Source organism: Pedococcus sp. P2_D9, assembly GCF_056404275.1.
Window position 1 is genome coordinate 57,326 of the sequence record NZ_JBFUEI010000008.1, and the last position, 55,109, is coordinate 112,434.

Annotated in this window: 56 protein-coding genes and 1 riboswitch (2 of these 57 running past the window's edge); of the genes, 31 read left to right on the forward strand and 25 right to left on the reverse strand. The window is 70.8% G+C overall.

Features of this window, described 5'->3' with window-relative positions; translation table 11 throughout:
• From AC1DXJ_RS13515 to AC1DXJ_RS13525, 3 genes are all read right to left on the reverse strand, one after another.
• Positions 1-683, reverse strand: the beginning of a protein-coding gene (locus AC1DXJ_RS13515; RefSeq protein WP_477637201.1) for an AAA family ATPase. It extends 814 nt beyond the left edge of the window; only the first 683 of its 1,497 coding nucleotides appear in the window; the start codon lies at positions 681-683; the stop codon falls past the left edge of the window.
• Complete coding sequence (locus tag AC1DXJ_RS13520; protein WP_477637202.1) at positions 680-1,258, reverse strand: hypothetical protein; 579 nt, start codon at positions 1,256-1,258, stop codon at positions 680-682. The genes AC1DXJ_RS13515 and AC1DXJ_RS13520 overlap by 4 nt, the downstream gene beginning before the upstream one ends.
• Positions 1,259-1,362: 104 nt before the next feature.
• Positions 1,363-2,601 (reverse strand): toxic anion resistance protein, encoded by a 1,239-nt coding sequence (locus AC1DXJ_RS13525; protein WP_477637203.1) that lies wholly within the window; start codon positions 2,599-2,601, stop codon positions 1,363-1,365.
• Positions 2,602-2,903: 302 nt separating this feature from the next.
• Here AC1DXJ_RS13525 and AC1DXJ_RS13530 point away from each other — a divergent pair, with 302 nt between their 5' ends.
• The gene (locus AC1DXJ_RS13530) at positions 2,904-3,050 is read left to right on the forward strand and encodes a hypothetical protein (protein ID WP_477637204.1); all 147 of its coding nucleotides are present in this window, start codon (positions 2,904-2,906) and stop codon (positions 3,048-3,050) included.
• A gap of 1 nt (position 3,051) precedes the next feature.
• On the opposite strand, the gene AC1DXJ_RS13535 is transcribed toward AC1DXJ_RS13530, so the two are convergent.
• Positions 3,052-3,342, reverse strand: coding sequence for a hypothetical protein (locus AC1DXJ_RS13535; RefSeq protein ID WP_477637289.1), 291 nt, complete (start codon positions 3,340-3,342; stop codon positions 3,052-3,054).
• On the opposite strand from AC1DXJ_RS13535, the gene AC1DXJ_RS13540 reads away from it, so the two are divergent.
• From AC1DXJ_RS13540 to AC1DXJ_RS13550, 3 genes are all read left to right on the forward strand, one after another.
• The gene (locus AC1DXJ_RS13540; protein WP_477637285.1) at positions 3,251-3,958 is read left to right on the forward strand and encodes an SGNH/GDSL hydrolase family protein; all 708 of its coding nucleotides are present in this window, start codon (positions 3,251-3,253) and stop codon (positions 3,956-3,958) included. The two genes, AC1DXJ_RS13535 and AC1DXJ_RS13540, sit on opposite strands and share 92 nt — an antisense overlap.
• Before the next feature lie 108 nt (positions 3,959-4,066).
• Positions 4,067-4,354, forward strand: a complete 288-nt coding sequence (locus AC1DXJ_RS13545; protein WP_477615775.1) for a DUF1905 domain-containing protein — start codon at positions 4,067-4,069, stop codon at positions 4,352-4,354.
• Between the two features lie 196 nt (positions 4,355-4,550).
• A complete protein-coding gene (locus tag AC1DXJ_RS13550) occupies positions 4,551-5,843 on the forward strand; it encodes a D-alanyl-D-alanine carboxypeptidase/D-alanyl-D-alanine-endopeptidase (RefSeq protein WP_477637205.1) in 1,293 nt (430 codons plus the stop codon).
• Here AC1DXJ_RS13550 and AC1DXJ_RS13555 read toward each other — a convergent pair.
• Complete coding sequence (locus AC1DXJ_RS13555; protein ID WP_477637206.1) at positions 5,837-6,040, reverse strand: hypothetical protein; 204 nt, start codon at positions 6,038-6,040, stop codon at positions 5,837-5,839. The genes AC1DXJ_RS13550 and AC1DXJ_RS13555 overlap by 7 nt on opposite strands.
• Positions 6,041-6,116: 76 nt before the next feature.
• Here AC1DXJ_RS13555 and AC1DXJ_RS13560 point away from each other — a divergent pair, with 76 nt between their 5' ends.
• The 4 genes from AC1DXJ_RS13560 (at position 6,117) to AC1DXJ_RS13575 (ending at position 10,289) form a co-directional block, all read left to right on the forward strand.
• Positions 6,117-6,611 carry a MarR family winged helix-turn-helix transcriptional regulator gene (locus AC1DXJ_RS13560; protein ID WP_477637207.1) on the forward strand — a complete coding sequence of 165 codons (495 nt, stop codon included), beginning with the start codon at positions 6,117-6,119 and terminating at the stop codon, positions 6,609-6,611.
• Between the two features lie 46 nt (positions 6,612-6,657).
• The gene (locus AC1DXJ_RS13565) at positions 6,658-7,998 is read left to right on the forward strand and encodes an HNH endonuclease signature motif containing protein (protein ID WP_477637208.1); all 1,341 of its coding nucleotides are present in this window, start codon (positions 6,658-6,660) and stop codon (positions 7,996-7,998) included.
• 64 nt (positions 7,999-8,062) lie between these two features.
• Complete coding sequence (locus AC1DXJ_RS13570) at positions 8,063-9,742, forward strand: alpha-glucosidase (RefSeq protein ID WP_477637209.1); 1,680 nt, start codon at positions 8,063-8,065, stop codon at positions 9,740-9,742.
• An 85-nt stretch (positions 9,743-9,827) separates the two neighbouring features.
• Positions 9,828-10,289 carry a PLD nuclease N-terminal domain-containing protein gene (locus AC1DXJ_RS13575; RefSeq protein WP_477637210.1) on the forward strand — a complete coding sequence of 154 codons (462 nt, stop codon included), beginning with the start codon at positions 9,828-9,830 and terminating at the stop codon, positions 10,287-10,289.
• A gap of 2 nt (positions 10,290-10,291) precedes the next feature.
• On the opposite strand, the gene AC1DXJ_RS13580 is transcribed toward AC1DXJ_RS13575, so the two are convergent.
• Entirely contained in the window at positions 10,292-11,194 is a 903-nt protein-coding gene (locus AC1DXJ_RS13580; protein WP_477637211.1) for a DUF1028 domain-containing protein, read from the reverse strand.
• Positions 11,195-11,288: 94 nt separating this feature from the next.
• On the opposite strand from AC1DXJ_RS13580, the gene AC1DXJ_RS13585 reads away from it, so the two are divergent.
• Positions 11,289-12,401 (forward strand): calcium:cation antiporter, encoded by a 1,113-nt coding sequence (locus tag AC1DXJ_RS13585; RefSeq protein ID WP_477637212.1) that lies wholly within the window; start codon positions 11,289-11,291, stop codon positions 12,399-12,401.
• A 46-nt stretch (positions 12,402-12,447) separates the two neighbouring features.
• Complete coding sequence (locus tag AC1DXJ_RS13590) at positions 12,448-12,984, forward strand: O-acetyl-ADP-ribose deacetylase (RefSeq protein WP_477637213.1); 537 nt, start codon at positions 12,448-12,450, stop codon at positions 12,982-12,984.
• An 18-nt stretch (positions 12,985-13,002) separates the two neighbouring features.
• Here AC1DXJ_RS13590 and AC1DXJ_RS13595 read toward each other — a convergent pair whose 3' ends face one another.
• From AC1DXJ_RS13595 to AC1DXJ_RS13610, 4 genes are all read right to left on the reverse strand, one after another.
• Entirely contained in the window at positions 13,003-13,713 is a 711-nt protein-coding gene (locus tag AC1DXJ_RS13595; RefSeq protein WP_477637214.1) for a DsbA family oxidoreductase, read from the reverse strand.
• 223 nt (positions 13,714-13,936) lie between these two features.
• Positions 13,937-14,605 (reverse strand): C40 family peptidase, encoded by a 669-nt coding sequence (locus AC1DXJ_RS13600; RefSeq protein ID WP_477637215.1) that lies wholly within the window; start codon positions 14,603-14,605, stop codon positions 13,937-13,939.
• 62 nt (positions 14,606-14,667) lie between these two features.
• Positions 14,668-14,869, reverse strand: a riboswitch (cyclic di-AMP (ydaO/yuaA leader).
• 189 nt (positions 14,870-15,058) lie between these two features.
• On the reverse strand, positions 15,059-15,757 hold the full coding sequence (locus AC1DXJ_RS13605; RefSeq protein WP_477633479.1) for an iron-dependent transcriptional repressor DtxR: 699 nt from the start codon (positions 15,755-15,757) through the stop codon (positions 15,059-15,061).
• A gap of 26 nt (positions 15,758-15,783) precedes the next feature.
• On the reverse strand, positions 15,784-17,070 hold the full coding sequence (locus AC1DXJ_RS13610; RefSeq protein WP_477633478.1) for an MFS transporter: 1,287 nt from the start codon (positions 17,068-17,070) through the stop codon (positions 15,784-15,786).
• 79 nt (positions 17,071-17,149) lie between these two features.
• Between AC1DXJ_RS13610 and AC1DXJ_RS13615 the strand changes: the two genes are divergently transcribed.
• The 3 genes from AC1DXJ_RS13615 to AC1DXJ_RS13625 all read left to right on the forward strand — a co-directional run bounded on the left by AC1DXJ_RS13615 (position 17,150) and on the right by AC1DXJ_RS13625 (position 19,383).
• Positions 17,150-17,884 carry a hypothetical protein gene (locus tag AC1DXJ_RS13615; protein WP_477637216.1) on the forward strand — a complete coding sequence of 245 codons (735 nt, stop codon included), beginning with the start codon at positions 17,150-17,152 and terminating at the stop codon, positions 17,882-17,884.
• Entirely contained in the window at positions 17,881-18,621 is a 741-nt protein-coding gene (locus AC1DXJ_RS13620; RefSeq protein WP_477637217.1) for an SDR family NAD(P)-dependent oxidoreductase, read from the forward strand. Before AC1DXJ_RS13615 ends, AC1DXJ_RS13620 begins: the two co-directional genes overlap by 4 nt.
• Before the next feature lie 120 nt (positions 18,622-18,741).
• Positions 18,742-19,383 carry a malonic semialdehyde reductase gene (locus AC1DXJ_RS13625; protein WP_477637218.1) on the forward strand — a complete coding sequence of 214 codons (642 nt, stop codon included), beginning with the start codon at positions 18,742-18,744 and terminating at the stop codon, positions 19,381-19,383.
• A 316-nt stretch (positions 19,384-19,699) separates the two neighbouring features.
• On the opposite strand, the gene eda is transcribed toward AC1DXJ_RS13625, so the two are convergent.
• Both eda and edd read right to left on the reverse strand, forming a co-directional pair.
• Positions 19,700-20,422: a bifunctional 4-hydroxy-2-oxoglutarate aldolase/2-dehydro-3-deoxy-phosphogluconate aldolase gene (eda, locus tag AC1DXJ_RS13630; protein ID WP_477637219.1), complete on the reverse strand. Its 723-nt coding sequence runs from the start codon at positions 20,420-20,422 to the stop codon at positions 19,700-19,702.
• Complete coding sequence (edd, locus tag AC1DXJ_RS13635; protein WP_477633474.1) at positions 20,419-22,317, reverse strand: phosphogluconate dehydratase; 1,899 nt, start codon at positions 22,315-22,317, stop codon at positions 20,419-20,421. The genes eda and edd overlap by 4 nt, the downstream gene beginning before the upstream one ends.
• Positions 22,318-22,508: 191 nt before the next feature.
• Here edd and AC1DXJ_RS13640 point away from each other — a divergent pair, with 191 nt between their 5' ends.
• Positions 22,509-23,003, forward strand: coding sequence for a phosphate-starvation-inducible PsiE family protein (locus AC1DXJ_RS13640; protein ID WP_477615793.1), 495 nt, complete (start codon positions 22,509-22,511; stop codon positions 23,001-23,003).
• Between the two features lie 30 nt (positions 23,004-23,033).
• On the opposite strand, the gene pdxH is transcribed toward AC1DXJ_RS13640, so the two are convergent.
• Positions 23,034-23,711 (reverse strand): pyridoxamine 5'-phosphate oxidase, encoded by a 678-nt coding sequence (gene pdxH, locus AC1DXJ_RS13645; RefSeq protein ID WP_477637220.1) that lies wholly within the window; start codon positions 23,709-23,711, stop codon positions 23,034-23,036.
• A 93-nt stretch (positions 23,712-23,804) separates the two neighbouring features.
• Here pdxH and AC1DXJ_RS13650 point away from each other — a divergent pair, with 93 nt between their 5' ends.
• On the forward strand, positions 23,805-24,206 hold the full coding sequence (locus AC1DXJ_RS13650; protein WP_477637221.1) for a hypothetical protein: 402 nt from the start codon (positions 23,805-23,807) through the stop codon (positions 24,204-24,206).
• Complete coding sequence (locus tag AC1DXJ_RS13655) at positions 24,203-25,108, forward strand: oxygenase MpaB family protein (RefSeq protein WP_477637222.1); 906 nt, start codon at positions 24,203-24,205, stop codon at positions 25,106-25,108. Before AC1DXJ_RS13650 ends, AC1DXJ_RS13655 begins: the two co-directional genes overlap by 4 nt.
• A gap of 92 nt (positions 25,109-25,200) precedes the next feature.
• Here AC1DXJ_RS13655 and AC1DXJ_RS13660 read toward each other — a convergent pair whose 3' ends face one another.
• Positions 25,201-25,980, reverse strand: a complete 780-nt coding sequence (locus AC1DXJ_RS13660; RefSeq protein ID WP_477637223.1) for a hypothetical protein — start codon at positions 25,978-25,980, stop codon at positions 25,201-25,203.
• Positions 25,981-26,176: 196 nt separating this feature from the next.
• Between AC1DXJ_RS13660 and AC1DXJ_RS13665 the strand changes: the two genes are divergently transcribed.
• Positions 26,177-27,382 carry a sensor histidine kinase gene (locus AC1DXJ_RS13665; RefSeq protein ID WP_477637224.1) on the forward strand — a complete coding sequence of 402 codons (1,206 nt, stop codon included), beginning with the start codon at positions 26,177-26,179 and terminating at the stop codon, positions 27,380-27,382.
• 10 nt (positions 27,383-27,392) lie between these two features.
• The gene (locus AC1DXJ_RS13670; protein WP_477615799.1) at positions 27,393-28,058 is read left to right on the forward strand and encodes a response regulator; all 666 of its coding nucleotides are present in this window, start codon (positions 27,393-27,395) and stop codon (positions 28,056-28,058) included.
• Positions 28,059-28,205: 147 nt separating this feature from the next.
• On the opposite strand, the gene AC1DXJ_RS13675 is transcribed toward AC1DXJ_RS13670, so the two are convergent.
• Entirely contained in the window at positions 28,206-29,480 is a 1,275-nt protein-coding gene (locus AC1DXJ_RS13675; protein ID WP_477637225.1) for an MFS transporter, read from the reverse strand.
• A 60-nt stretch (positions 29,481-29,540) separates the two neighbouring features.
• Here AC1DXJ_RS13675 and AC1DXJ_RS13680 point away from each other — a divergent pair, with 60 nt between their 5' ends.
• Positions 29,541-30,422 (forward strand): NYN domain-containing protein, encoded by an 882-nt coding sequence (locus AC1DXJ_RS13680; protein WP_477637226.1) that lies wholly within the window; start codon positions 29,541-29,543, stop codon positions 30,420-30,422.
• A 42-nt stretch (positions 30,423-30,464) separates the two neighbouring features.
• Here AC1DXJ_RS13680 and AC1DXJ_RS13685 read toward each other — a convergent pair whose 3' ends face one another.
• Both AC1DXJ_RS13685 and AC1DXJ_RS13690 read right to left on the reverse strand, forming a co-directional pair.
• The gene (locus AC1DXJ_RS13685) at positions 30,465-31,385 is read right to left on the reverse strand and encodes an alpha/beta fold hydrolase (protein WP_477615802.1); all 921 of its coding nucleotides are present in this window, start codon (positions 31,383-31,385) and stop codon (positions 30,465-30,467) included.
• An 87-nt stretch (positions 31,386-31,472) separates the two neighbouring features.
• Positions 31,473-32,072 carry a pentapeptide repeat-containing protein gene (locus AC1DXJ_RS13690; protein ID WP_477637227.1) on the reverse strand — a complete coding sequence of 200 codons (600 nt, stop codon included), beginning with the start codon at positions 32,070-32,072 and terminating at the stop codon, positions 31,473-31,475.
• Positions 32,073-32,163: 91 nt separating this feature from the next.
• On the opposite strand from AC1DXJ_RS13690, the gene AC1DXJ_RS13695 reads away from it, so the two are divergent.
• The 3 genes from AC1DXJ_RS13695 (at position 32,164) to AC1DXJ_RS13705 (ending at position 35,959) form a co-directional block, all read left to right on the forward strand.
• The gene (locus tag AC1DXJ_RS13695) at positions 32,164-33,261 is read left to right on the forward strand and encodes a citrate synthase 2 (RefSeq protein ID WP_477637228.1); all 1,098 of its coding nucleotides are present in this window, start codon (positions 32,164-32,166) and stop codon (positions 33,259-33,261) included.
• 203 nt (positions 33,262-33,464) lie between these two features.
• A complete protein-coding gene (gene serC, locus AC1DXJ_RS13700; RefSeq protein WP_477637229.1) occupies positions 33,465-34,595 on the forward strand; it encodes a phosphoserine transaminase in 1,131 nt (376 codons plus the stop codon).
• A gap of 128 nt (positions 34,596-34,723) precedes the next feature.
• A complete protein-coding gene (locus AC1DXJ_RS13705; RefSeq protein ID WP_477637230.1) occupies positions 34,724-35,959 on the forward strand; it encodes a lytic transglycosylase domain-containing protein in 1,236 nt (411 codons plus the stop codon).
• Positions 35,960-36,379: 420 nt separating this feature from the next.
• Here the strand turns inward: AC1DXJ_RS13705 and AC1DXJ_RS13710 are convergent, their stop codons facing one another.
• The 3 genes from AC1DXJ_RS13710 to AC1DXJ_RS13720 all read right to left on the reverse strand — a co-directional run bounded on the left by AC1DXJ_RS13710 (position 36,380) and on the right by AC1DXJ_RS13720 (position 39,811).
• Positions 36,380-37,678, reverse strand: coding sequence for an MFS transporter (locus tag AC1DXJ_RS13710; protein WP_477637231.1), 1,299 nt, complete (start codon positions 37,676-37,678; stop codon positions 36,380-36,382).
• On the reverse strand, positions 37,675-38,142 hold the full coding sequence (locus AC1DXJ_RS13715) for a MarR family winged helix-turn-helix transcriptional regulator (protein ID WP_477615808.1): 468 nt from the start codon (positions 38,140-38,142) through the stop codon (positions 37,675-37,677). Before AC1DXJ_RS13715 ends, AC1DXJ_RS13710 begins: the two co-directional genes overlap by 4 nt.
• Positions 38,143-38,293: 151 nt before the next feature.
• Positions 38,294-39,811: an NCS2 family permease gene (locus tag AC1DXJ_RS13720; RefSeq protein WP_477624319.1), complete on the reverse strand. Its 1,518-nt coding sequence runs from the start codon at positions 39,809-39,811 to the stop codon at positions 38,294-38,296.
• 55 nt (positions 39,812-39,866) lie between these two features.
• Here AC1DXJ_RS13720 and AC1DXJ_RS13725 point away from each other — a divergent pair, with 55 nt between their 5' ends.
• Entirely contained in the window at positions 39,867-40,118 is a 252-nt protein-coding gene (locus tag AC1DXJ_RS13725; protein ID WP_477615810.1) for a DUF2530 domain-containing protein, read from the forward strand.
• Between the two features lie 16 nt (positions 40,119-40,134).
• Here the strand turns inward: AC1DXJ_RS13725 and AC1DXJ_RS13730 are convergent, their stop codons facing one another.
• Positions 40,135-40,875 carry a DUF3027 domain-containing protein gene (locus tag AC1DXJ_RS13730; protein WP_477615811.1) on the reverse strand — a complete coding sequence of 247 codons (741 nt, stop codon included), beginning with the start codon at positions 40,873-40,875 and terminating at the stop codon, positions 40,135-40,137.
• On the reverse strand, positions 40,875-41,270 hold the full coding sequence (locus AC1DXJ_RS13735) for a cold-shock protein (protein WP_477615812.1): 396 nt from the start codon (positions 41,268-41,270) through the stop codon (positions 40,875-40,877). The genes AC1DXJ_RS13730 and AC1DXJ_RS13735 overlap by 1 nt, the downstream gene beginning before the upstream one ends.
• A 196-nt stretch (positions 41,271-41,466) precedes the next feature.
• Here AC1DXJ_RS13735 and AC1DXJ_RS13740 point away from each other — a divergent pair, with 196 nt between their 5' ends.
• Complete coding sequence (locus AC1DXJ_RS13740) at positions 41,467-42,819, forward strand: MFS transporter (protein WP_477637232.1); 1,353 nt, start codon at positions 41,467-41,469, stop codon at positions 42,817-42,819.
• On the opposite strand, the gene AC1DXJ_RS13745 is transcribed toward AC1DXJ_RS13740, so the two are convergent.
• Together AC1DXJ_RS13745 and AC1DXJ_RS13750 are read right to left on the reverse strand one after the other, a co-directional pair.
• Positions 42,812-43,738: an aldose 1-epimerase family protein gene (locus AC1DXJ_RS13745; RefSeq protein WP_477637233.1), complete on the reverse strand. Its 927-nt coding sequence runs from the start codon at positions 43,736-43,738 to the stop codon at positions 42,812-42,814. The two genes, AC1DXJ_RS13740 and AC1DXJ_RS13745, sit on opposite strands and share 8 nt — an antisense overlap.
• A gap of 56 nt (positions 43,739-43,794) precedes the next feature.
• Positions 43,795-44,631: a hypothetical protein gene (locus AC1DXJ_RS13750; RefSeq protein WP_477633461.1), complete on the reverse strand. Its 837-nt coding sequence runs from the start codon at positions 44,629-44,631 to the stop codon at positions 43,795-43,797.
• 103 nt (positions 44,632-44,734) lie between these two features.
• Between AC1DXJ_RS13750 and AC1DXJ_RS13755 the strand changes: the two genes are divergently transcribed.
• Complete coding sequence (locus tag AC1DXJ_RS13755; protein ID WP_477637234.1) at positions 44,735-47,002, forward strand: helicase-associated domain-containing protein; 2,268 nt, start codon at positions 44,735-44,737, stop codon at positions 47,000-47,002.
• A 13-nt stretch (positions 47,003-47,015) separates the two neighbouring features.
• Here AC1DXJ_RS13755 and AC1DXJ_RS13760 read toward each other — a convergent pair whose 3' ends face one another.
• Complete coding sequence (locus AC1DXJ_RS13760; protein ID WP_477637286.1) at positions 47,016-47,948, reverse strand: hydroxymethylglutaryl-CoA lyase; 933 nt, start codon at positions 47,946-47,948, stop codon at positions 47,016-47,018.
• 100 nt (positions 47,949-48,048) lie between these two features.
• Between AC1DXJ_RS13760 and AC1DXJ_RS13765 the strand changes: the two genes are divergently transcribed.
• The 6 genes from AC1DXJ_RS13765 to AC1DXJ_RS13790 all read left to right on the forward strand — a co-directional run.
• Positions 48,049-48,873, forward strand: a complete 825-nt coding sequence (locus tag AC1DXJ_RS13765) for a hypothetical protein (protein WP_477637235.1) — start codon at positions 48,049-48,051, stop codon at positions 48,871-48,873.
• A gap of 3 nt (positions 48,874-48,876) precedes the next feature.
• Positions 48,877-50,523 (forward strand): DNA repair helicase XPB, encoded by a 1,647-nt coding sequence (locus AC1DXJ_RS13770; RefSeq protein ID WP_477615818.1) that lies wholly within the window; start codon positions 48,877-48,879, stop codon positions 50,521-50,523.
• Between the two features lie 386 nt (positions 50,524-50,909).
• Entirely contained in the window at positions 50,910-51,617 is a 708-nt protein-coding gene (locus AC1DXJ_RS13775; RefSeq protein WP_477615819.1) for a response regulator transcription factor, read from the forward strand.
• Positions 51,618-53,153 (forward strand): sensor histidine kinase, encoded by a 1,536-nt coding sequence (locus AC1DXJ_RS13780; protein WP_477637236.1) that lies wholly within the window; start codon positions 51,618-51,620, stop codon positions 53,151-53,153.
• Between the two features lie 53 nt (positions 53,154-53,206).
• Entirely contained in the window at positions 53,207-54,757 is a 1,551-nt protein-coding gene (locus tag AC1DXJ_RS13785; RefSeq protein ID WP_477637237.1) for a S1C family serine protease, read from the forward strand.
• A gap of 48 nt (positions 54,758-54,805) precedes the next feature.
• A protein-coding gene (locus AC1DXJ_RS13790; RefSeq protein ID WP_477637238.1) for a HelD family protein crosses the window boundary here: on the forward strand, positions 54,806-55,109 show its beginning. Its footprint extends 1,721 nt past the window's final position; 304 of the gene's 2,025 nt are visible here — the first part of the coding sequence; it begins with the start codon at positions 54,806-54,808; its stop codon lies off the right edge, out of view.

A 55,109-nucleotide genomic window follows, 5' to 3' on the forward strand; every position in this document is an offset into this window, starting at 1 on the left:
ATGCGCAGCACGGCCACCTGACGGTGGACCTCGCGCTTGACCCGCTTCAGGCCGACCAGCGCGTCGAGCTCTGCCAGCAGCTCGTCGAGGCTCCGGGCCGGCGCGGGGGTGGCCTGCGTGTTGGGCACGGCCGGGGCTCCCACGGGCGCGGTCTGGGCGGGCGTGGCAGGCGCCGCGGGTGGGGCAAACGACTGCGGTTCCGTATGCCGCGTCGCCGTCGCCTCCGAGGGCGTCGCGACTGTCGTCGGGGCGTAGGTCGCGCCGCCGGGCGGCGCGGTCGTGGGGGCGCCACCGGGCACCGCCGAGAGCTGGGCGGCGGCCGCGACGGAGGCGTTGCCGATGACGCGCATCGTCGGCTCGCCGAGCTGGCACGCCGCGGAGGCCACCTCGGCGAGGGCCTCGGCGTAGGCCCGGGCTGACGAAGACCCTTGCGCGACAAGGGTGCTCAGCGACGCCGTCGGCGACTCGCGCCAGCGACGGCCCCGGCTCGCCGCGTCGAAGAAGTCCTGCGTGGTGGCCTGGCCGAGGGCCCGCGCCCAGTCCGAGGCCGCACCCGGAGCCGACTCGGCCACCGCCGCCGCGAGGCTGAGCGCCTCGGACCGCGCGGAGTCCGGGTCCAACCCCGCGCTCGAGGCCAGCGCGGCCGCGACGTCGACGGCCTCGACCAGGCTGGCTGCGCTCATGAGGCATCCCGTCCGGCGGGCGGCTGGAGGCGTTCGAAGCTGCCGGTGTCCTCGTCCGGCGGCTTCGCAGCGGGGAGGTCTGGCCGGTCCACCATGACCGGCGCCGCGGGCGTGGCCGGCATGGCGGGCAGGGGGGTGGCGTCCACGTTGAGGGACCCACCCGACGAGGCGGTCCCGAACTTCTCCGCGAGGAACCGCCCGTGGGCCACGAGCGCGGCGGCGTCGTCGCGGCATACCGCGTCGTAGACCTTGTCCATCGTCGAGGCGAGCAGGTCGAGCTGGTCGATGAGCACCATGAGCGAGGACTTGCCGCGGTCGACGGGACGGCTGTCGGCGAACTGCCGCGGGAGGCGCAGGTAGCCACCGACCGCCTCGGGGAGGTAGTCGGTCGCAGTGGCCATCACGGAGTACGCCTGAGGACTCCCCGCGCCGAGGCTGGACAGCCGCGGAATGGTGTCACGCACGACCCGGTCGACCCGTCTGACCCGTGAGGCGACCGGCGCGGGAACGGCGCCGCCCGCCACCATCGCCTCGACGCGGTCGAGGGCGCCAAAGAGGTCGTCGCTGGTAGGCACCGCGGGTACGCGGAAGCCCACTTCGCCGACCGGCTGTTGCGGCCGGCGCAGGAGGCGATCCCAGAACCCACCCGACATGTGCTCACTATCCCCCACGCCACCCCTCAGCGTCCGGCAGCCACCGAATTGCCCAGGTCCAGCGATCCGTGAGCCACCTGTTGGTCCTGGCGTTCGACCCGGTCGAGGTAGGACCGCGACTTGCCGACCTCGGTCTCGAGCGTGCCGATGGTCGCGGCCATCGTGTCCAGGGCCTGCACCTTGAAGCTGTCGATGGCGTCCATGGTGGCGTAGATGTTCTGGAACGCCGCCTGGAGCTGGGGCAGTCCGATGGTGGCGGAGGCGGCCTGCTCCTGGATGCGCACGGAGTTGTCGCGCAGCATCTCGCTGGTGCGCTCGATCATGCCGGACGTCGTGGTGTTGAGGGCCGAGATCTGTTCGAGGACGAGCTTCTGGTTGCTGAGGGCCTGGGCCACGATGACGGCGGTCCGCAGCGCAGAGACGGTGGTCGTCGAGGCCCGGTCGACCCCTTTGATCAGCTCGACGTTGTTCTTGATGACGACGTCGATGGCCAGGAAGTTCTGGATCGAGACGGCCAGCTGGGTGAGCAGGTCCTGGTGCTTCTGGCGGACATAGAAGAGGACGTCCTCGCGCAGGGCGGTGGCCTTGTCGGGGTCGGTCGCCTCGAGGTCGGCGATGCGGGCGGCGAGGTGTGCGTCGAGCCGTTCTGCGACGTAGACGTACTGGTTGAGCCTTGCCATGGAGTCCCACAGCAGCTGCTTCTCGAGGTTGAGGGCGGCGTTGTCCTTGCCCAGCTCGTCCTGGCCGTCGCGCAGGGCGTGGAGGATGCCGTCGAGGTGGCTCTGCGCCGACTGGTACTTGCGGAAGTAGTCCGCGACCTTGTCGCCGAAGGGGACCATGCCCAAGAGCTTGCGGGCACCGGTCGCCTCCTTGGGGTCGAGGTCCTCGATCGTCCGGCGCAGCTCGAGCAGCGTCGCGCCGACCGTGGAGCCCTCCGCGAGCGCGCCCTCCTGGAGCGCCTTCACCGGGGCCTTGAGGAGGCGGTTCGAGGTCTCGGCGGCCTGGCGGATGTCGCCGTCGCCCATCGTGCGCACGTCCGCCGACTTGGCCGCGAACCCGGGCGACCTGGGAGCCTCGGACAGCAGCGCCTCGAGGTAGGCGTCGACCTTGGCGTCGAGGGCGGGCAGGGCTGCGGCGTCGATGGCCGGGGCCATCCTGGGGGCGGCCGTGGCCTGGACCGGCGCCGGCGCCGTGGGCGCGGTCAACGTCAGGGTGGCTGCCTGCGTGGCCGGGGGCTGGAGCGGTCCTGGCTGTGTGTCGGTCATGACGGTTCGTCTCCTCCGCAGTGCCGATGGGCCCGGCTCGCTGTCCTTGTTGACGAACGGCCAATGTACGCGGTTCCCAGGCCGCTGTTCGGGGATTACGCCGACCCATCCGTAAGGGCTGGGCGGGCACCACGCGCCCATGCTCTGTGGTGCTCATGGCTCCATGGTGCTCATGGGAATCCGCGACGTCTGTGCCGGACGTGACACAACGTCGCTGCCTTGCCGCGTAGGCTTCTCCCCCCAACGCCCAGGGAGCTGCCCGCACCGTGACAAGGAGCCTTCACAGGAGAACACTCGTGGGGGTGAAGCTCGCGAAGGTGATCTGCAAGCTGACCAGACATCAGTGGGTGGGGAAGCACCGCAAGGAAGGTGAACACTTCCTGCAGTGCGAGCGCTGCGGTGCCATCCGCGACTCCGAGTCGCACATGTATGGCGGGTTCGGGGGCTAGCTCACATGGCTCGAGCGTGGCGCATCGCGGCGGGGACCATCGCGCTGCTCGCCACAGTGGTGGCCTGCGCGGGCGATGCGACGACGCCATCAACCGGCACCTCATCCACCAGCCAGTCACCCCGTTCACCCGCGCCTCCTGCCACTGCCATGGGACGCCCCGACCACCCCATTGGAGTGATGGCGATCGGGCACTCCTGGATGACCGGCTTCCAGTCGGACCCGGCGAGTCCCGGCACGGACACTGCTGCCAACTCCTGGGCCACGGGGTCCAACCCCGCCGTGCGCAGCATCTATCAGCGCCTGCTCGAAGCCAGACCTGAGACAACCGGCAACGTGGTCAACTCAGCCCGAGATGCGGCTACGTCGGAGAGGCTCGTCGAGCAGGCGACTGCAGGCCTCTCGCGGCTCCCCTATCCGGCGCTGGTGATCGTGCAGATCGTGGGTAACGACCTGCGCTGCGACGGAACTGATCCAGAGCACTACGCCGAATTTCGCGCGTCCGTGCGGCGGGCCGTACAGACGATCGTCAAGGCATCGCCCCAGACCAGCGTGCTGCTGATCGGCGACCCCGGCAGGCCAGCCGGCTACGCGGCAGCCATCATGGCCCTGCCAAGCACCCCCTCGGCCTTCATCGACACGAGGCCTTGCTATCTCTTCTCGGCAAACCGCACCGTCAACCAGGCAGAGGTCGCGCGCGTGACTGGCCTGCTCGCGGCATACGAGGCACAGCTGGCTCGTGCATGCGAGGGCATCAGCCAGTGCCACACCGACGGCGGGGCGGCGGCGCGGATGGCAATGCATCTCGAGGACTACGGTGAGGACCACCGTCATCCGTCGATCGCAGGCCACGCGAACATCGCGGCGGCCGAGTGGCCGGTGGTCGTCTCGGTCCTACGCCTGGGATAGTCCAGCCGAGGGGACTGTCGCTGTCGGCCCTGGCCCCCGATCGTTCACCCGACGCGCGTCGGCGGCGAGGCGAGCACTCGCCGATCCGGCGCTCCTATCCTGTGCGGGATGGAGATGGAGTTCAGCGGTGAGATCTGGTTCTGGAAGGGGCCGTCGCCGTTCCACTTCGTCACCGTGCCCGAGGACTTCTGCGATGCCCTCGATGCGACGGCCGGGCTGGTGAGCTACGGCTGGGGGATGATCCCGGTCCAGGTCCGGATCGGCGAGACCAACTGGAAGACCTCTCTCTGGCCGAAGGACGGCCGCTACATCGTGCCGCTGAAGGACGCCGTGCGTCGGGCCGAGGGACTCGAGCTCGGCACGACCACGACGGTCCGGCTCTTCGTCGACGCCTGACGGGCGTGGGGGCCGCGGCCACGGCCGGGCCACACGGCATACGGGCACCTCCAACTCGGGTGAACGGGCAGAAACGCTGTGAATATCGGTCCAAAGTCCCCACTGGGCCGCGGGCGGGCGTACCTTCGCCCCATCCCCCGCAGTCACACCTGCCCCAACCGTCCCCACGGGGCAGCACTTTCACCTGAGGACCGGCATGACTTCACGCCCCCGCTCCGTGACCTTCCGTCGACTCACGATCGCCGCGCTGGCCGGCGCCCTCGGTGTCGCGCCCGTCCTGGCGACCACGGGCAGCGCGAACGCCGCCGTGGCGTCTGCCACGACCACGACCTACGTCAACACCGCGGCCGACACCCGGATCGCGACGAAGCTGCAGGGTCGGGTCACGACGACACGCTTCGGCACGTCGTTCACCGGGGCAGTCATCGACGCCGCGAGCGGCAAGGTCGTGTGGAGCAAGAACGGCAGCGCCGGCTACATGCCCGCCTCGACCGCCAAGTGGGTGACGGCCACCAACGCCCTCCGGGTCTTCGGCGCGTCCGCCCGGTTCACGACGAAGGTCAGGCGCGGCCCGCAGGCAGACCAGGTCATCCTCGTCGGCTCCGGCGACCCCTCCTTCTCATCGGCCCAGCTCACCGCCCTCGCCAAGACCACGGCTGCCGCCATGAAGGCGCGTGGCCAGCTCCGCGTCCGCCTGTATGCCGACGACACCCTCTTCGCCCCGCCCACCTTGGCGACGGGGTGGCGCTCGACGTACATCCCCGCCGACACCACGTGGCTGCGGGCCCTGGTGGTCGACGGGCGACAGGTCTCCGACACCAGCATCGACGCGGCCACCCTGTTCGCGGGCAAGCTCAAGACCTACGGCCTCACCGTGACCCGGATCGGGCGGGGCACGGCGAGCTCGACCAGCCCGGTGCTCGCCACCTCGGCGGGGCAGACCGTCAGCCAGATCGTGTCGCGGATGATGCTCGAGTCCGACAACGAGCACGCCGAGGCGCTGCACCGCCTGGTCGGCATCAAGCTGGGCTACGGCAAGACCTGGACCGCAGCGAGGTCCGCGCAGACCGCGCGGCTGCGCAGCGAGGGCCTGTCCGCCAACGTCCTGTATGACGGGTCCGGGCTCTCGCGCAGCGACCGCCTCACCGGACTGCAGCTCGCACGGCTCGTGACCAACGTCTTCGAACCCGCCAACGCGACCCCGTTCGCCCTCCTGCGCAGCAACGCCGGCCTGCCGATCTCGGGCCAGACGGGCACCCTGCGGGCGTCCTACAGCCGGTTCACCGCGTCGACCTCGAAGTGCGCCGTCGGCAAGGTCCACGCCAAGACCGGCACCCTGACCGACGCGGTAGCGCTGAGTGGCTGGACGCTCGGCACGGACGGTCGGGTCAAGGCCTTTGCGTTCGTCATCAACGGAAAGCCCACGTCGATGACCGCGATGCGCCAGAACATCGACATGCTCGCGGCAACCGTCACCGGTTGCTACTGACCGAGCCGGCTGGACTCTCGCTGCCCGCGGGCCCGGCGGGCCGCGGCGACCTTGGCAGCGCGCTGGCGCTCGAGCCGGCGGTGCGGGTCCTCCACCTCGCCGAGCTGTGCCGGCCCGTACAAGTGCATGCCGATCACCTTGACGCGGTAGGCGATCCGATAGGCCATCGACAGTCCCTCGCGGTCAGCCTTGCTCATTGCTTACTCCACAGTTCTTTAGTGTCCTAACTATCTGTGCACTAACGATAGCGCCCTGTCCCCTAGACTCGAAATCGTGACCACCAGAGCCACCCCCGCGCCCACGACGCCGGTCGACCTGCTGAAGCTCGACCGGCAGGTCTGCTTCGCCCTGGCCGTCGCGTCGCGCAACGTGATCGCGCTCTATCGGCCACTACTCGAGCCGATGGGCCTGACCCACCCTCAGTACCTCGTCATGCTGGCCCTCTGGGAGGACTCACCACTGCGGGTCGGCGACCTCGCCCAGCGACTCAGTCTGGAGCCGGCGACGCTCTCCCCCCTGCTCAAGCGCCTCGAAGCCAGCGGCATGGTCAGCCGTGACCGCGACCCCCTCGACGACCGCGCCCTGGCGGTCTCCCTCACCAGGAAGGGCGCGGCCGCCCGCAAGCGTGCCGAGCGCATCCCACCCGCGATCATCGACCGCCTCGGGATGAGCATCAGCGAGCTCGAAGCCATGCGCGACAGCCTCACCCACCTGATCGCCGCTGCCGCGGAGCCGCCCCGGGGCGCTCAGCAACACTCAGGTTCCTAGCCATACCCTGGTTGACATTCGAACAGGTGTTCGAATAGAGTCAGGTATGGCCATCGCCCCACTCCAACCGTCGCCGCCTTTGTCGGTGGCCGATGGAGTGCGTCAGCTCCACTCGGTGCTGGACCGGTGCGATGGTGTCGAAGAGCTTTCGGGGCAAGAGGCGTCGACCCTGATCGACGACCTCGAGCGGGCGGTGACCCGCCTCCAGGCCATGAAGCTGTCACTGGTGGCGGTCGTCGACAAATCCGACGTGGCCGGGGACGCGGGGATGACGGGCACGGCTGCCTGGCTGGCAGCGCGTTCTCGACGCGACGGGGCGGCAGCAGCCAAGGACGTGCGGCTGGCGACCGCCCTCGACGAGGGGCTGCCCGCGACCAAGGCGGCACTGAGCGAGGGTCAGTTGTCGACCGAGCACGCCCATGTCATTGCGCGCGCGACGGAGCAGCTGCCAGCTGGCCTCGACGAGACGGAGCGAGTCGCGATCGAGCAGTCGCTCGTCGCGGTGGCCAAGCGAGTCGACCCGGTTGCGTTGCGCAAGAAGGCGCGGCGGGCCCTCGAGGCCGCCAAAAGGAACCAGGCCGAGGTCGACGCCCACGAGGATTCGATCCTTCGCTCCGAGGAGGAGCGCGCCCTCGAGGCGACCAGGCTGACGATGCACGACAACCACGACGGCACCATGACGGGGCACTTCACCGTGCCCACCCTGGCCGGCCAGATCCTGAAGAAGGTCGTCCAGCAGCTCGCCTCGCCCCGCCGGTTCGCCCAGCGCGCGGCGCGGGACGCGAAGGCCCAGGCCCTCGAGGCCGGCGCTGACCTGACCGCGGCCGAGACCGCCGCGGCGACGTGGGACGCGTTTCGGGCCGAGGAGCTGGGCTGGTCGCAGAAGTACGGGCGGGCGTTCGTCGAGCTGCTGGAGCACCTGCCCACCGACCACCTGTCGGGCAAGGTCAACGCGACGATCCTGGTCACGCTGGACCACGACAAGCTCAAGGCCTCGGTCGGGGCGGCTCACCTCGACACCGGCCACGACGTCTCCGCCTCCGAGGCCCGCAGACTGGCCTGCGGCGCGGGGATCGTGCCAGCGGTCCTCGGCGGGGAGTCCCAACTCCTCGATCTCGGCCGGTCGCAACGATTCTTCACCGAGGCGCAACGGGTCGCGCTCGCCCTGACCTACGACACCTGCGCCGCGGACGACTGCGATCGGCCCTACGCCTGGACCGAGCATCATCACGAGGATCCGTGGGCGACCGGCGGACGGACGGACCTCGACCTGGCCGTCCCTCTCTGCGGCTACCACCACAAGCGGATCCACGACCGCGGCTACCACCACCGCGTCCTGCGCGAGGGCACCGGTCGCAAACGAGTCACCTTCGTGAAGCGGACATGAGCCTGGGCGCGTCCGGATCGGTGCTGCGCTTGCCGAGGGGGGTGCGGGTCGAAAGACTCACGCCATGACCGATGACCAGTGGTTCCGCGAAGCCGTCGTCTACCAGATCTATCCCCGCAGCTTCCAGGACTCCAACGGTGACGGCATCGGTGACGTCCCGGGCATCATCAACCGACTCGACTACCTCGAGCAGCTCGGTGTCGACGTCGTGTGGCTGTCCCCGATCTACACGAGCCCCCAGGACGACAACGGCTACGACATCGCCGACTACCAGGACATCGACCCGACGTTCGGCACCCTCGCCGACGTGGACTCGCTGATCGAGCAGGCGCACGCCCGCGGCATCCGGATCGTCATGGACCTCGTCGTGAACCACACGTCCGACGAGCACCCGTGGTTCGTGGAATCCCGTTCCAGCAAGGAGAACCCGAAGCGCGACTGGTACTGGTGGCGCACGGGCGATGGCGAAGCGCCGAACAACTGGGAGTCGTTCTTCAGCGGACCCGCCTGGGAGCTGGACGAGGCGACCGGCGAGTACTACCTGCACCTGTTCAGCCGCAAGCAGCCCGACCTCAACTGGGAGAACCCGGAGGTGCGCGAAGCGGTCTACACGATGATGCGCTGGTGGCTCGATCGCGGGATCGACGGGTTCCGCATGGATGTCATCAACATGATCTCGAAGGTGACGTCGTTGCCCGATGGGGAGCCGCTGCCCGGCTACCCCGAGCTCGGCGACGGCACACCGCACTTCCTCAACGGACCCCGGATCCACGAGTTCCTCCAGGAGATGCACAAGTCCGTCTTCGAGGGCCGGGCGGAGAAGCTGCTCACCGTCGGCGAGATGCCCGGGGTCACGGTCGAGGACGCGATCCTCTACACCGACCCCTCGCGTCACGAGGTGGACATGGTGTTCCAGTTCGAGCACGTGGGACTCGACATCGGGGCGCACAAGTGGGATCGCAGCCGGGTCGACCTGCGTGACCTCAAGACCTCCCTCGGTCGCTGGCAGGAGGGCCTCGCGGACGTCGGCTGGAACTCGCTCTACTGGAACAACCACGACCAGCCTCGGGCGGTGTCACGGTTCGGCTCCGACGCTCCAGAACACCGAGTCGCCTCGGCCAAGCTCCTCGGGACTGTGCTGCACCTGCACCGAGGCACGCCCTACGTCTACCAGGGCGAAGAGCTCGGCATGACCAACGTGCCATTCGCGACGGCCGACGACTTCCTCGACATCGAGTCGGTCAACTACTTCCGGTTGGCGTCCGGCGCTGGGGGTGACGTCGAGGAGATCCTCGTCAACCTGCGGCTCGGGAGCCGCGACAATGCCCGCTCCCCCATGCAGTGGGACGACAGCACCAACGCCGGCTTCACGACCGGAAAGCCTTGGGCCGCAACGAATCCCAACTACACGGAGATCAACGCGGCCGTCGCGGTGGCCGATGAGGGTTCGGTGTTCCACCACTACCGACGCCTCATCGAGCTGCGCCACACCGAGCCGGCCATCGCCCACGGCGACTTCACGATGATCGCGCCGGACCACAAGGCCCTCTACGCCTTCACCCGCTCCCACGCGGGCACCGACCTGCTGGTCCTCGCCAACTTCTCCGGGGACGACCTCGACCTCGGCGCGGTCACCGACCTCGACCGATGGTCCGGCGCGGCCCTGCTGCTCGGCAACCTGGGTGACCCCGCGTCGCCCACAGCTCCCCTCCGCCCCTGGGAAGCCCGCCTGCTCAAGCGCTGACGTCGGGCGGGTCCAGGCGGGTCCAGGCCGGAGATTCTGAGTAATCAGCCCATCCGGACTGCTTCGTTGTGCCACGCTTCTTGGCGTGATTCGAGCAGAACTTGGATTGGGGATCCTCGGGACGGCGCTGTGGATCTATTGCCTCTTCGACGTGATCATGACCGATGAGTCGCGGATCCGGAACCTGCCGAAGGTGACCTGGATCTTCATCGTGCTGGTGACGTCGGTGGTCGGCGCCGTGGCCTGGCTCGTGGCCGGACGACCGCAGGGACCGGCGCGGAGCTTGCCCTACAAGGGCAACACCGGCGCGGCGTACCCGGAGTACGAGCGACCGGGCCCGTTCGTCGCGACCAACCCGGATGACGACGCTGCGTTCCTGCGGCAGGTGCGGGAACGCGCCGAGGCGCAGCTAAAGGAAGCCAAGCGCCAACGGATGGAGCGCGAGCGGCTCGAGGCGGAGGAGCGCGAACGTCGCCGGCGGCAGGCCAATGGCGGCGGCACCGGGACCGCCGAACCCGACCAGGTGGACCCGGCCCAGCCAGAGTAGGACTAGCTAACTGTGGATCCGGTGGCGTCGCGCAGGGCGGCCAGCACCTTGGAGTCGATCCCGTCGGGGCTGAGCCGCATCTCGTAGTTGGCTTCGCCGGCCCAGGCGGCCAGAGCCTGCGTCACCTCGCCGTGGTGGCCGAGCAGCGCCAGCCTTCGGCCCACCTCGTCAGCCACCGTGCTGACCTCACCCGAGCCGGAGCCGTCGGACCCGCCGGACTCGTCGGACCCGCCGGACTCGTCGGACTCGTCGGGCCAGGGCAGCACGAGCTCGGGGCCACCGAAGACGAGGTCGTTCAGTCGCAACAGCCGGGCCAGCTCCTGTGGAGCCTCCGGGTGGTCATCGACCCGGATGTCGGCGAGGACCCCGCAGTGGTCGTACCCCGCGCCCGGCAGCACGGCATACAGGGCAGCGCCCTGGCGACCCCGTGAGTCGCCGCCCGCGGCGTCGCCGGCCAACAGCGCTTCGACGAGGCGGTCGGTGAGGGAGGCGCCGGCGGATCCGAGCCACGCGGCCTCCATTGCCGCCACCACGTCGGGACCGGTGAGGATGTTGCCCTGGATGGCATAGCCGCCGCTGCTCTCGCGACCACTGACGCCGCCCGCCCAGTTCATGCACGAGTCACCCGTCCACGTCGCCTGCGTGTCGACACCCACGACCCCGAGCTGGCGGTGGGCGCGGTCGGCATCGGAGGAGGTGCACGCAACGACGGCCTCGTCGGCGGACGCCCCACCGGCGAGCGCGTCCAACGCCACGGCCCGGTAACCCACCCTGGCCATCGCCTGCGTCGCCACCGCTCCGACGCCCAGGCGGGCCTGCGGGACGACTGCCCCGACGAAGGGGAACTTGCTCGCGACGGCCACGCCGAAGCCCTCACCCACCTGGCCGACGATCGAGAAGGTCATGGGTCGACCGTAGCGACTGCGACTCGGCGATCGGGAGTCGGCGATGGGGAGCCGGCGATTGGGAGTCGGCGCCGCTCACCTGTGAGAATGGGGCATGGCCGCGACAACGACCAGGACCGAATCACTGAGCAGCTTTCTGACCTGGACCACCCTCGCGCCGCTGACAGCCATCCTCGCCCTCGTGCTCACGTGGGGCCGACACCTCGGCACCCTGCCCGTCCTGGTCGTCGCAGTGGCCCTCGCTGCCGCCGTCCTGGCAGCGATTCACCACGCAGAGGTCGTCGCCCACCGCGTCGGCGAACCGTTCGGATCGCTCGTCCTGGCCGTGGCCGTCACAATCATCGAGGTGGCGCTGATCGTCACGCTGATGATCAGTGGCGGCAAGGACACCGAGTCGCTGGCCCGCGACACCGTCTTCGCCGCGGTCATGATCACGTGCAACGGCATCGTCGGGCTGTCGCTGTTCCTCGGTGCGGTGAAGTACCGGCTCATCTCGTTCAACGCCGAGGGCACCGGGGCCGCCCTGGCCACCTTGACCACGCTGGCCGTCATGACGATGGTGGTGCCGACGTTCACGACGAGCGCGCCCGGTCCGGAGTTCTCCAGCTCTCAGCTCGCCTTCGCTGCGGTGATCTCGCTCGCGCTCTACGGGATGTTCGTGTCGACGCAAACGAGACGGCACCGCGACTTCTTCCTGCCGGTGGCCCACGACGGCAAGCCGCTCGAGGACGAGCACGCCGACCCGCCCAGCGACCGCGAGACCCTGCAGAGTCTCGGGCTGCTGCTCGTGTCGCTGGTCGCGGTCGTCGGCCTGGCCAAGGTGGAGTCCCCGGCCATCGAGTCGGCCGTGGCGGCGGCAGGCTTCCCGCAGTCGTTCGTCGGCGTCGTCATCGCACTGCTGGTGCTGCTGCCCGAAACCCTCGCAGCCGCCCGCGCCGCCCGCGGCAACCGCATCCAGACCAGCCTCAACCTCGCGCTCGGATCGGCCATGGCCAGCATCGGGCTGACCATCCCGGCCATCGCGATCGCCTCGATCTGGCTCGACGGTCCGCTCGTCCTGGGCCTCGGCCCGACCCAGATGGTGCTGCTGGCCCTGACCGTGGTCGTGAGTGTGCTCACCGTGGTGCCCGGTCGCGCGACGCGGCTGCAAGGTGGGGTCCACCTCGTGCTGCTCGCCGCGTTCGTCTTCCTCGCGGTCAACCCCTAGGCGCACCCTGCCGTCAGGCTGGTGGCCCGCGGCATACCGTGGGTGGGTGGTCACCATCGAAGCCGTCCTGGGCGACATCACGACCGAGCGGGTCGACGCCATCGTCAACGCCGCGAACTCGATGCTGCTCGGCGGGGGTGGGGTAGACGGCGCGATCCACGCGGCGGCGGGGCCACGACTGCTCGAAGCATGTCGGCGGGTGCGCAACACCACCCACCGGGGCGGGCTCGACGTGGGGGACGCCGTGGCGACGACCGCGGGCGACCTGCCCGCCCGATGGGTGATCCACACGGTCGGCCCGAACCGGCATCGCGGGCAGACCGACCCGGCGCTGCTGGCGTCCTGCTTCAGCCGCAGCCTCGAGGTCGCCCGTGAGGTGGGTGCCCGCAGCATCGCGTTCCCGGCGGTCAGCGCAGGTGTCTACGGCTGGGACCCGATGGAGGTGGCGCGGATCGCGGTCGACGTCGTGCGCGCTGAGCTGACCGCTGGCGAGGGGATCGATGCGGACGGGATCGAGCTCGTGCGGTTCGTGCTGTTCAGTCGACCGACGCTCGCCGCCTTCGAGGCAGCCCTCGCCGACTGAGCGGGACCGCCCGCCTCGTCAGGCCCCGGCGCTCATCGCCTCGTGGTCGCCGTTGAGAGCGGCTTCGATCAGCTGGCCGATGACTTCGGGCGAGTGGGCGCCGGAGAGGGCCACCCGCCGGTTGGCCATGAAGAACGGCACCCCGGAGACACCGATGTCGGTGGCAGCCTCCTCGTCGGCGCGCACGTGGTCGGCGAATAGGTCACTTGCCAGCACCGCCGACACCCGACGCCCGTCGAGCCCCGCCTCGGCGCCGAGGCGCTGCAGGGTCTCGATGTCGTCGATCTGCTTGCCCTCGGTGAAGTGGGCGCTGTAGAAGCGTTCGAGCACCGCAGCCTGCAGCGCCGGGCCACCCTGGGCCAGGCCGAGCGCTATCAGGCGGTGCGCGTCGAACGAGTTCGCTCGCAGCTGCTTGTCGACGACGATCTCCACCCCGTCGGGACGCCCCATCACGGCAGGTCGCTCGGCGATCTCACGAGCCCCTGCCAGGTCGGTGCCGTAGCGCTTCGCCAACCACTCGAGCACCGTCTCCCCCTCGCCGTGCGTGACGTGGTGGTCGAGCTCGAAGGCGTGGTAGGTCACGGTGACCTCGGCCGGGTGCGCACTCTCGGCGATCGCCATCTCCAGCCGTCGCTTGCCGATGTAGCACCACGGGCAGACCACGTCCGCCCAGACATCGATCTCCACGGCGTGGGGGTGGAGGGCGTTGGTGGGGTGTGCGTCGTTCATCCGTCCATCCTCACACGACCGCGCAACCCGAGGGATGCCGCACGGACGGCCCCGTGCGGAGTGGCCCCGCGGCATACCTCGAACTGGGCGGGGACTGGGCGGGACTGGGTTGGACGGGTGGCGACTGGTGGGGACCAGGTGGGGACGGAACGCCGCGGGCCCCCACCCGCCGAAGCGGGAGGGGGCCTGCGGACCGTGGCTTGGCGCTGTGGCCAACCTCAGGTCAGGGGCGACCGTAGGTGACGTTCGAGGACCAGATGGAACGCAGCGCGACGGCCTGGCCGCTGCGCGGGGAGTCCCACATCTTGCCGTTCCCGGCGTAGATGCCCACGTGGTAGGCGGGGCTGCCGAAGAACACGAGGTCACCCGGCTGCGGGTTCGAGACGCGGGTGGTGGCTGCGCGCTGGGCGTCGGCGGTGCGCGGCAGGCTGATGCCGACCTTGCCGAAGACGTACTGCGTGAAGCCGGAGCAGTCGAAGCCGGTCGACGGGCTGGTGCCGCCGTAGGAGTACATCAGGCCTTCGTACTGGGCCGCGATGCCGAGCACGCCACCGGCAGCCGGCTTCAGGCTGGTGAAGTCCTTGCGGGCCGTCGAGCGGCTCGCGGTGCGGTCGCTCGTGCGGGCCGCCGCGACAGGCACGACGACGGGCTTGGGCTTGGCGGTCGCCTTGAAGCCGATGACACCGAAGGTGTTGGTCGCCGTCGGGGYTGCGGTCTCGGGCGCCTGCACCGCGACGGGCGCGGTGACAGTGGCGCTCTTGGCCACCGAGGACGGGCTGGCCGAGGCGGCAGAGGCGGGAAGGGCGAACGAGGCGACGAGACCACCGGAAGCGGCGATGACCGCAGAGGTCTTGACTGCGGGCTGCGCGGCGCTGGCCACGATGTCCGACAACTCGGAAACGGGATTGAAGCGACCCGGCGCGCGGTGGCGGCCAGAACTGTGTGAAGCCACGATGGATGAACCTCCGGCGCCTACGAGGTGAGCTGTCGGGTTCGGGTGGAGGTAGATCACCCGGCCTCCACGGTTGTCGCCCGACCTTGCGGGCGCGTGCGTGGAGACTTAACCCCAAGGACCATCTCGTGAAGAGAAGGCCCAAAGTTGGGTCCCCCGCTCCTGCCAAGCGGTTTGTACTGATGACTCGGGCGTGGTGACAGGACTAGGCGTTCCACATCGAGCCGGTCCACCCAGGGGGCGAGTGAACCGCAGCCACCGTACACAAGCCGCCTGGGAATGTCACATTGAGGTCACGGCAGCCCCAAGAAAGTCCAAGCCCACGTCTGGTCCGCCTGCGCCCTCGTGCTCACGAACCGCGGAACTGACCAAAGACCGGACACGCCGAAGCGCTCAGATGAGCGCACCAAACACGTGCTGGGCCACCTCGTCGGGCAGCGAGACACCGGTGGACTCCGGCGCGCCCTCGCGGACCGCCACCACGCGGCCGTCGGCGCGGTGCACCCGCACGCGCTCGCCGGGCAGCAGGCGCGCGACGGTGAGCAGGCTCAGCGCCTCGTGGTCGACCTGGACCGGCTCGCCGATGCGGCGAACAAGGACCGTCTCGGGAGAGTCGCCGGCCAGCTCGGTCAGGGTGCGCAGCCCGAAGCGGAAGTCCTCGGTCGGTTCCTCCTCACCCAGCTCGTCGAGGCCGGGGATGGGGTTGCCGTACGGCGAGTCGTGGTGGTCCTTGAGCATCGCGAGGATCTTGCGCTCGACCCGCTCGGACATCACGTGCTCCCAGCGGCAGGCCTCGTCGTGGACGTACTCCCACTCCAGGCCGATGACGTCGACCAGGAGGCGCTCGGCCAGCCGGTGCTTGCGCATGACCCGGGTGGCGAGAAGCCGGCCGTGGTCGGACAGCTCGAGGTGGCGGTCGCCGGCCAGGCTGAGCAGACCGTCGCGCTCCATCCGCGCGACGGTCTGGGAGACGGTCGGCCCGGAGTGCCCGAGACGCTCGGCGATGCGAGCGCGCAGGGGCGTGATGCCCTCTTCCTCGAGCTCGAAGATCGTCTTGAGGTACATCTCGGTGGTGTCGATCAGGTCGGTCACAGGCCTAAGCCTCTCACCTGCGGCCGTCAGCGGGATGCGCCGCCGCGCACCGGGTCGTAGCGCGGCACCCAGTAACCCAGCCAGCCGGTCCCGACCAGTGCCAGCCCGCCGAGGGTGAGGCAGGCTGCCGCCAGTCCCGCCTGCGCCGTGACGAGGCTGATCAGCGCCGGCGACCCGCTCATGCCCAGGACGGACACGAAGCGCCAGCCACCCAGGAACTGCGACCGCCCGACCTCCGGCGCGCTGTCGGCGCCGAGGGTCATCACGATGCCCGATCCCAGGCCGTTGCCCACGGCGGCGACGAGGGCGACCGCCGTGACGGCCAGCGCGCTGTGCGTCAGGGGCAGGGCGATCATCCCGATCCCGAGCAGCACGACGCACGGCACGGCCACCCAGATCCGGCCGAACCGGTCCATCACCGACCCTGCCGGGTAGAACAGCAGCATCTCGACACCGGCGACGATGCCGAAGATGACGGCCGTGGTGCTGGCGGACAGGCCGACGTGCGCAGCCCAGAGCGGGAGCAGGACGAGCCGGGCCGAGCGTGCGGCGCCGATGACCATGACTCCCAGGCCGATGGTCAGGTAGACCCTGCGGTGGTCCCAGAGCACCGCTGCGGTGCCGGTGGGAGTTCCGCCGGTGGAAGTTCCGCCGGCGGACGCTCGGTCGCGCAGCTCCCTGGCCTGCGCCTCGTGCGCCGCCGTGAGGTCCGGACCCAGCCACACCAGCGCCGCCGCCCCGAGGCCGGCCCCCACCGCGACCGCGAACCCGGCGCGCGGCCCCCACAGGTGGATGATCGGCGCCCCGATGAACGGCCCGATGAACATCCCGATCCGGTTCACCCCGCCGAGGGTCGACAGGGCTCGAGCGCGCATGGAGACCGGCACCGCGTCGATGAGGTAGGCCTGCCGTGCGACCAGGAACACGGACGACGTGAACCCCATCGCGAACACCGTCACCATGAGCACGCCGAGCGACGGGGCGGTCAGTGCCACGAAGGCCGCCACCGCGTCCACCGCGCTCGCCCACAGCAGCGCCCGTCGCTCCCCGACCCGGTGGACGAGCGCGCCGGCCGGCACCGCGAAGAAGAGCTCGGCGACCAGGGCCAGCCCGGCCGTGAGTGCGGCGATCGCCGGGGTCGCCCCGAGGTCGAGGGCACTCAGCGTGACGATCGGGACGACCGCGCCGCTGCCGATCGCCACGATGATGGTGGGACCGTAGGCCGGCACCGCGATCGCGCGCAGGCTGAAGGCGGTCTCGGTGTCGAGCTCGGGTCGAGGCTTGGGTGGCTTGGGTGGCTTGGGTGCGGACATCCCGGCCATTCTGACGCGCTCCGACGACGGACGCCCCTGACTTCTCACGCCCAGGGACCCCACGAGTAGGTTCGGGCCCATGAGATTCGTCGTGCCCGCCCGCTTCTGCGGCCCACCCGAGTCAGGCAACGGAGGCTGGGTCAGCGGGCACGCGGCTGCCCTGCTCCAACCCGGCCCCGACGAAGCCGTCACCGTGCGCCTGCGCACCCCTCCCCCGCTCGATCGGGAGCTGACGGTGCAGACGGGTTCGATGGGGGGCCACCGCACGCTCGAGGTCCACGACGGCGAGCACCCCGTCGTGGAGGCGACGACGACCGCGGAACTGGACGCGGGCGGCATACCGGCTGCTGTGTCGTTCGCCGAGGCCACGACGGCGGGCGAGGGCTATGAAGGACTGGTCGCCCACCCGTTCCCCACCTGTTTCTCGTGCGGCACGGGTCGCGCGGCCGGCGACGGCCTGCGGCTCCAGCCCGCTCGGGTCGCGGGCGGCGACGGTGAGTATGCCGCCGCCTGGCGCCCCGGCGCGGACGTCGACCTCGAGACGGTGTGGGCGGCGCTGGACTGCCCCGGCGGCTGGGCCTCGGGGATCGCCGGCCGACCGATGGTGCTCGGCACGATGACCGCCCAGGTGTCGACCCTGCCGAACCCCGGCGACGAGTACGTGGTCATGGCGTGGCAGCGCGGCGGCGAGGGCCGCAAGTACCTGAGCGGGACTGCCCTGTATGCCGCGGACGGAAGCCTGCTCGCGCAGGCCGAGGCGACGTGGATCGCCGTCGACCCCACAGCAGTTCGACCCGCCGGAGGTGCGGCATGAGCAAGCTCGCAGTCGTGACCGGGGCCAGCAGCGGCATCGGTGAGGCGACCGCTCGGCAGCTGGCGGCGGACGGGTTCGAGGTGGTGTGCGCGGCCCGTCGTCGCGACCGGATCGAGGCGCTGGCGTCCGAGATCGGCGGCCGCGCGGTGGTCTGCGACGTGACGTCGGCCGACGACGTGGCGCGGCTGGCGGCGGAGGTCGGCGACCGCCTGGACGTGCTGGTCAACAACGCGGGTGGCGCGCTCGGGCTCGCCCCGGCCGCCGACACCGAGGTCGCCGACTGGCGCGGGATGTTCGAGTCCAACGTGATCGGCACCCTTCAGGTCACCCAGGCGCTCCTGCCGGCCCTGATCGCCTCGGGCGCCGGGACCATCGTCAACGTCGGGTCGATCGCCGGACACGTGGCGTACGAGGGCGGTTCGGGTTACGTCGCCGCCAAGCACGCGGTTGCGGCCCTGACCCAGACGCTGCGGCTCGAGCTCGTCGACCAGCCGGTCCGGGTCGAGGAGATCGCACCCGGGATGGTGCGCACGGAGGAGTTCGCCCTGACGCGGTTCGGCGGGGACCAGGCGCGGGCCGACGCGGTCTATGCGGGGGTGTCGGACCCCCTGGTGGCCCAGGACATCGCCGAGGCGATCGGCTGGATGGTCGGACGCCCGGCCCACGTGAACATCGACCTGCTCGTCATCAAGCCCCGCATCCAGGCCGCTCCGCACAAGGTGCACCGCGACGCCTGACCCGCGGGATCGTGAGCGCCGAACGGGCCGCTTCCTGCTGCCTGCTCACTGCTTTCCTGCTGCCTGACCTGCGCTTTCATGGTTGAGGAATGCAACCATGAAATTGAGTGTTCAACGACCATGACCCAGACCCATGACTCCCTGACCGAGCTCGAGGCCCAGTTCGTCGACCACCTCGAACTCTCCCCCGAGGCTCAGGACCTGCTGTTCCGCGATGCCCGCACCGCCAACGCCTTCACCGACGAGCCCGTGACCGAGGACCAGGTGCGCGCCATCTACGACCTCGTGAAGTGGGCTCCCACCTCGATGAACAACCAGCCGCTGCGGATCGTCCTCGTGCGGACCCCCGAGGCGCGCGGCCGGCTGGTCGAGCTGATGGGCGGCAACAACAAGGCGAAGACGTCGACCGCTCCCCTGGTCGCCGTGCTGGCCGCCGACACCGACTTCCACGACGAGCTCGGCAAGGTCTTCCCCCACTTCGAGGGTGCTCGCGACCTGTTCGCCGGCAACGACGAGATGCGTGAAGGCTCGGCCCTGCTCAACGCCACCCTGCAGGTCGCCTACTTCATCCTGGGCGTCCGCGCGGCCGGCCTGGCTGCCGGCCCGATGACCGGGTTCGACGCCGACGGCGTGGACCGCGAGTTCTTCCCCGACGGCGCCCACCGCACGATCGCCGTGGTCAACATCGGTCGCCCCGCCGAGGGCGCCTGGATGGACCGGCTGCCGCGCCTCGACTACGACGAGGTCGTCACCTCCGTCTGACCCGCACGCATTTCCCTTCCTAAAAACCGTTGCACCAGCCGACCTTCCCGAATTAGCGTCGAGCTACACGGAAGGGAGGTGGTCCAAGAAGTGATTTCAATTTGGACGCGTGAGGTGACTGCGCGCTAGCGCACCTCGACTGCTCGAGGTCCGCCATCCGGCGCAATCCCCAGCAGTTCACCGCAGCCCGTGGGCCGTGCAGGTCGTCCCCTGCGCACGCCGAGCCGATCGTTGTCGGCACGGCAAGGCCCACGGGCTGTTCCATGCCCGACCGCTGGCAACGAGTCGCCCCCTCCTGCGACTCGTCGGCCGCGCGTCAGGGCTGGCGGAGAGCCGCGGCCTCGGCGGCGAGGGCCTCGATGCGGTCCCAGTCCCCTTGTGCCACAGCGTCCTTCGGCGTCAGCCAGGACCCGCCGACGCAGCCGACGTTCGGCAGCGCCAGCCACGCGGCCGCCGTCTCGGGCGTGATCCCACCCGTCGGGCAGAACCGCAGGTGCGGACAAGGCCCGCCCACGGCAGACAGGTAGGGCCGCCCGCCGCTCGCCTCGGYCGGGAAGAACTTCATCGCCTCGAGCCCGGCCTCGGCCAGGACGAGCATCTCCGTCAGGGTGCCGGCACCCGCCAGCAGCGGCAGGCCGCTGGCCAGCGCGGCGTCGAGCAGGCGCGGCGGCGATCCCGGGGTGACCAGGAACTGCGCCCCTGCGTCCTTGACCTGCTGCACCTGCTCGGGCGTGACCACCGTGCCCGCGCCGACGACCATGCCCTCGACCTGCGAGGCCACGGCCTCGATCGCGCCGAGGCCGGCTTCACTCCGCAGCGTGATCTCGATGACGGGTATGCCGCCGCGCACCAGCGCCCGCGCCAGTGGCACCGCCTGCTCGACGGAGTCCACCACGACCACCGGGATGACCGGGGCCAGGTCGAGGATGTCCGCCTCGCTGTGCAGCACCGGCGTGGTCGGGGTGGCCGGCGCGTGCGCCGCGTCCCTCGTGGTCGCGGCCGCCGGGCTCGCCCCGGTCAGGGTGTTGGCGCTGGTCATCGGTTCTCCTCGTGGCTGACGAACGGGGCATTGTCGCTTCGGTCCCAGACGTGACCGAGGCTGCCGAACACGTGGGCTCCCTCGTCGGCGCGGCCGACGGCGGCCCGCATGGACGCGAACAGCTCGCGCCCGGTGCCGACCCCCTCCGCGCTGACCCGCGGGGACGGGACCCGGGCGGCGAACTCGTCCTCGTCGACGAGGACGTCCAACCGGCCGGTGAGCGAGTCGACCCTGATGACGTCGCCGTCCTGGATCTTGGAGATCGGCCCGGCATGCACCGACTCGGGGGTCACGTGGATGGCCGCCGGGATGGCTCCCGACGCCCCACTCATGCGGCCGTCGGTGACCAGGGCCACGGCATACCCACGCTTTTGGAGGACTCCGAGCGAAGGGGTCAGGGCGTGCAGCTCGGGCATGCCGTTGGCACTGGGGCCCTGCTCGCGGATCACGACGATGACGTCGCGGTCGAGCTCGCGCCGGGAGAAGGCCTGGAGGAAGCCGACCTGGTCGGTGAAGACGCGCGCCGGCGCCTCGATGACCCGGTGCTCCTCCGCAACGGCCGACACCTTGATGACCGCGTGGCCCAGGCTGCCTCCGAGGACACGGAGCCCGCCGTCGACGGTGAACGGGTCGTTGGCCGGGCGCAGGACGTCCCGGTCGCCGGATTCCGTTGCCGCGTCGACGAACCCGAGCTGACCACCGATCAACACCGGCCGCTGGGTGTAGCGCCGCAGCCCGGGCCCTGCCACGGTGAGCACGTCCTCGTGGAGCAGGCCGTGGTCGAGCAGGGTGCCCACGAGGAACGGCGTGCCGCCGGCTGCATGGAAGTGGTTCACGTCGGCGGGCCCGTTGGGGTAGATCCGGGCGATGGACGGAACCGCGGCCGACAGGTCGTCGAAGTCCTCCCACGTCAGGTCGATCCCCGCGGCGGCTGCCATCGAGATGAGGTGCATCGTGTGGTTGGTCGAGCCGCCGGTCGCCAGGAGGGCGACGACCCCGTTGACGACCGTCTTCTCGTCCACGACCTGGCCGATGCCGTACGGCGCGTCGGACGCGGCGATCTCGGCGACCCGGGCCGTCGTCGCCGCGGTGAGCGCCTCGCGCAACGGGTCGTCGGGGTGGACGAACGCCGCCCCGGGCAGGTGCAGGCCCATGACGTCCATGAGCATCTGGTTGGAGTTCGCGGTGCCGTAGAAGGTGCAGGTGCCCGGCGAGTGGTAGGACGCCACCTCGCTCGCGAGCAGCTCGTCGCGCCCGACCTCGCCGGCGGCGAAGGCCTTGCGGGTCTCGGACTTGTCCGCGTTGGAGCGGCCCGACGCCATCGGTCCTGCCGGCACGAGGGCGGTCGGCAGGTGCCCGAACGACAGGGCGCCGGCCACGAGCCCGGGGACGATCTTGTCGCAGACGCCGAGCATGAGGACGCCGTCGAAGACGTCGTGGCTGAGCGCGATGGCGGCCGACATCGCGATGACGTCGCGGCTGAAGAGGCTGAGCTCCATGCCCGCGCGGCCCTGGGTGATGCCGTCACACATCGCGGGCACCCCGCCGGCGACGCGGGCCACGGCCCCGACCTCGCGGGCGGTCTGCTTCATGGCGGCGGGGTAGTGCTCGAACGGCGCGTGCGCCGAGAGCATGTCGTTGTAGGACGTGATGATGCCGAGGCTGACGCCCGTGTCGGCAGCCATGGTGGTCCGGTCGCTGCCGCCGCACGCGGCGACCGCGTGGGCGAGGTTGGAGCAACCGAGGTCGGTGCGTGCCGGGCGCAGGCTCAGCTCGGACGCGGCCCGGGAGAGGCGTTGCAGGTATGCCGTGCGGCTGGCACGGCTGCGGTCGGTCACCCGGGCGGTGACGTCGGCGACGACGGGGTGGATCGCGGGGTGGCTGGCGGGCGCCATGAGGCTCCTGAGGGGATTCGGCGGTCGGGGATGGGACCGCGCGAACGGCATCTTTGGCGCGCGCGTGTGATTCAGTTCACAAGTGTGACGGCGACCCGGGATCCGGCAATGGCCATCCCGGCATACGGACCGGTAGCACCGCGAGTGACGGACGGGTGACGGATCACCGCAGGTCGGTCAGGATGTCGGTCATGACGGACTTGATCGAACGGACCATCGAGCGGGTCGAGAACGTCATCTACCTCGCGGTGGCTGTGGTCCTGTTCGCCATCGCCGCCGTCGTGATCGGCAAGACCGTGCTGACGTTCGGGGACCTCGGCAGCGGCGGGGTCGTGGAAGTGGCCGCCGACATCCTCGACCTGCTGCTCCTCGTCTTCATCGTCGTCGAGCTGCTCTTCGCCGTGCGAACCACCCTGTCCCGGCGCGAGCTCGTGGCCGAGCCCTTCCTCCTCGTCGGGATCATCGCCTCCATCAAGGAGATCGTGGTGCTGTCGGTCAAGGCGCCGGACCTGCTGGGCAAGCCCGAGTTCGCCGACACGCTGCGGCTCATGGGGCTGCTGACGGGCACGATCATCCTGCTGGCGCTGGCGTCGTTCCTGTTGCGGCGCAAGGAGCGAGAGCCCAGCGAGGGCGCCAACTCCGGACACGGCGACACCGAGGTGCAGACCGAGGCCCACCCGACCTGACCGCCTCAAACCCCCGGAGTTCGGCGGGCGTCAGGGCTGGCGGCGGGACAGCGCCCACGCGGCCGCGTCGTCCAGCGAACCCTTTCCCACCCTGCTGAAGACCAGCCGGTCGTGCAGCCGGTTGCGCCGGCCACCCCAGAACTCGACCTCGTCGCAGAGCACGCGGTAGCCGCCCCAGAACTCGGGCACGGGCACGTCGTCCGCGTTCCCTCGATCGGGGAACTGCGCGGCATACCTGTCGTAGGCCTGCTCGAGGCCGGCGCGACCCTCGATCGGCTGGGACTGTCGCGAGGCCCACGCGGAGATGCGGGAGGCCCACGGCCGTGACCCGAAGTAGCCGGCAACCTCGTCGCGGGAGACCTGCTCGGCCACGCCTCGGAACCGGATCGCCCGGAACATCGCCGGCCAGGTCAGCGCCGCGGCGATCCCGCCGGTGGCGGCGATCTCGAGTCCCTTCGTGGACTCGGTCCCGGTGACGAACCCCGGGCCGCGCTCGTCGAAGAACCGCATCAACACGGTCCGCACGTTGGGGCGTCCCTCGGCGTCGACGGTGGCGACCGAGAGGGCGTACGGCTCGGGAACGTCGGCCTGGACCTGCGAGCGCGCCACCGCCTCGTCGACCCAGCGCCTGGCCTGTTGCCACGGCGTGGGCGCGATGTCGGCCTCGGAGATTCCTTCGCCGCTGTAGTCGGTGCGAGCAGTGTCCATGGGAACAGTGTCCACGCGCCGTACGTCTCCCATGACACGGGACCAGGGGCCCGAGATTAGGGTGAAGGCCGGACCAGACGTCAGGGAGGCAGCATGCCCAGCAAAGGCAAGGCCGTCGGCAACCTCGTGAAGTGGGGCGTGAAGTACGGCCCCCACGTGGTCGTGCTGGCCCAGCAGGCCAAGGAGCCGGCGATGAAAGCCGCCCAGACGGCACTGGACCGGCAACGGGCCAGGCGCCGGGCGATCGAGCACGCGGCGACAGTGCGTGAGGGCACCGTGCTCAAGACGTTCGACCCGCGGGCGGACCACAGCGAACCGGTGTGGGTGGTCTTCTCAGCCGATGACCCCATCGCTGCCCACCCCACCTCCACCACCCCGCTGGCCGAGCTGATCGCCAACAGCGACCTGTCCAAGCGCGTCCCCCCGGCGGACCTCCCCACCCCGGCCGCACGCCTCAAGCAGCTCCCCCGCCGCCGGAACGGACGATCGCGATGACGCTGCTGGCGCCGATGGCCGACGGGGCTCGGCGCCAGCTCGCCCACGCGCTGCGCTCCAGGGTCGCCGGCAGTGACGCCCAGGCCAAGGCCGAGCGAATCTGGGGAGCCGAGGGACCGCGCTGGTTCACGCCGGAGGACCCGATCTGGCGGGTGCACGCCGACGCCGCGATGTTCCCGGGCGGCATCCGGGCGCTCCTGCTGCAGTCGCTGCACCCGCTCGCCATGGCGGGCGTCGCCGGGCACTCGGGCTACAAGGGCGACCCGTGGGGACGGCTGCAGCGGACCAGCGAGTTCCTGGCCACGACGACCTTCGGCACCATCGACCACGCAGAGGAACAGATCGCCCGGGTCCGGTCGATCCACGACCGGGTGCGCGGCAAGGCGGCCGACGGTCGCCCCTATTCGGCCGGCGACCCGCACCTGCTGAAGTGGGTGCACGCGACCGAGGCCGACAGCTTCCTCACCGCCTACCAGCGCTACGCCGTGGCGCCGCTGAGCGCCGCCGAGGCCGACCTCTACGTGCAGCAGGGCGGCATCGTCGCCAGCGCGCTCGGGGTGGTCGACCCGCCGACGACCGTGGCTGGGCTGCGCGCGACCATCGAGGGCTACCGACCCGAGCTCGAGTCGACTGCAGCGGCTCGTGAGGCTGCGCGCTTCCTGCTCGTCCACCCACCGCTGCCGCTGGCCGCCCGACCCGGGTATGCCGCGTTGGCAGCGGGCGCCGTGGCGATGCTCCCGCGGTGGGCCAGGCAGCCGTTGCGGCTGCCGTGGCTGCCTGTGACCGAGCGGCTGGTCGGGCGCCCCCTCGGTGGGGTGGCGACGTCGACGGTGCGCTGGGCGATGGCGGACGCGACCGACGAACGCCGCCGCGCCGCCTTGCGCAGGGGCAGCTCCGTCTGACTGGAGCCGGCCGGACGCGCGGTATGCCGCGCGGCTGAGCCAGCCACGCGGCATACCTGCTGTTGGTGCTCGGTTGGTCGGTTTGCTCTGGTTCAGGCGAGCCGGCTGCGCTGGAGCAGTCGCAGTCCCACGAGGGCGAACGGCGAGAACCCGACGAGCACACAGGCTGCGGCGACGAGCGGGCTCGTTGCGCCGAAGACCATCAGCCCCGCGACACCGGTGACGATCAGCCCCAGGGTCCACCAGCCGAGGACCCCCGCACGGGCCAGGCCCGCCAGCAGGAGCAGCGGCCCCACCAGGCTGAGCGGCTCGGTGCCGTCCCAGAAGGGCAGCAGCGACCCGGTCTTGAAGCCGCGGAACACCTCGACAGCCTGCTCGGAGCTGAGGTGCGTGCCGGCGGAGGCGTTCCACCAGTCGCTGAGGACCATCCCCGAGACGTTCGCGAACCCGATGGCGGTGGCGAGGGCTCCCGCGACAGCGAGGCGCAGGCCGCGGGCGCCGCGCACCAGGCTCGGTCCGGCGAGGATGCCGAGGGCGATCACGAGGTTGCCGTAGTGCAGGAAAAGCGCCGAGATCTGCGTCATCGTCGTGTCCCGCGTCAGCGAGGAGATGTAGTCGGCGTCGGCCATGCTCTCCTGCGGCGGAGAGGTGAACATGCCACCCGCCCACAGCAGTGGTCCGGCGACGAGGGCGATCCCGGCGGCGACCGCCATCGCGCGACCGGGCGCCCGGCGCGGGTGGTCGGCGGTGGTGTGGTCGGCGGTGGTGCGGTCGCGGGTGGTGTGGTCGCGGGTGGTGCGGTCGCGGGTGGTGTGGTCGCGGGTGGTGTGGTCGCGGGTGGTGCGCGAGGTCCGTGGGGTCGTGGTGGTCACGGTGTGTCCTTTTCGTGAGGTGGCCCGTGGGCCGTCGCCGTCTCTCGGCGCTGCACCAACGGTCCCGGCGGTCCCCCTCAGCGCAGATCCGTCGAGGGGGACCGTCTGCGCCTCCCCCTCGAGGCGGAGCTGGACACGCTGCCGCTCCTCCTCAAGTGGGATACGCGTGCTCGGCGGGCGCCCTACTGTTTTCGCCATGTCTCGAGCCGCCGCCCTCCGCGACCACCGCGTGGTGCCCGTCGTGGCCGCGGTCGCCCTGGGCCTGCTCGGTCTCGTCGAAGCGTGGTCCGACCCGCAGTTCCGGCCGCACGTCGGTGTCCTGGCCATCGCGTCAGGAGTCATCGCCGCCGGCTTCCTGGTGGCCGTCCGCTGGCCGGTTGCCGGTGCCGTCGTGGTCGCCTGCTTCTATCCCGTCGCCACCCTGCTCGGCGCCCCCGGCCCGGGTGGCGCCGGCCTCATCGCCTCGCTCGTGGCCATGGCGTACGCCGGCTTCGCGGCATCCCCGCGCACGTCCCGCATCGCCGCCGTCGCCTCTGTGGGGGTGTTCATCACCACCGAGGCCCTGCGCAACGGCCTGGGCTGGGACACGGTCTTCTTCCCCGTTGTGTTCGTGCCGGCCTGGTGGGTCGGCACCCTGGTGCGGCGGGAGCGCGAGCGCAGCCGCCAGGTCATCGCCCTCGCCACGGAGCTCGACGCGCAGCGCGAAGCCAGCGCTCGCGCAGCGGTGGTCGAGGAACGAGCCCGCATCGCGCGGGAGGTCCACGACTCGGTGGCGCACTCGGTCAGCGTCATGACGCTGCAGCTCGGCGGTCTGCGGCGCCAGCTCGACGCAGTGCTGGTCGACCACCCCGTGGAGCGCGACGTGATGCTGGGGCTCGAGCGGCTCGGCCGTCAGTCGGTCGAGGAGCTCCGCGCCACCGTGGGCATCCTCCGCGAGCCGGGTGATACCGCCATCGGAGCCCCTCCCCCTGCGCTGGCCCGGCTCGAGGACCTGGTCGGCGACGTGCGCGCCACGGGCCTGGACGTGTCCCTCGAGGTGAGTGGCCCGCTCGACGGGCTGCCCAAGGCGCTCGACACCGCGGCATACCGGATCGTCCAGGAGGCGCTCAGCAACGTCCTGCGGCACGCACCGGGAGCGCATGCTGTCGTGCGGGTCGTCAACGACGGCACCGTGGTTCGCCTCACCGTGACCGACGACGGGCGCGGCTCGGGGCGCTCCGGTGTCACCGACCGGGACAACCCCAGCACCGCGGACGGGGCGTACGGCGGCCACGGCGGCCACGGCATCGTGGGCATGCGCGAGCGGGTGGACATGCTCGGCGGGAGCATCTCCGTCGGGCCGGTGCCCGGCGGCGGGTTCGAGGTCGACGTGCGGCTGCCGGTCTCGCGGGAGTGGCAGTGAGGGAGGGGTCGTGAGCATCCGGGTGCTGCTGGTGGACGACGAGGCGATGGTGCGTGTCGGGCTGCGCATGGTGCTGAGTGCCGAGCCCGACATCGAGGTCGTGGGAGAGATCGGGGACGGTGAGGCCGCCGAAGCCGCCGCGCTCGAGCTGGCTCCCGACGTCGTGCTGATGGACGTCCGCATGCCCAGGCTCGACGGGATCGAGGCGGCTCGCCGGGTGATGGCCGCCCGGCCGCAGACGCGGGTCGTGATCCTGACGACGTTCGGCGAGGACGAGTACGTCGAAGGGGCGCTGCGCTCCGGCGTCAGCGGGTTCCTCCTCAAGGTGTCGCCGCCCGAGCAGCTGGTGGCAGCGGTGCGCACGGTCGCTTCCGGCGGTGGCCTGCTGGACCCGTCGGTGACGTTGCGGGTCATCGAGCGGTTCGCCGGCGCTCCCACTCCGCGGACCGTCCGCTCCTCGGCGCTGGACGCGCTGACCGAGCGCGAGCGCGACGTGCTGACCCTGATTGCGAGGGGACTGTCGAACGCCGAGATCGCCGCAGATCTCTACCTCGGCGAGGCCACCGTCAAGACGCACGTGTCGAACGTGCTGATGAAGCTCAGGCTCCGCGACCGGGTGCAGGCCGTCGTAGCCGCCTACGAGCTGGGCCTGGTCGCGCCCGGGGGCCCGGGCTAGTCACCACAGGCGGTCGGCAGCGGGAGTTTCGGGCGAGTGGCCGAAAGTTGGGCCCCACCGGGCGGCCCGGGCCGGGAGTTTCGGGCGAGTGGCCGAAAGTTGGACCCCACCGGGGGGACAGATGCGGCGGAAGGTTACGGCTAGGCGCTAGGGCACGGGGTGGCGGGCGTCGTAGCGCACGAAGCCCGGCTGGATCCGGCCCAGCACGACGATGGCGACCACACAGGCGAGCCCACCCACGACTGCGGTCATCGCCTCGCCGATCCCGCTGGCGAGGAAGCCACCCGCCATCTCACCCAGCCTCGGCCCGCCCGCCACGACGACGATGAAGACGCCCTGCAGCCGCCCGCGCAGGTGGTCCGGTGTGGCGGCCTGCAGGATCGTCGTCCGGAACACCGCGCTCACCGAGTCGGAGGCGCCGGCCACCGCCATGGCCACCAGCCCGAGCCACAGCGCCGCCCCCTTGGACATCACCCCGCCGGCCGCCAGCATCGCAGCACCGAAGCCGGCGATGGCGAAGCCCCAGCCCACGATCGACACCAGGATCGCCAGGCCCTGACGACGCACGTGTCCGAGCCGGCCGGAGAAGAACATGGCGACGATCCCACCCACCGCCGCGGCCGCCGACAGCGCCCCCACCGTCTTGGCCCCGCCTCCGAAAATGATTGCGCCGGCAGCCGGGAACAGCACCCGAGGCTGGGCCAGCAGCATCGCGCAGATGTCGGCGACGAAGGTCATGCGCACATTGGGTCGCGTTGCCAGGAAAGCGAATCCGTCGAGAACCGACCGCAGTCCCGGCCGACTCGGGGCTGCCCCCGCCTCAGGCTCAGGGGGCAGGGGCTGCAGCCTGGCCAGACCCCAGAGCGCGGCCGTCGTGATGACCGCGTCGGTCGTGTAGGCCGCCTTGAAACCACCCCAGTCGACGAGGAAGCCAGCCATGAGCGGTCCCACGGTCATCGACGCGTTCATCGCGAACACGGACAAGGCGTTCGCCGCCGGCAGCAGGTCGCGCGGCAGGATCCGGGGGTAGATCGAGGTGCGGGCCGGTGACGAGACCGCGAACGCGCCGTTCCACAACGCCACCAACGCATAGAGCACCCACACGTGCGTGTTGCCGAGCCAGGCCTGAAGCGCGCAGAGGATGCTCGAGACGAACGCCACCGCCTGGGCGATGAGGCCGACGGTGCGCCGGTCGAAGTGGTCGACGAGCGTGCCGCCATAGAGGCCCATGACCACCAGCGGCACCAGCGCGCAGAACCCCACGATCCCCACGGCCGCAGTCGATCTGGTGATCTCGTAGACCTGCAGGCCGATGGCCACGACAGCCAGCTGCGAGCCCACGTTCGAGAGGGTGAACCCGACATACAGCCGCCGGTATGCCGCGTGGCTGCGTAGCGGGGTCAGGTCCAGGAGCAGCGGCACGAAGAGACTGTATGCCGCGTGGCCACGGTCGCGGCGCCCGGTGCCGTAGCGTCGGGCCCCATGGACCCCCGCGCCCGGATCGCCCTGCTCATCGACGCCGACAACTCCTCGGCGACGAAGATCGACCTGATCCTCAACGAGCTCAGCGCCTACGGCGAGACCAGCATCCGCCGCGCCTACGGCAACTGGACCAAGGCCGGGCTGCGACCCTGGGCCGACGTGCTGCATCCACGGGCGATCCGGCCGATGCAGCAGTACGACTACAGCCGCGGCAAGAACGCCAGCGACATGGCGATGGTCGTCGACGCGATGGCACTGCTCTACAACGACCACCCCGAGGCGTTCGGGATCGTCTCGTCGGATGCCGACTTCACACCATTGGTCATGCACCTGCGCGAGAAGGGGGCGGCGGTCTACGGGTTCGGCGAGCGCAAGACGCCTGAGCCGTTCCGCTCGGCGTGCACCAAGTTCCTCTTCCTCGACCAGCTCGCTGAGCCCGAGGAGGTGGGCGACGCGACCGCGATCACCGACGCTGCTCCCAACGGCACAGTCCTCCGCGAACCCGAACCCGAACCCGGAGCCACAGGCCCCGCGAGCAAGGCGACCGCCACCAACGCGACAACGAAGAAGGCCGCGGTGAAGAAGGCTGCGGCCCTGCGCAAGGGCGCTGCGCCGCCGGCACGCAAGACGACGACCGAGCTGCGCCAGGACGCGGGCCTGGTGCGGCTGCTGCGCAATGCCGTGTCCCGGGCCGCCGACGACGACGGCTGGGCCAGCGTGGCCGAAGTGGGCAACCGCATCTCGAACCAGTCGTCCTTCGACTCCCGCAACCACGGGTACGCCTCGTTGAGCAAGCTGATCAAGGCGACTGAGCTGTTCGAGGTCCGCACCAACGGCAACGCGATGTCCGTCCGCGACAAGCGGCTGGCCAGGAAGGCCTAGACAGAGCCCGCTCCACCGTCGAACCCGCCGCCTGCGCGGCGGTCAGCCGCCTGCGGACCGCGCAGCGAGGAACGCGCGGAGGCTCTCGAGCAGGATGCTGCGCGAGGGGCCGATCCACGCGAAGTGGCTGAAGGCTCCAGTCTCGACCAGCGTGCTGCCCGTGATGGTCGCCTCGAAGTCGAGAGCGTGCGTGAAGGCCGCTCCCCCGTCCGTTCGCGACGCGGTGACCAGCGTGGGCACGCTGACGGAGCGCTGGACCCGCTCACGCTCGGACGAGGACGACTCGCGACCCTGGGCGACGTCGAGGACGAAGCCCCTGCCCGAACCCATCGACAGCAGGGTCGCCCGCGCCTGCTCGCGCTGCTTGGGCGACCACTCGTCGAACCACTCACGGGCGGGCAGCGTGGACAGCTCGCCCATCATGAGTCGCAGTCCCCGGTCGGTCCGCACCATCGCCCTGGTCGCGGCCCACGTGGCCCGCTCGACCCGAGGGCCGAACACCACCGTGGCCATCGCCCGGTCCCGCTTCGTGTCGGGGAAGACGAGCCTCGACGGCGCGCAGCTGTGGAGGACGAGGCGGTCGGCGAGCTCGGTGGCGACAGCCGTGGCGAGCGCCTGCAGCCCGCCGAAGGAGACACCGACGACCGCGTCGAACCGACTGACCCCCAAGGCCGCCGCCACGTCGACGACGGCAGGGACGAACTGGGCGGCGGTCAGGTCGCCGACTCCGGTCGCGCCGTACCCGGGCCGGCTGACCGTCACGACCTGGAAGCCGAGCTCCTCGTAGACGTCCTGCCCGAGCGGAGTCCTCGCCGAGCAGTGGCCTCCCGGGAAGAGCAGGACGTGCCGTTCCGCACTCCCCCGTTCGGCACTCCCCCGGTCTGCGCTGCCCCACACGGCCACCTCGACCGGCCCGAGCCCGGTCCGGACCAGCGTGGCACCCGGGGCGGCCGTCCTGTTCACACGGCGAGTGTGGCCCGGCGGCTGAGCAGACGACTCCGTCATCGGGTTGAACTCCGCCGGCCGCGGGCAGACAGGCACTCCGCCCCGCTAGTCGGCGACCTTGATGCCCAGCTCGGCGGCGAGCGCGGGCCCGAGGTCGATCAGCTGCAGCGCCGAGACGGTCGCGCCCCGCAGTCCCGACACATCACGCGGGCCGGCCACCTCGGCCCCGGTCAGGTCGACGTCCTTGAAGGTTCCCTTGGTGAAGTCCGGCGACACCAGCCGCGACCCCTCGAACGTAACCGAGGTGAGCGCGGCGTCGGCGAAGTCGGCCTCCACGAGCTGGCAGTCGACGAAGGCGACGTCGCGAAGCCTGGCCCCACGCAGGTTGAGGAACTCGATCTTGCAGCCCTCGAACCGCACTCGGGACAGCTCCGCCCCGTACATCGCCACGGCACCGAGCCGGGCTCCCTGCACGAGGCAGTCGCTCCACGACGACTCGGCGAGGTCGACGCCCGCTCCGTGCACGGCATACAGGCTGGACTCGGAGAAACGCGAGCGTGGGGCGCGCAGCTCGCTGAGGTCGCACCGCTGGAAGGTGCACTCGAGGAATCGCGAGCCGCCCGCCGCGGACCCGGTCAGGTCCTCGGTGAACACCTCGCCGTCGTAGTCGGTGTCGGCTGTCAGCACTGCGCCATAGTGGCCCATCACCCCGACAGTGCAGAATGAACCAGCCAGTAGGTAACCGGGCGCCACACCAAGGTCGCCCCACCTTCCCCCCAAGGCCGAGAGGACACCGATGTCCGACAGCGACTTCAAGCCGGGCCTCGAGGGCGTCATCGCCTTCGAGTCAGAGATCGCCGAACCCGACAAGGAAGGCGGCTCGCTGCGCTACCGCGGCGTCGACCTCAAGGAACTCGTCGGCACGGTCAGCTTCGGGCAGGTGTGGGGTCTGCTGGTCGACAACGAGTTCGACCCGGGGCTGCCGCCGGCCGAGCCGTTCCCGCTGCCTGTGCACTCCGGCGACATCCGGGTCGACGTGCAGTCCGCGCTGGCCCAGCTCGCCCCGTTGTGGGGCTTCAAGCCGTTGCTCGACATCGACGCCGCGCAGGCCCGTGAGGACCTGGCCCGCGCCTCGGTGATGGCGCTGTCGTTCATCGCGCAGTCCGCCCACGGGCAGGGGTCGCCGATGGTGCCGCAGCGTCGCGTCGACGAGGGGCGCACGATCGTCGACCGGTTCATGATCCGCTGGCGCGGCGAGCCCGACCCCAAGCACGTCGAGGCGATCGACGCCTACTTCATCTCCGCCGCCGAGCACGGCATGAACGCCTCGACGTTCACCGCGCGCGTCATCGCCTCGACCGGTGCCGACGTGGCCGCGTGCCTGTCCGGCGCGATCGGCGCCCTGTCCGGCCCCCTTCACGGTGGAGCCCCGTCGCGCGCGCAGCACATGATCGAGGGCGTGGAGCGCAGCGGTGACGCACGGGCCTACGTCAAGGGTGTGCTCGACCGTGGTGAGCGGCTGATGGGCTTCGGCCACCGCGTCTACCGCGCCTACGACCCCCGCGCGGCCGTGCTGCGCGACACCTGCGAGCGCCTCGGCGCGCCTCGCTTCAAGGTGGCCCTCGAGCTCGAACAGGCTGCCCTGGCCGAACTGCGCGAGCGCCAGCCCGACCGGGTGCTGGAGACCAACGTCGACTACTGGGCCGCGGTGCTGCTCGACTTCGCCGAGGTCCCCGGCGCGATGATGACCCCGCTGTTCGCCGCGGCGCGCACCGCCGGCTGGTCGGCGCACATCCTCGAGCAGAAGAAGACCGGTCGGCTGATCCGGCCCAGCTCGCGCTACATCGGCGAGGCGCCCCGCGGCCTGGACGCCGTCTCCGGCTACCGCGCCTGACGCGTCGTCCGGCGGCGCGCCGAGCCTGATACGTGGTTGCAGAAAGCGAAATGGGCCTGCGCGAATGCGCAGGCCCATTTCGCATTTCACGGCGGGGTATGCCGCGTTGCTCGGCCAGCGGCGGCGGCCTACCGTGCCTTGGTGGTGGTCCGGGTGGTGGACCTCACGTCCCACGCCTCGGGACGGGATGAGATACTGACGCCGTGACCGACACTGCCGCCACCGCGACGCCCACCATCCCCGCCGACCTGCTGCCCAAGGACGGCCGCTTCGGCTCCGGGCCGTCGAAGGTGCGCCCCGAGCAGGTCGAGTACCTCGCCGGACTGGGCACCACCCTGCTCGGCACCTCGCACCGCCAGGCTCCGGTGAAGAACCTCGTGGGCGCCGTCCGTGAGGGGCTGTCCGAACTGTTCAGCCTGCCCGAGGGCTACGAGATCATCCTCGGCAACGGCGGGTCGACCGCGTTCTGGGACATCGCGGCCTTCGGCCTGGTCCGCGAGCGCGCGCAGCACCTGGCGTTCGGCGAGTTCTCGGCCAAGTTCGCCAGCGTGACCAACAACGCTCCCTTCCTCGGGGAGTCCACGATCATCAAGGCCGACCCGGGCAGCCTCGCCACGGCCCGCGCCGAAGCCGGCGTCGACGTCTACGCCTGGCCGCACAACGAGACCTCCACGGGGGTGATGGCCCCCGTCAAGCGCGTCGAGGGTGCCGACGAGGGCGCGCTCGTGCTCATCGACGCCACGTCCGGCGCCGGCGGGCTGCCCGTGGACGTGGCCGAGACCGACGTCTACTACTTCGGCCCGCAGAAGTGCTTTGCGGCCGACGGTGGCCTCTGGCTGGCCGCCTTCTCCCCGGCCGCGCTCGCCCGGGTGGACGAGATCGCCGCGTCCGGTCGCTGGGTGCCCGACTTCTTCAGCCTGCCGACCGCCGTGTCCAACAGCCGCCTCAACCAGACCTACAACACCCCGGCGCTGGGCACCCTGGCCCTGCTGCGCTCGCAGATCGACTGGATCAACGGTCAGGGCGGGCTCGAGTGGGCCGTCAAGCGCACCGCCGACTCGAGCGGACGCCTCTACGACTGGGCCGAGCGCACGGCATACACCTCGCCCTATGTCACCGACCCGGCCGCCCGCTCGCAGGTGGTGTCGACGATCGACTTCGCCGATGAGGTCGACGCGGCCGCCGTCGCCAAGACCCTGCGTGCCCACGGCGTGGTCGACGTGGAGCCCTACCGCAAGCTCGGTCGCAACCAGCTGCGAGTGGCGACGTTCCCCGCGGTGGACCCTGCGGACGTGTCGGCCCTTATTGCGTGCATTGAGCACATTGTGGGCTGATTTACTGCCCAGTAAGCCCTCTGCGGACGACGCTCGCGCGTAACCTCGGCTCCAGACCCTCGTTGAACCCCACATAACCCCTGGGGTGGGACACCGCAAGGTGGACAACGATGTCGAGGAGCCGAACGATGACACGCACGACGCGACTGCCGTGGCGCAAGATCGCAGGAGGTGTGCCCGCGCTCGCCCTGATCGGCGCCGGAGTGGCGCTGGCGGCCACCGGTGGCCAGCCCGCGACCGACATCGTTGCCGACAACACCCCCGTGGTCACCGTGCCCGGCGAACCGCTCACCGGCCTCGATGCCCCGCGGCTCCCCGAGCTGCCGGCACCCCCGGAGGCCGAGCCCACCCCGTTCGCCCAGTCGGCGGGCCTGCCTGCCTCGATGAGCGCCAACGGCATCCCCGCCGCTGCCCTCGAGGCCTACCGTCGTGCCGCCACGATCGTCGACGCCGCCGATGCCGAGTGCCGCATCGACTGGGCCCTGATCGCCGCGATCGGGAAGGTCGAGTCCAACCACGGCCGCTACGGCGGCAACGGCATCGACCGCGACGGCACCGTGCGTCCCGGCATCTACGGCATACCTCTCAACGGCCAGAACAACACCGCCGCGATCAGCGACACCGACGGCGGCTCGTACGACCGTGACGTGACCTGGGACCGCGCGGTCGGCCCGATGCAGTTCATCCCCGGCACCTGGCGCGTCGTCGGCGTCGACGCCAACGGTGACGGTCGCAAGGATCCGCAGAACATGGGCGACGCCGCCACGGCGACCGCGGTCTACCTGTGCTCGGGTCCTGGCGACCTCAGCACCGACTCCGGTGCCCGCTCGGCCGTGCTGCGCTACAACCACAGCGACGCGTATGCCGACCAGGTGCTGGCGATCGCGGCCGGCTACCGCGGTGGGTACACCGTGCTCCCGGGCTCCGACCTGTCCGAGGCGCAGCGCAGCGGCTCGCCCTACCTCCCGTCCGGTGAACCCCAGACGATGGCGAGCTACGACCCCGCCAAGGCGTCACAGCCCGCAGCCTCGACCGCACCCGGCAAGGGCGGCTCGGCGACAGCGGCGAAGCCCGGTTCGGGTGGTTCGGCTGGCTCGGGCGGCCGCTCTGCCTCGCCGGTTCCGCAGCCTTCGTCCAGCGCTGCCGGTGGCGTCGTGGGCGCCGCGACCGGTGCCGTCGGCGGAGTGGTGGGAGGCGTCACCGGAGGCACTCCCGCCCCGAGCCCGACGCCGTCCCCCAGCCCCAGCAGCTCGACGCCCGCGCCGCTGCCCCTGGAGGTGCTGCCCGTCAACGGCAAGTGCCCCACCGGCTACGACCCGGTGGTCAACCTCCTCGGCGTCACGGTCCTCTGCAAGCTGCACTGAGTCCTCCGCACGCTGCACTGACCGGACGGCTCAGCACCCGCGGGGACGTGTTGCCGCCAGGTTGTCACCGGACCCCCATTTCAGCCCTCCCGTGACGATCTGCGCGCAACACGTGCCGGCCGTCCGGACTTGTTGCCGCCTGGTGGTCACCGGACCCCCATTTCGGCCCTCCCGTGACGATCTGCGCGCAACAAGTCCCGGCCCGTCCGGACTTGTTGCCGCCTGGTGGTCACCGGACCCCCATTCCAGCCCTCCCGTGACAATCTGCGCGCAACACGTCGGGAGCTGGGCGCGCCGTCCCCACACGGCATACCCCCCGATCGGGCGGTCAGCGGAAGGTGCCGGCGAGGCTGGCGACGACTGCCACGGTGACCACGATGACGAGGACGGCGATGGTCACGCGCCGACGGAAGACCGGCGTCACCGGACCGCCTCGGGGACGGGTTCGGAGACCTCGGGCTGTGGGAGCGTGCGGATCCTGATCCGCGGGCGACGCTGGGACTCGTAGGTCACTTGGACATTCTCGCGCCTGGCGGTGCGGATGGACACCGCCACCAGCATGAGCCCGACCGCGATGGTGCCGATGCCGATCGTCCAGCGCGGGCCCGCGACGTCACCGATCCAGCCGATGAGTGGAGCTCCGAGCGGCGTGCCCCCCATGAAGATGGCCATGTAGAGGGCCATCACCCGGCCGCGCATCGCCGGGTCGACGCTGAGCTGGACCATTGCGTTCGCCGTCGTCAATGCCGTCAGCGCCGTGAGTCCCACGGGGATCAGGGCGAGGGCGAACAACGGATAGGTGGGCGCGCTCGCCGCCAGCCCGCTCGCGATCGTGAAGCCCACGAGCGCGACGAGCAGGATTCGCAGCCGCGGCCTGGCCCGACGGGCCGAGAGCAGCGCGGCCGTGAGGGAGCCGATTGCCATGATCGAGCCGAGCAGGCCGTACTCCTGCGGGCCCTTGCCGAACTCCTTCGTCGCCATCAGTGCCGTGGTGATCTGGAAGTTCATCCCGAAGGTGCCGAGCGCGAAGACCAGGGCCATCACGAGCTGGAGGTCGGGTCGGCTGCGCACGTAGGCGAGCCCCTCACGGATGGCGCCGCTGCCTCGGGCGAGGGCGGGCGCAGGACGCAGCTCGCCGACGCGCATCGATGCCAGGGCGACCAGCACGGCCACGAAGGTCAGCGTGTTGAGCAGCAGCGTCCAGCCCGTGCCGAACGCCGCGATCGTCAGGCCCGCGACACCGGGACCGACCAGCCGCCCGGCATTGAACGAGGCACTGTTGAGGGAGACCGCGTTGGCCAGCCGGTCACGCGGCACCATCTCGGACACGAAGGTCTGGCGGGCCGGGTTGTCGACGGCGGTGGCGATCCCGGTGAACAGCGCGATGCCGTAGACCATCCAGAGCTGGGCGGTCCCGGTCACGACGAGCAGACCGAGGGCAAGGGACGACAGCGCGAGCGACGTCTGGGTGACAGCCAGGATCCGCCGCTTCGGATAGCGGTCCGCGATCATCCCGGCCCAGGGCGCGAGCAGCAGGAAGGGCAAGAACTGCAGCCCGGTGACGATGCCGAGCGCCGTGGACGAGTGGTTGGTCAACTCGGTCAGGACCAGCCAGTCCTGCGCGACCCGGCCCATCCAGGTGCCGATGTTGGAGATGAACGCACCCGTGGCATAGATGCGGTAGTTGCGGACGCCCAGCGAGGAGAAGGTGGGGCTCACTCGTTGGCCACCCGGGTGAGGATGGCCGACGCCTGCCGCAGCACGTCCTGCTCGGCGGGGGTGAGGTGGCCGACGCGCACCGACATCCAGGCGTCGCGCTTGCGGCGGATGTCCTTCAGCAGCGTGGTCGCCTCGCTCGTGAGCGACAGGATCACCTGGCGTCGGTCGGCGGGGTCGTCGGTGCGCGCGACGAGCCCGCGCTCGACGAGGGCCGCGACGGTGCGGGTCATGCTGGGTCCGCTCACCTTCTCGATCTCTGCGAGCTCACTCGGTGTGCGCGGCGCCTCCTGCAGGCGGCAGAGCACCGAGAACTGGTGCGGTGCAACGACATCCGTGCTCTCGAACCGCACTCGGCGCGAGATGCGCATGCAGGCGAGTCGGAGCTCGCCGGCGAGGGCATAGATCGCAGAAGGCGAGAGCCCGGCATCGCCAGCGCGGCGTGAGCGTGCGGCGGGTGGGGTCATCTGTTCCTCCTCAGTCGATACTTAGCATAACTCATTACCTGTGCTAAGTATTTCGAGCACCCTTCCGGACTACTGCCAAGGCCCAGACGCAGGTATGCCGCGTGGCCCCCTCACGGGGCCACGCGGCATACCTGCTGTGGTCGGGGAGGGGTCAGCCGACGCCGAGGACCTCCTTGATCGGGGTGATCGCGAAGTAGATGACGAACAGGGCGGACACGGTCCACAGCAGCGGGTGGATCACGCTCGCCCTGCCACGCACCACCTTGATGAGGGTGTAGACGACGAAGCCCGCGCCGATGCCGACGGTGATCGAGTAGGTGAACGGCATCAGGACGATGGTGAGGAAGGCCGGGATGGCGATGTCGAGGTCGTCCCAGTCGATGCCCTTGACCTGCTGCATCATCAGGAAGCCCACGACGACCAGGGCCGGGGTCGCCGCCTCGTAGGGCACGACCTTCACCAGGGGCGCCAGGAAGGTCGCGAGCAGGAACATCACCCCGGTGACGACCGAGGCCAGACCGGTCCGGGCGCCTTCGCCGACCCCTGCCGCCGACTCGATGTAGGACGTGTTGGACGAGACCGAGCCCGCGCCACCGGCGATCGCGGCGACGGAGTCGACGAGCAGGATCTTGTCGGAGTTCGGCGGGTTGCCGTCCTTGTCGAGCAGGCCACCCTCGGCACCGACGGCGACCATCGTGCCCATGGTGTCGAAGAAGTCGGCGAGCAGGAGCGTGAAGACGAGCAGCAGCGCCGCGACGAAGCCGAGCTTGTCGAACGAGCCGAGCAGGTTGAAGTTGCCGAGCAGCGAGAAGTCGGGGACGTCGACGATCTGGTCCGGCAGCGCGGGGACGTTCAGCCCCCAGCCGGCCGGGTTGACGAACTTGCCCGTGTTGTCGAACTGGCCGCCGATGTTGCCGATCGCCTCGACGATGATCGCCAGGACCGTGCCACCGAGGATGCCGTAGAGGATGGCGGCCTTCACCTTGCGGACCATCATCACGATGATCGCGAGCACGCCGATGACGAAGACCAGCAGCGGCCAGCCGTTGAGGTTTCCGGAGATGCCGAGCTCGACCGGGACCGGCCCGACGCCGGTGCGGCGGACGAACCCGGCGTCGACGAGACCGATGATCGTGATGAACAGGCCGATGCCGACCGAGATCGCGGTCTTGAGCTGGGCCGGGATCGCCCGGAACACAGCCTGGCGGAAGCCGGTCAGCACGAGCACCAGGATGATGACGCCCTCCATGACGACCAGGCCCATCGCGTCGGCCCAGGTCATCTCGGGCAGCTTGGCGATGCCGAACGTCACGAACGCGTTGAGCCCGAGACCGGTGGCGAGGGCGAGCGGGTAGTTCGCGACGACACCCATGAGCAGGGTCATCACGCCGGCGATGAGCGCGGTCCCGGCCGCGACCAGGGTCTGCGCCTTGACGATGTCACCGCCACCGAGGAACTGTCCCGAGCCATCCTGCTGGGTGCCGATGATCAGCGGGTTGAGGACGACGATGTACGCCATCGTGAAGAACGTGACCAGCCCACCGCGGACCTCGCGGCTGAGGGTGGAGCCACGCTCGGTGATCCGGAAGAAGCCGTCGAGGCCTCCGGACGACGGGGACTTCGGGGACGGGCGCTGCGGTGCCGCAGACTTCGTGGTGGGCTTGGCCATGGGCAGCAGAGTAGGGCCTGACTGTTACGTCGTCGTGAAAGATAGGCTGCCCGGCATGAGCGAGTCGCACCCCACCCCCGACGGTCCCGGTGAGGAGCTGCAGCCCCTGGCCGTCAGCACCGCCCGGATCGTCGTCTGGGCGCAGCTCGGCTGGGTCCTCGCACTGGCCGTCATCCTCGCCGTGCCGGCCCTGCACGAGGGCGAGCGCGACTGGTGGCCGTGGGTCCCGGTGGCCGGCATCGTGCTCGGGCTGATCGGCTTCTCGTACGTGCGCCGCGGTCGCGGCAACGCCGCCGGCGCCCAGTAGCCGGCCGGCGCCTCAGTCAGACGAGGTCGTAGGCGATCTCGTCGATGATGGGCTGGCCGACCGGCATGGGTTCGGCCGGCTCGGCGTCGACCTCGGAGTGGGCGCCGCAGCCGTGGTCAAGACTTACGACGCGACCGTCGGAAGGTGACCAGGCGTTGGCGCACACGCCGAAAAAAGACCGGAGTGCACCCGCCATCGGGAGGAAGTAGCCGCAGGTCGAGCACGGTGCGGGCGCCTTCTCCGCGACGTCGGCGTGGGGGCCGTTCTCGCCCTCGTACCACCGCTGCGCAGCGGCCTCGCGCCCCTCGGCGGACAGGACGCGCTTGCGGCCCAGACCCAGCTCGTAGGCCGCGAGCTCGTCGACCTCCTCGTCGCCGGTCGCCTCGAACCCGGGTTCGAGCAGGGGGTCGTCCTCCTTGTAGGGGAGCACGTCGCCGGCGCTGAGGTCCCCGGGAGCCAGGCGCTCGGCATACGGGAGCCACTCGGGCGACAGCAACGCGCCCTCGCCGGGCACGAGGTTCGTCTCGCACACGGTCGCGACCTTGCCGCGCGGCACGCGGGCGACGGTGATCGCCCAGCGCCAGCCCGGGTAGGCGCCTGCCTCACACGCGAAGAAGTGCGTGGCCAGCCGCTCGTCCTCCATCTGCATGCCGAGGTGCTCGCCGACCGTGCCCCGCTCCGCGATCGACTCGGCGGCCTCACGGGCGACGGCGACAGCCTCGGCGGCGGCCAGGACGGCGTCGTCCTTGGTGGCCATCAGGGCTCGATCTGGTCGGCGAGGAACCGCAGGACAGCGGCCAGCTTGGTGGCGTGGTCCTTCTCGGGCCGACGACCGCGGCGCAGCGCGTTCGACGAGTTGTCGAGCAGCTTGATGGCGTCCTCGACCAGCGGGGCGAGGTCCTCGGGGGACTTGCGCGACGCCTCGCGCTTGCCGGCGGTGACCGTCGGCGCGGCTTCGAGCAGCGTGACGGCGAGCGCCTGGGTGCCGCGCCGCCCCTCGGCCACGCTGAACTCCACCCGCGCGCCGCCCTTGAGCGTCGCGACGCCCTCGGGGAGGGCGTTCGCGTGCAGGAACACGTCGCTGCCGTCGTCGTCGGAGATGAAGCCGAAGCCCTTCTCCGCGTCGTACCACTTGACCTTGCCTGTAGGCACTTGTCTTCCTCTTGCCTCGAAAAGTTTTGGGGGTGCGCCAATGCGCACTTCAAAGGCTATCGGGTGGGTCCAAATCCTTTCTTCGGTATGCCGCGTGCTCACCGCGTGCTCGCAGGTGGCCGTCTGGCCGACGACGCGCGACGACGGCCCGGATAACCGGTGTCGGGCTGTCGGTGGAGTGCGGGAGGATCGTCCGGTGAGTGAGTCGTCCACGTCGAGCCAGCCCGGGTTGCGCCAGTTCTGGGCGGAGCTGCCGGTCGAGGGCCGGTGGCTGCTCTCGACCGTGGCGGTGCAGACCCTCGGTCGCGGGCTGACCCTGCCGTTCACGGTGATCTACCTGCACGAGGTCCGAGGCATCTCGCTCGACCTGGCCGGCCTGCTGATGGCGTTCATCGCCCTGGTCGCGCTCGTCGTCACCGGGCCGGGCGGCGCGTTGACCGACCGGCTCGGGGCGCGCCGGATGCTGCTGTGGGGCACCGGGGCCCAGATCGTCGGCTGCGTGATCCTCGCGTTCGCGACCACCCCGCTCGTGGTGGCGCTGGCCTTCGTCTTCCTCGGGTTCAACTTCGGGGTGTCCTGGCCCGCCTTCAACGCCCTCGTTGCGGCGATCACGACCGGGACTGCGCGTCAGCAGTACTTCGGGATCAACTTCGCCCTGGTCAACCTCGGCATCGGACTGGGCGGGGTGATCGGCGGCCTCTACGCCGACGTGGCCAACCCGTCCACGTTCACCGTGATCTTCCTGGCCGACGCAGTGTCGATGCTGGTGCCGATCGGGCTGCTCCTCGGGCCCCTGCGCCACGTCCACGGTCGCGCCGAGAAGCCCGAGGGCGAGACGGCAGCGGCGGGCTCCTACCTCACGATCCTGCGCAACCCCGCGGTCGTGTGGGTCACGCTGCTGACCTTCCTCGGGGTGTTCATCGGTTACGGCCAGATGGAGGCCGGCTTTCCCGCGTTCGCCCGTCAGGTCAGCCAGGTGTCGACGAGCGTCATCGGGTTCGCCTTTGCCGTCAACACGGCCGTCATCGTCGGCCTGCAGTTCTACGTCCTCAAGCGCATCACCGGGCGCAGGCGTACTCGGGTGCTGATCGGCATGTCTGCCCTGTGGGCCCTGGCGTGGGTGGTCCTCGGGCTGACCGGGTTCGCTCCTGGGAGCGTCGCGGCTGCGGCCGGCGTCCTTGCCTTCCACGCGACCTTCGCCCTCGGCGAGACCCTGCTCCAGCCGACCATCCCGGCCATCACCAACGACATGGCTCCCGACCACCTCCGCGGCCGCTACAACGCCGTCAACGCGGGCGCCTTCCAGGCCGGCACGATCCTGGGCCCCGTGGTCGCCGGCTTCATGCTGAACCACCGCTGGTCGGCGGCCTTCATCGCCATGATCGTGGTGGGGTGCGCGCTCATGGTGGTGCTGGCCTTCGCGGTCGAACGCAGGATCACCCCGCTCGTCAACGGCCTCGAGGAAGATGCGGCGCCCACTGGTCCACACGGTCTCCAGGACGATCCGGCGCCCACGGGTCCAGCAGCGGGCGCAGGCGCGGTCAGCTGAGCACGGCTGGCTCGATGCCCCACTGGGCCGACCAGGACTGACCAGGCTCCAGGACGACCAGTCCCTCGCCGGAGTTGAAGGCGTTCGCGGGGCACGACATGGGTTCGACGGCGATGCCGCGGACCCCGTCGACACCCGTGTCCCGGCCCTTGGCGGTGAACACCTGCACCCAGTTCAGCGACTCGTCGCCCCACACGGTCACCTCGCCGTTCTCGAGCCCGCCGACGACAACCTCCCAGGCTCCGGAGGTCGTGGACCGCGACAGGTCGGTGAACGCGGTGTCCAGCTCGGTCGTGCCCAGTGCGCGAGCAGTCCGGAAGTCCAGATCGGGACGCACGGGTGCGTTGCCGGTCGGGATCAGCCGGTCGTCGACCAGCACCTCGCGGGCTGCGGGAATGGCCAGCTCGACCTCGGCCAGCGGAGTGTCACCGAGGGCGATGTAGGGGTGCGCCCCGAAGCCGAACGGAGCCGCAGTCGCGCCGACGTTGGTCGCGTGGACGCTGACGGTCAAGCCCTCCTCGTCGAGGACGTAGTTGACGCTCAGGTCGAGGATGCCGTCCCAGCCGGGCTGGGGGTGCAGTCGGGTCCGCACGGTGAGCGCCGACCAGTCGTCGTTGTGCCAGTGCAGCTGCCAAACGGCCCACCGGACCAGCCCGTGGTTGGCGTTGCGCAGGACCGCCTCGGTCAGCCCGAGCTGGTGGTCATCGCCGGCAAAGGAGTACACCCCGTCGCGGATCCGGTTCGGCCAGGGCATCAACACCTGACCGCGGCCGGCGCGGCATACCTCGTCGTCCGCGTAGCCGGCCACGATGTCGGTGCCGTCCACGCGGTAGGTGCGCAGGCCGCCACCCACCTCGACGACGGTCGCCTCCTGCCGTCCGCGCCGAAGGGTCCACTGCTCACCACTGGGAAAGGTCACGTCGCCCACGCTAGCGGCGGCGTTACGCGGGGGCTCGTCCGAGGGACTGCGGACGATCAGTTGCGGGTTCCGGTCACCAGGACCGCCTTGGCACCGGTCTTCTCGGCGACCACGAGGACCGAGTCGCCGACCTGGACGGTGGTGGCCCGGCCACGGGTGTCGGCGCCGATCGCATAGGTGGCGCTGAAGTTGTCGGCGCTCTTGACCGTGATCGAGGTGGAGCTGGCCTTGGTCACCTCACCGCGCTGGAGCGTCATGACGGTGGTCTTGCCGTTGTCCTCGACGGTGAACTCGCCGTGCTGGACGTTGCCGAGCCCCATCGCCTCGCGCATGAGAGGACCCAGGCCGTTGCCCATGCCGTTGCCCATGCCGTTGCCACCCTGACCGTTGCGCTGTCCGCGCGGGGCCTCGGGCGCCTTCGGGAGCCGGTCGAGCTTCTTCTGCTGCCCGGGCGGGAGCACGCGCCCGTCCCCGACTCGCTCCATCCGGTTCGCGTGGTCGTCGTGGCCGATGGCGCGCACGGCGACGAGTCCTGCCACGCCCACCAGGGCGAGCACCATCAGGGCGACGAGGCAGCCGGCCACGATCACGGCGATGGTCCCACCGGTCGTGGACGTCGCCTGACGCCACAGACCCGGTCGTCTCGGCGGTGGACCGCCGGGCGCGTAGCCACCCGGGGCTCCCGGACCGCCGTGCCCAGCCCCAGCGCCACCCGGAGCACCCGGTCCGGCAGCACCGGCTCCTTCTGCCGCGGAGACCGCGGGCAGTGGCTGGGTGGGCGCGGGAGGCACGCTCGCCGTCTCCGGCCCTGGACCCGGCGCGACAGGATCCCCGGGCTGCTTGGCTGCCCCCTTGGGCGTGCGGGGCTTGGTGGGTTCGGTGGGCTCAGACATGGTGCGTCCTCTCGTTGTCACAAGTGTGCAGGTCAAGCCTGTGCGTGGCATGGGAAACGGCTGAGAGTCCGGAGGACCTTCCTCGGACGACTACCGTGGTGCGGTGGCCGCCATCTCCTCGTCCCGTTCGACCGCACGGTCGATGGCCGACGACGTGCGGGAGCGGACCGACGACCAGCTCGCCACCCTCCTGCGACGTCGACAGGACCTGGCCCGGCCCGCGCCCGCAGACCTGTCGTCCCTGGCCGCCCGGGCCAGCACCCGCGCGAGTGTCCAGCGGGCCGTGGACTCGCTCGACCTGGCCCACCTCCAGGTGCTCGAAGCCGCCGTCGCCGCCACGTCGCCGCTCGACACCAGGGCAGTCGGTGCCCTGCTCGGCGTCACGACCGAGGAGATCGAGCCGGTCCTGGACGACCTCTGGACGCTCGCCCTGCTGTKGCGCAGCCCCGAGGGGTTGCGGGTGACCCGCACCGTCGGCGAGGTCCTCCCCCACCCGGCCGGGCTCGGTCCTCGAGCGGCCGACAGCTTCGTCGACGTCCCATCGCCGGCGCAGGTCCCGACCCTGCTCGCCGACGCCCCGCCGGCAGCCCGCGCCATCCTCGACCGGCTGACCTGGGGTCCCCCGCTGGCCGTCCTCCCCCCCGGAACGCCGGACCGGCTGGCCGAGGGCGCGCGGTGGCTGCTCGAACACCACTTGGTCTTCTCCCCGTCGGCCGACCAGCTGGTGTTGCCTCGCGAGGTGGCGTTGGCCTTGCGTGAAGGCCGCAGCCATGCCACCCCGGCGCTCCAGCCGCCTGCCCTCGAGGGTCAGCCCCGCGCGGGTGCCGAGGTCGACGCCGCGGCCGGCCAGCAGGTCACCGACCTGCTCGCTCTCGTCGACGAGCTCGCCGCCGAGTGGGGACTTCACCCACCCAGGGTGCTTCGTTCCGGCGGCCTGGCGGTGCGAGACCTCAAGCGGCTCGCCTCCGTGCTCGACGTCGACGAGGGCCGCGCGGCCTTCGTCGCCGAGCTCACGTATGCCGCGGGCCTCCTCGCGGACGACGGCTCGCTCGACCCGTCGTGGGCCCCCACCCCCGCCTACGACGAGTGGCAGCAGCACCCGGGTGACCAGCGCTGGGCGGTGCTCGCCCGCGCCTGGCTGCTCACGACCCGCGCCCCGCACCTCGTGGGCACGACGCCCGCCGGCGCGTCCGGCACGGTCAACGCCCTCGGGCCCGATGCCCACTGGCCACCGGCCCGAGGTCTGCGCAGGGACGTCCTCGAGCAGCTCGCCGCCGCGCCGGCAGGGTTGGCCCCCGAGCGCGGCAGCGTGGGCACCGCCCTGAGCTGGCAGCGCCCGCGACGCGTGCCCGCCAGCCTCGACACGGTCGTCGCCGCGGTGCTCGGTGAGGCCGAGTGGCTGGGCGTCACCGGCCGCGGCGCCATCTCCACCGCGGGTCGGGCCCTGCTGGCCGGGCGAGCCGACGCCGAGCTCGCCGCCGCGATGCAACCGCACCTGCCCGAGCCCATCGAGCACGTCCTCCTCCAGGCCGACCTGACCGCCATCGCGCCCGGCCCGCTGGCCGGGGGGCTGGCCACCTTCATGCGACTCGTGGCCGATGTCGAGTCACGCGGTGGTGCCACGGTGTACCGGTTCAACCAGGACTCGGTGCGCAGGTGCCTGGACGCCGGGTGGTCTGTCGACCAGGTGCTCGGAGCCCTGACCGACGCGAGCCACACCCCCGTCCCCCAGCCGTTGGACTACCTGATCCGTGATGTCGCCCGCAGGCACGGGCAGGCACGGGTCGGTGCGATGCGGGCCTACATCCGCTGCGACGACGAGGCCACCCTGGGCGCCATGATCGCCGACAGGGAGCTGTCACCGCTCCAGCTGCGGAGCATCGCCCCGACCATCCTCGTGTCGCCCGTGGCCGCCGAGACCGTGCTGGACTTCTTGCGCGACAACGGTTTCGCGCCTGCTGCCGAGACACCGGACGGCGGGATCATCGTGCCCACCACCGGGCAGCACCGCACGCCGCTGCAGCGGCGGCCCGCCCCCGTGACAGCGCAAGCCCTCGACGACGAGCTCGTGACCACCATGGTGGGTGCGCTGCGCGCCGGCGAGGAGGCCGCGGCATACCAGCGCGAGCAGGTGGCGAGCAGGCCCGGACCCAGCCTGCCGAGCACCGACCCGACCACGACCCTCGCGGTGCTGCGCGATGCGGCAGCCGACCGGCAGGCGGTCTGGCTGGGCTACTCCGACGCGGACGGGCGCACCCAGCGGATCCTCTTCTACCCCGACCGGGTCGAGGGTGGCCGGGTGCACGGCACCGCGGACGGAGCTGCCCGCACCCTGTCGATCCACCGCGTCACCGGGGCCGTGCAGGGCTGATGCGAGGCCGCCGTCAGCCGCCGGCGAGAGCCCTCACGACGCTGGACGGTGACGGTCGCCCGAGGTGGCCGGCCATCCAGACGCTCGTCTCGACGAGGGCCGCGAGGTCGACTCCGGTCTCGACACCCGCCCCGTCCAGGGCCCACACGAGATCCTCGGTGGCGAGGTTCCCGGTGGCGCTCTTGGCGTAGGGGCAGCCGCCGAGCCCACCAGTGGACGCATCGACCACGGTGACCCCGTGACGCAGCGCCCTCATCGTGTTGGCGAGCGCCTGGCCGTAGGTGTCGTGGAAGTGCACGCCGATCCGGTCGGCACCGATCCCCCGGGCGTCCAAGGCGTCGAGGAGGCGACTCACGTGCCCGGTCGTGCCCGTGCCAATGGTGTCCCCGAGGGAGAGCTGGTCGGCTCCAAGGTCCATCAGCCGCTGCGACACGTCGACCACCTGCTCGACGGGGACCGGTCCCTCCCAGGGATCGCCGAAGCACATCGAGACGTAGGCGCGCACCCACAGTCCTGCGTCCTTCGCCCGCGCCACGACGGGCGCGAACATCTCGACGGACTCGGCAACGGTGCGGTTGAGGTTCTTGCGGGCGAACGTCTCGGTGGCGCTCCCGAAGATCGCGACCGCCCCGACACCCGCCTCGAGCGCGTTGTCGAGACCGCGCTCGTTGGGCACGAGCACCGGTCGGCGCGGGCCGCGGCCGAGGTCCCCGAGGTCGGCCAGCACCTCACGGGCATCGGCGAGCTGCGGCACCCACGTCGGCGGGACGAAGGACGTGGTCTCGATCGTCTCGAGCCCGGCGGCGGCCAGCCGGCGGATGAAGTCCGCCTTCACGGCAGCCGGGACGACGGCCTTCTCGTTCTGCAGACCGTCGCGCGGACCGACCTCGTAGATGGTGACCCGGCTGGGCAGCTCCGGGTCCGGTTCGCGCTGGGGCAGTCCGATGGTCACGGTCTGATCCTGCCATTCCCGGACTGGGGAACGGTCCCCCGCGGCAGGGGTTAGATTTGCACCCGAACGCACGCGACGCCCGAAGGGACGCACGATGAGCGACACACCACGCAACGACGAGACCCCCGAGTTCCGCGACCCCACGGCGCCCAGCGACGACAGCACCCTCAGCGACGCGAGCACCTCCAGCCACGCGAGCACCTCCAGCGACGATGGCACGTCGGGCGGCGCGACCGCCTCCGGCGACGCGACGACGTCCAGCGACTACACCGCGCCGATCGAGACCAACCAGACGCAGGAAGTCCCCCCGATCCCGCCGGCGCCGGCCACCTCGGCCAGCCCACCCGCGTCGCAGCCGGCACCGCCCGCGCCCCCCGCCGTCGCGCCGGGTGGCCAACCCACCTACGGTCCGCCGCCCGGCTCCGCTCCCCAGAACCCGTATGGCGTGCCCTCGGCGGGTGCCGGCGCGCCGTCCCCTCCGGTCAACCCCTACGCCAGCGCCCCCGGCGCGGGGCAGCCGCACCCCTACGCGGGTCAGCAGCTCCCCACCCAGGGTCAGCCGCAGGGCGGCTACGCCGGCGCCCCGCCCTATGGCGCCCCGGCCTACGGCGCCCCGGCGTACGGCACTCCCGGCTACGGCGCCCCCGGCTACGCCACGCCGCGGTCGCTCAGTGGCAACACCATCGCCCTCCTGGTCGTCTCGGGCCTGACGACGCTCGGCTGCGGCTTCGGCATCGTCGCGCTGGTCTTCGGCATCGTCGCCGCGACCAAGAAGGACGACCCGACCGCATCGGCCAAGTACACCAAGTGGGGCTGGGTCGCCTTCGGCGTAGGGCTTGCGCTGTCCGTGATCGCCATCGGCCTGGTCATCGCGTTCGCGGTGACGAGTGGCACCACGACCTACGACTCGTCGTACTAGGTCATGCCTGATGGCCCCCTGATCGTCCAGAGCGACAAGACGCTGCTCCTGGAGGTCGACCACCCCCGCGCCGAGGAGGCGCGGCGGGCGATCGCCCCGTTCGCCGAGCTCGAGCGCGCGCCCGAGCACATCCACACCTACCGGGTGACCCCGCTGGGCCTGTGGAACGCGCGCGCCGCGGGTCACGACGCCGAGCAGGTGGTCAACGCCCTCATCACCTTCAGCCGGTATGCCGTGCCGCATGCCCTCCTCGTCGACGTCGCCGACACGATGGACCGCTATGGCAGGCTGACGCTCGAGAAGGACCCCGAGCACGGCCTCGTGCTGCGCACCACTGACCGGCCGGTGCTCGAGGAAGTGTTGCGGCACAAGAAGATCAAGCCGCTGATCGGGGAGCGTCTCGACGCTGACCGCGTCATCGTGCACCCCTCGGAGCGCGGTCACCTCAAGCAGGAGCTGCTCAAGGTGGGCTGGCCGGCCGAGGACGAGGCGGGCTACGTCGACGGCGAGGCGCACGCCATCGACCTCGACAACCGGGACTGGTCGCTGCGGCCCTACCAGCAGCAGGCGGTCGACGGGTTCTGGCACGGCGGGTCAGGCGTTGTCGTCCTGCCGTGCGGGGCGGGTAAGACCCTCGTCGGCGCGGGCGCCATGGCGGTGGCCAAGGCGACCACCCTCATCCTCGTCACCAACACGGTCTCGGCGCGGCAGTGGCGTGACGAGCTGCTCAAGCGCACCAGTCTCACCGACGACGAGATCGGCGAGTACTCCGGTGCCCGCAAAGAGATCCGCCCGGTCACCATCGCGACCTACCAGGTGCTCACCACCCGCCGGAAGGGCGTCTACACCCACCTCGACCTGCTCGACGCCCGCGACTGGGGCCTGATCATCTACGACGAGGTGCACCTGCTCCCGGCCCCGATCTTCCGGATGACCGCGGACCTGCAGGCCCGTCGTCGACTCGGGCTCACGGCGACCCTCGTGCGCGAGGACGGCCGGGAGGCAGACGTGTTCTCCCTCATCGGCCCCAAGCGCTACGACGCGCCGTGGAAGGACATCGAGGCGCAGGGCTACATCGCCCCCGCCGACTGCGTCGAGGTGCGCGTCACGCTCCCAGACGCCGACCGCCTCGCGTATGCCGTGGCGGAGCCCGAGGACCGCTACCGGCTGTCCTCGTGCAGCCCGGTCAAGAACCCCGTCGTCGAGCGGATCGTCAACCAGCACCGAGGTGAACCCACTCTGGTCATCGGCCAGTACCTCGACCAGCTCGCAGAGCTGTCGGAGCGGCTCGACGCCGACGTCATCACCGGAGAGACACCGGTCGCGCAACGGCAGAAGCTCTTCCAGGCCTTCCGCGTCGGCGAGATCAACCTGCTCGTGGTGTCGAAGGTCGCCAACTTCTCGATCGACCTACCCGAGGCGAGCGTCGCGATCCAGGTGTCCGGCACCTTCGGATCCCGCCAGGAGGAGGCCCAGCGTCTCGGCCGGGTGCTGCGCCCCAAGGGCGACGGCCGCACCGCCCACTTCTACACCGTCGTGTCGCGCGACACCGTCGACGCCGAGTTCGCCGCACACCGCCAGCGCTTCCTCGCCGAGCAGGGCTACGCCTACCGGATCGTCGACGCCGACGACGTCGACGCCACCGCCTGACCTGAGGCACCACGCGATCGCCGAGCGGGTTGGTCGGCGACAGCAAGCACCACCGCCCCGCACTTGTTGCCGCGTCGTGGTCACGAACACCGAAATCCGCCCCATCATGACCACCCCAGAGCAACACGTCGCGAGCCTCCCGGACTTGTTGCCGCGTCGTGGTCACGAACATCGAAATCCGCCCCTTCATGACCACCCCAGAGCAACACGTCGCGGGCCTCCCGCACTTGTTGCCGCGTCGTGGTCACGAACACCGAAATCCGCCCCATCATGACCACCCCAGAGCAACACGTCGCGGCGGGAGGGGCGGCGCAGCACACCGCCTGACACCTGACTCGCCCAGACGGCATACAGGAAACTCCCAGACTCTGCACGGACACTGAGGCGTGACCACTGTGCAACCCGAGGCACGCCTCCTCGTCGTCGAGGACGAGCCCAACATCCGCGAGCTCCTCGCCACCTCCCTGCGCTTCGCAGGGTTCGAGGTGCACGTCGCTGCCGACGGCGCCACCGCCCTTCACCTCGCGACCGTCCACGAGCCCGACCTGGTCGTCCTCGACGTCATGCTCCCTGACATGGACGGCTTCACCGTGACCCGCAAGCTGCGCGACACCGGTCGCCAGCTGCCGATCGTGTTCGTGACCGCGCGCGACTCGGTCGACGACAAGATCAAGGGGCTCACGGTCGGCGGCGACGACTACGTCACCAAGCCCTTCAGCCTCGAGGAGGTCGTCGCCCGGATCCGCGCGGTGCTGCGGCGCACCCGCGGCGAGGTGGACGAGGGGGCCTCGATGCGCTTCGAGGACCTCGAGCTCGACGAGGACTCCCACGAGGTGAGCCGGGGCGGTCGCTCGATCGACGTCTCCCCCACCGAGTTCAAGCTGCTGCGCTACCTCATGCTCAACCCCAACCGGGTCCTGTCCAAGGCGCAGATCCTCGACCACGTCTGGGACTACGACTTCCGCGGCGAGAGCGGCATCGTCGAGTCCTACATCTCCTACCTGCGCCGCAAGATCGACCTCGACGGGGTGCCGCCGCTGATCCACACCAAGCGCGGCGTCGGCTACGTGCTGCGCAAGCCGCCGGAGGCGTAGATGACGGCTCCGACGAGCCCCGCGCCCACGGGCACGCCACCACCTCCCCCGCCGGCCCCGAGCCGCCCCGCTCAGCTGGCCGTGGAGCGGGCCAAGGGGCGCCTGGAGCTGCTCCCGCTGCGGGTGCGCCTGATCGCAGTGATGCTCGTCCTGCTGTTGCTGGCGCTCACCCTCACTGCCGCGGCCACTGCGGCCCTGATGCGCCGCGACCTGATGAGCCGCGTGGACGACGACCTCAAGCGCGCGTCGCCGACCGTTGCCCAACAAGCGCTGAACACGCTGCGCGCCCCGACCCGCAACCGCCTTCCCAGCGGCTACGCGGTCGTCTTCTACCCCACGGATGGCACCCCTGCGGTCGAGATCGACCCGACCGGCGCCCTCACCCGCCCCGGTGTCCCGGACACCCTCGCCCTCGACGACCCGCGGGTCACGTCGCTGGAGGCCTTCACCATCGGCAGCCGCACCGGATCGGGGCAGTGGCGGGCCTACGCGGGCAACCTCAGGGACGACTCGGCGACCTTCATCGTGGCGGTCCCCCTCTCCAGCGTGAGCCACACCGTGCGTCGCCTCGTCCTCGTGGAGCTGCTCATCGGCCTCGCCGTCCTCGTCGCCTGCGCCATCGGAGGGTGGTATGCCGTGCAGCGGGCCTTCCGTCCGCTGCGCCAGATCGAGGACACCGCCGCCGCCATCGCCGATGGGGACCTCGCTCGCCGCATCCCGATGCGCACCGCCAAGGACGAGGTCACCTCGCTGGCCCGGTCGCTCAACGTCATGCTCGCGCAGATCGAGCAGTCCTTCGCCGCCCGCGAGGCCTCCGAGGAGCGGATGCGACAGTTCGTCGCGGACGCCTCGCACGAGCTGCGCACCCCGCTCGCGGCGGTGCGGGGCTACGCCGAGCTCTACCGCCAGGGCGCGGTCAGCGACCCGGCGGACGTGGCCAGTGCGATGACGCGGATCGAAGGCGAGGCAACCCGGATGGGCGGCCTGGTGGAGGACCTGCTCGTGCTGGCTCGCCTGGACGACCAGCGACCGCTGCGTTTCGCGCCCGTCGACCTCACGGTGCTCGCGGCCGATGCCGCACAGGACGCCCGCGCCATCGACCCCACCCGCCAGATCGCCGTGTCCGGGCTGTCCGGGCCGCTGGGCCCGACGGTGGTGCCCGGCGACGACGCCAAGCTGCGCCAGCTGCTGGCCAACCTGGTCTCCAACGCCCTCAACCACACCCCGAGTGGCTCACCTCTCGAAATTGCTGTGGGCACAAGGGAGTCCGATCAGCACATCGTGATGGAAGTGCGCGACCACGGGCCGGGCGTCGATCCCGACAAGGCCCCCAAGGTGTTCGAGCGGTTCTACCGCGCCGACCCGTCCCGAGTTCGTGGGACTGGTGGGGGCAACGGCCTCGGCCTGGCAATCGCCGCGGCGATCGTCAACTCGCACCAGGGCCGGATCGGTGTCGCCCAGACCCCCGGCGGCGGCGCCACGTTCATCGTGGAGCTGCCCACAGCGAACTCTCAGGCAGCGCCCAGCACCCCTTGACGTTGGGCAGGTTGACTCAGGGTCACCAAGCCACACCAAGGAGCGCGATCGTCATGACCCAGATTCACCCGGACACCCGACCGGACACCACCGGTGACGGCGGGCAGCGTCCCCAGCAGCCGACGGCATCGCACGATGACCGGGTGTGGGCAGCTCCAACCCACGACGCTCCCGCCCAGGGCGAGCCGACGGCTCCGGTCTGGTTCGGTCAGACGCAGGGAATCACGACCCCGGAGGACCGCACCGAGGAGCTCCCGCGCGACCATGCGGCGCTCGGCCTTCCGCGCGTCGCAGGAAATCCCACACTTCCCGCGGCGGGTGCCCACCCGGCATACCCGCCGTTCTCACAGACTCCGGCTGGGCCGCCCCCATCCTTTCCCACTCGGGACGGGGCAGAGCCTGCCCAGCCGGGCAAACGGCGTCGACTGACGGAACTCACCGCCGTCGCGGCGCTCGCCGCCCTCCTTGCGAGTGGCGGCACCTACGCCGCGGTCCAGCTGGGCGACGGTTCGCAGTCCTCCTCCACTGCGAACACGTCGACCCTGGGCCGCGGCGCGGACGCCGGTCCAGTCGTCCAGGCGGACGCCACCAACCCCAACTGGACGGCCACCGCGGCTGCCGTCGCCCCGAGCGTCGTCGCCATCACCGTGAAGTCCGGTCAGAGCGAAGGACAGGGGTCAGGCGTCGTGATCGACGCCAAGGGCCACATCCTCACCAACAACCACGTGGTGAGCGGCGCCGGTTCGAACGCGAGCATCACGGTGACCCTCAACGACGGGCGCACCTACAAGGCCACCATCGCGGGCACCGACCCCAGCACGGACCTCGCCGTCATCACCCTGAGCAGCGTCCCGAGCAACCTCAAGCCGATCGCGATCGGCAACTCCGACGACCTCAAGGTGGGCGACCCGGTCATGGCGATCGGCAACCCGCTCGGCCTCGCCGGGACCGTCACCACCGGGATCGTCAGCGCCCTGAACCGCCCGGTGACCACGGCAGCCGAGGACAACAGCCAGCAGCAGGATCCCTTCGGCCAGAGCCTGCCCGGCCAGGACCAGCAGCCCCAGACCAGCAGCGACGGCGACTCCGTCGTGACCAACGCCATCCAGACGTCCGCGGCCATCAACCCGGGCAACTCCGGTGGCGCCCTCGTCAACGCGTCCGGCCAGCTGATCGGCATCAACTCGGCCATCGCCAGCCTCGGCTCGTCGAGCAGCAGCCAGAGCGGAAGCATCGGCATCGGGTTCGCCATCCCGGCCAACGAGGCCAAGAGCATCGCGTCGCAGCTCATCTCCTCCGGCAAGGCCGAGCACGCCTTCCTCGGGGTCACCCCCGGGGACGGCACGGCCTCCGACGGCACCAGCCAGCGCGCCGGCGCCGAGATCACCGCGATCTCGGCCAACACCCCGGCCGCCGCCGCCGGCCTCCAGAAGGGCGACGTGGTCATCGCCGTCAACTCCGAGCGCGTCGACTCCGCCCTCTCGCTGGTGGCGAACATCCGCGAACGCGCCGTCGGCGACAAGGTCACCCTCACGGTGCTCCGCAACGGGAAGCAGCTGAACCTCACGGCGACCCTCGTGGCCAAGGCGGCAGCGACCAACTAGCCAATAACGGTTCGACGCGGGGGTCGCGCGGTGGCAAGGTAGACCCTTGTGTCTGCACCCGCTCCCGCCGCCGAACTGACGCGCGAGCAGGACTACCTCGTGGCCGCGCGAGAGGCCCTCGCCCGGATGCGCGAGCAGACCCTGTCGCTCAAGATCCAGGCGCACGACCCCATCTCCGCCGAGCACCTCGCCCGCACCCTGCACCTGAGGGCCGCCTCGCTCCAGGACGACCCGACGACCACGCTCTTCTTCGGCCGCATCGACACCGACACCGACGAGCGCTGGTACATCGGACGTCGCCACGTCGCCGACTCGGCCGGCGACCCGCTGGTCATCGACTGGCGAGCCGGGA

Bases quoted from the DNA above. Each gene is read 5' to 3' on its own strand.
- AC1DXJ_RS13695 (WP_477637228.1), top strand. From the start codon at position 32,164: ATGTCCGACAGCGACTTCAAGCCGGGCCTCGAGGGCGTCATCGCCTTC.
- AC1DXJ_RS13665 (WP_477637224.1), top strand. From the start codon at position 26,177: ATGTCTCGAGCCGCCGCCCTCCGCGACCACCGCGTGGTGCCCGTCGTG.
- AC1DXJ_RS13545 (WP_477615775.1), top strand. From the start codon at position 4,067: ATGGAGATGGAGTTCAGCGGTGAGATCTGGTTCTGGAAGGGGCCGTCG.
- AC1DXJ_RS13730 (WP_477615811.1), bottom strand. From the start codon at position 40,875: ATGGCCACCAAGGACGACGCCGTCCTGGCCGCCGCCGAGGCTGTCGCC.
- AC1DXJ_RS13680 (WP_477637226.1), top strand. From the start codon at position 29,541: ATGGACCCCCGCGCCCGGATCGCCCTGCTCATCGACGCCGACAACTCC.
- AC1DXJ_RS13555 (WP_477637206.1), bottom strand. From the start codon at position 6,040: ATGAGCAAGGCTGACCGCGAGGGACTGTCGATGGCCTATCGGATCGCC.
- AC1DXJ_RS13610 (WP_477633478.1), bottom strand. From the start codon at position 17,070: ATGTCCGCACCCAAGCCACCCAAGCCACCCAAGCCTCGACCCGAGCTC.
- AC1DXJ_RS13570 (WP_477637209.1), top strand. From the start codon at position 8,063: ATGACCGATGACCAGTGGTTCCGCGAAGCCGTCGTCTACCAGATCTAT.
- AC1DXJ_RS13785 (WP_477637237.1), top strand. From the start codon at position 53,207: ATGACCCAGATTCACCCGGACACCCGACCGGACACCACCGGTGACGGC.
- AC1DXJ_RS13715 (WP_477615808.1), bottom strand. From the start codon at position 38,142: ATGACCCCACCCGCCGCACGCTCACGCCGCGCTGGCGATGCCGGGCTC.
- AC1DXJ_RS13770 (WP_477615818.1), top strand. From the start codon at position 48,877: ATGCCTGATGGCCCCCTGATCGTCCAGAGCGACAAGACGCTGCTCCTG.
- AC1DXJ_RS13780 (WP_477637236.1), top strand. From the start codon at position 51,618: ATGACGGCTCCGACGAGCCCCGCGCCCACGGGCACGCCACCACCTCCC.
- AC1DXJ_RS13540 (WP_477637285.1), top strand. From the start codon at position 3,251: ATGACCGGCTTCCAGTCGGACCCGGCGAGTCCCGGCACGGACACTGCT.
- AC1DXJ_RS13565 (WP_477637208.1), top strand. From the start codon at position 6,658: ATGGCCATCGCCCCACTCCAACCGTCGCCGCCTTTGTCGGTGGCCGAT.
- AC1DXJ_RS13595 (WP_477637214.1), bottom strand. From the start codon at position 13,713: ATGAACGACGCACACCCCACCAACGCCCTCCACCCCCACGCCGTGGAG.
- pdxH (WP_477637220.1), bottom strand. From the start codon at position 23,711: ATGGACACTGCTCGCACCGACTACAGCGGCGAAGGAATCTCCGAGGCC.
- AC1DXJ_RS13690 (WP_477637227.1), bottom strand. From the start codon at position 32,072: ATGGGCCACTATGGCGCAGTGCTGACAGCCGACACCGACTACGACGGC.
- AC1DXJ_RS13705 (WP_477637230.1), top strand. From the start codon at position 34,724: ATGACACGCACGACGCGACTGCCGTGGCGCAAGATCGCAGGAGGTGTG.
- AC1DXJ_RS13650 (WP_477637221.1), top strand. From the start codon at position 23,805: ATGCCCAGCAAAGGCAAGGCCGTCGGCAACCTCGTGAAGTGGGGCGTG.
- AC1DXJ_RS13725 (WP_477615810.1), top strand. From the start codon at position 39,867: ATGAGCGAGTCGCACCCCACCCCCGACGGTCCCGGTGAGGAGCTGCAG.
- AC1DXJ_RS13640 (WP_477615793.1), top strand. From the start codon at position 22,509: ATGACGGACTTGATCGAACGGACCATCGAGCGGGTCGAGAACGTCATC.
- AC1DXJ_RS13655 (WP_477637222.1), top strand. From the start codon at position 24,203: ATGACGCTGCTGGCGCCGATGGCCGACGGGGCTCGGCGCCAGCTCGCC.
- AC1DXJ_RS13585 (WP_477637212.1), top strand. From the start codon at position 11,289: ATGGCCGCGACAACGACCAGGACCGAATCACTGAGCAGCTTTCTGACC.
- AC1DXJ_RS13625 (WP_477637218.1), top strand. From the start codon at position 18,742: ATGACCCAGACCCATGACTCCCTGACCGAGCTCGAGGCCCAGTTCGTC.
- AC1DXJ_RS13720 (WP_477624319.1), bottom strand. From the start codon at position 39,811: ATGGCCAAGCCCACCACGAAGTCTGCGGCACCGCAGCGCCCGTCCCCG.
- AC1DXJ_RS13615 (WP_477637216.1), top strand. From the start codon at position 17,150: ATGAGATTCGTCGTGCCCGCCCGCTTCTGCGGCCCACCCGAGTCAGGC.
- AC1DXJ_RS13535 (WP_477637289.1), bottom strand. From the start codon at position 3,342: ATGCTGCGCACGGCGGGGTTGGACCCCGTGGCCCAGGAGTTGGCAGCA.
- AC1DXJ_RS13525 (WP_477637203.1), bottom strand. From the start codon at position 2,601: ATGACCGACACACAGCCAGGACCGCTCCAGCCCCCGGCCACGCAGGCA.
- AC1DXJ_RS13750 (WP_477633461.1), bottom strand. From the start codon at position 44,631: ATGTCTGAGCCCACCGAACCCACCAAGCCCCGCACGCCCAAGGGGGCA.
- AC1DXJ_RS13580 (WP_477637211.1), bottom strand. From the start codon at position 11,194: ATGACCTTCTCGATCGTCGGCCAGGTGGGTGAGGGCTTCGGCGTGGCC.
- AC1DXJ_RS13765 (WP_477637235.1), top strand. From the start codon at position 48,049: ATGAGCGACACACCACGCAACGACGAGACCCCCGAGTTCCGCGACCCC.
- AC1DXJ_RS13620 (WP_477637217.1), top strand. From the start codon at position 17,881: ATGAGCAAGCTCGCAGTCGTGACCGGGGCCAGCAGCGGCATCGGTGAG.
- edd (WP_477633474.1), bottom strand. From the start codon at position 22,317: ATGGCGCCCGCCAGCCACCCCGCGATCCACCCCGTCGTCGCCGACGTC.
- AC1DXJ_RS13550 (WP_477637205.1), top strand. From the start codon at position 4,551: ATGACTTCACGCCCCCGCTCCGTGACCTTCCGTCGACTCACGATCGCC.